Raw genomic sequence first — 57,671 nt, 5'->3', positions numbered from 1 at the left:
TTTAAATTGGCAGCTCACAATAATATTTTTTATCGGTTCGGTTATACCAACAATTGTCTCCAGCTTTTTTCAAAAACCTATTCAAAATGCTGCACAAGCTTGGACAGATGCTAATGATAAATATGTTAGCCAAACCAAAAATTTGTTATCTGGTACTGCTACCTTTAACTTGTATGATAAGCAGGATAATGCGGTTAAACAAAACCAGCGTAAAGTTAATCAATTAGAAGAAAAATTAGCCAAGATGAATTTGCTTAATAATAATACTAATGCTTGTCTTAGCGCGATTGCAATTATTGGTACTTATTTACTGCCGTTTGCAATTGGAGTTGTATTAGTAATTAAAGGCCAGACTACTTTAGGAGCCCTTTTTGCAATAACGCAGTTATCTAATTCATTTGTAAATCCAATTTTACAAATTTTGCAGGAACGAAATAATCTGTCTACTACAAAGCCAATTGTTCAAAAGGTAAAGCAGTATGTACAAAAAGCAGATAAGGTGAAGCAGAACCAAACCGATATTCCGGCATTTAATGAACTGCAAGTACAAGACCTAGATTTAATGCGCCAGGATAAGGTGTTAGCACAACATATTAATTTTAATATTAAGTCTGGTCAAAAGATTGCAGTCATCGGACCTTCAGGATCAGGGAAATCTACCATGTTACAGTTTCTGATGTATGGTAAGTATGGCAACGCGAAGAAAATTATACTTGATCAGAAGGAAGTAGCAGCAGGATCATTTACTAAGTTGTTTGCATATTCTAGCCAGAGTGCGGTTATTTTCTCTGATACACTTTGGTTTAATCTGACTTTAGGTGCCAATATAGCTAAAGAAAAAGTTCTTGAAGTGTGTCAAGGACTGCAATTAGGTCAATTAATTGAAGAAAAAGGCTTTGATTATCAATTAGGTGATAATGCGGATCAACTATCCGGTGGCCAATTGTCCAGAATTGAGGTGGCACGGGCTATTTTGGCCAATCGCCCAATTTTATTACTGGATGAAATTAATGCTTCGCTTGATAAAACTTCGTCAAAGGCAATTCATCAATATATTTTTGATTCAAATTTTACTTTTATTGAAGTTATCCATCATTACGATCCAGAAGAACTACAAAAGTATGATGTAGTTGTTGACTTTGACCAATATCAATTTAATGGTAAACATAAGCTATAAAAAAGTTTTTAGAAATCTGTATTATCTAACATAGAAATAATTTTCTTTTAAATTTTTATGATGATTTTAAGATTTTTTATTTTGAAGGCTGTAAAATGAAGTTAAAAACTTTTCCTAATTAGAAAATAAAAAGTTCATAGGATTCTTTGGTAGATAGAATGAATTAAAATATAATTTAGTGCCAGCAGAGTCAGATTTGCTCTATCTTTATCGTTACTGCGCTACGACTGCCAAGCGAAAGTAAATTCTTAACTTACGTGAAAAAAGAAGAGATTGCGCGATATAGCAACTTGATCAGATTGCTAGAAAATGGCATTACAGTGGACAGTATGATTTTTATGATATGGAAAATGATCCTTCTGTCAGTGGCTAGCTTTAATAAACGTGCAATTAAAGTCTATCAGAGAGCAGGATTTAAAAAAGCAGGTTCTAAAATGCAAAAATCAAACGATGGGATATATGAATTTATTAACTTAACAAAAAGAATAGAGGATTGTAAATAATGAAGAATGAACTTTAAAGAACTTTTGACAAGTACTTTTCTAAATTTTCAAAAAAATATTTTTGAAAATTGTAATATTAAGTTTAACTCCTACATTAATTTGATAGATACAATCTAATTGGTGTTCAAATAAGACAAAGAAGCCTATGAATTTTAGTAAGATATTTATAAAAACAAAAAAATCTGATCAGTTGATCAGATTTTTTGTTTTTTTAAACTTAGTAGTTGCAATTTAATTTAATTTATTATATTGTCAAAGTAGTCAAACTTTATGAGAAGGGTACTTTTTTAATCGCCCTTTTTATTTTGGGCAATTTTTTTATTATAAAGTGCTTTTCCAGCTTTAACATCTTCCCATGTACCAATTTTAGTTCCTTCAGAATAATAACCATCCATTACACCGATTTGTTGAAAAACGGTTTGTTTGTATGCAACTTTAGCGTTATATTCGGTAATGTCAACATCTGCTAGAGATTTGTGTAGCGCAGTTATAGCATCCATATCCTTACCACCAGAAGTAAACAGTGTACCATGTGAATTTAATATAAATCCATTTCTTAAGGCTTTTGAACCAAGCTTTTTAATTTCAGTAGCAACGTACTGTGCTAAGTCTTCTGTACACATTGGGTGCCATGCCAATGTTCTAATTTCTTTCAACTTTTGGGTTGCTTCTGTCACATTAGGCATATTTAAGCCACTAGTTCCCCAAAACATACATTGATCTGCATGAGAGTGGAAAACACATTTAATTTCAGGATTAGTGTCATATATTGCTTCATGCATGTTAATTTCACGTGTAACTTTGCCATTTCCAGAAATCACTTTACGAGTGTGCGGTTCAATAACTAAAATTTGATCAGCTGTCAAGTATCCCATATAGGCTTCAGACATCATTGTTGGTGTCATGACATAATAGTTTTTTCCAGTTTCATCTTGAACTTTGATGCTGATATTGCCACCTACTATATTGGTATCACGTCGTTCCATAACTTCTCGGACAACTTTAGCTAGATCTTCACGCTCATATTCAAATGGAATTCTTCCTGCTGGATATTTCATAAATTATTTCCTTTCTAGTTTATTATTTTTGTTAAATATTTTTGTTTTTTTAGTGAATAAAGTATCGCTTCCTTTCTTATTAATTAATAGTCCGAAAATAATAACGAAAATATTTATCCAATAATTTTTTGAAATAATTGCTAGACTAAATAAACCAAAAGTAAGAAAAGATAAGCATGTCCAAAAAAACTTTTTATTCGATACTTTCTTCATAGCTAAACTCCTACTTTAATTTGCTGTATTTTAAAGCTGGAATAGGATTCTTTTTGAAACTACGGTAGAGTAGCCAAAACAGGGCAATTAGTGCTACTAATCCAACAATAGCCCAAATATTGCCACGTCCAGCCCAAGCCATTAAAAACCTTAATTCAGGAGCCTCAATGGAACTCCAAGAAACTTGTGAACCAGTAGGAACTTTAATAGAAGTGCTTGATTTAGCTAATTTTGTAAATACATTTGCAAAGTAAGAAGCTCCATATAGGAAGATAGGTTCATAGATAATGCCTAAAACAAGCATTCTTAAAAGATTACCGCCAGTAAGAAGTAAGCCACCAACTCCAATACAATAATTGATAACGCCAGCAATAGGTAAAATTTTATTTCCAGGTAAAATTGCAGCATAAATAATAGAAATAGGAATCATTAACACCATAGTTACCCATAACTCTGTACTTTGACCTAAAATAGGCCAATCTAAGCCAATAGAGAATGTTCTACCTTTGACATGTTTTTTCATAAAATTACTCATGGTTGAACCAAATGGAGTCAAAGCATCCATAAAGAATTTAGCCATGACAGGAAAAATAGCCATAACTGCGCCAACAGTAACAGATAAGTTGAGAGCGTCACCAATACTATAACGACCAGCAAGTGCAAGAACTAGGCCAATAATAGCTCCCATAGTTACAGGTTCACTAAATACACCTATTTTGCGCTTTAAAGAAGTGGCGTCCCATTCCCGGTTAAAAACAGGAATGTAATCCATTAACTTGTTAACAGGTGACATTATAATTGCGGTAAATGCTTCAATATGTGTTACGGTTACTCCTTCGTAACCAAGCATGTTGGCAATTTCCTTACTCCACATGTCACCTAGTTTTAGACAAATTATTACTTGAATTGCACCACAAATGAACCCCCAAATTAAGCTTCCAGAAATTTGATAAACAATGTAAGCTGTTAATGCAATTCCCCAAACATTCCACATATCCGCATTCATAGTATCAGTTAACTTAGTAAGAAGCATAACTAAATTAACTGCAATTTCTACTACAAAGAATAAGAAAGCCAATGTCCAACTCCAAGTTATTGCTGCAGCACCGGTCCATCCAAAATCAACAGCTGGTAGATTAATTCCAGTATATTTGGCTAAGGCTTTTGCTGCTGGACTAACAGTTTCAGTGAGTTGGTTGATAGCCATTGACATTCCAATAAATCCAGTACCTAAATAAAGTCCGGATAGTATTGCTTTTGATGGTTTCATTCCAAAGATTAATCCCAAAATCATAATTAAGATAGGAATTAATACTTGAGCTCCGACTCCCAAAATACCTTGAACTATCGAATTCCAGTCCATAAAAAATCACCTCCAAATTATGGATTCTTACTTAGTAGCTTGTTTAACAATGTCTGCAACTTTTTGGTTAGCTTCATCTTGCCCCATTCCTGTTAACCATGGCAATCCAACCATGCCAACAACATTGTTGGCGTCGAGAACTTCTTGAAGCTCCCCATCGGCAGGAGCTATTCCAACATATATGATTACATTTGAATCATTTTCGATAGTAGTTTTCGCTTCGCCAATTGGTTCAGGTGTTGCCTTTGCTAATTGATCTAATCCCTGTTCAGCTAAAAAATCATTTATTTTATTAGAAACTTGCGGACTTGTGGCAACTCCAGTACCACAACAAACTAGAATAGTTTTCATTTTATAACTCCTTAAATTTTACTTCTAACAGTTTAAGCATATCGCTAGATGTCTCTGTACTTTTAAATTTGTCTACAAAGTGTTCATCTTGAAAAGCAGATATAATTTGTGATAAAAGCTCGGGTTGTTTTTCTCCATTTTTCAAACCTAAGAACAAAAAGTTGCTAGATTGCATCTCTAAACTATCTCCCATTTGTTTTACTTTTAGCGCTTTATTAGTGCGTGCTATATAAATAAATGGTTTATTAACATATTGTGGATCAACGTGTGGTAGAGCTAAAGAAATTTGGGGGAATTTTAATCCAGTAGGATAGGATAGTTCCCTTTTTTCTAGATTGGATATGTATCCTAAGTTAGCGTAAGCTGAGTTAATAGTACGGGACCCAATCAAGTCAAATAACTGTTCTTCTGTGTTGACAGAAATATTTAAATCAATTAAATCTTGGTAAAACATAATTTAACCTCCTTTCAATCTGAATACGTTTTCAATATAATACGCTAGTTGAACAATGTCAACCTAAATTTAACAAAGTTTAACATAGACGAACTTTAATTGTTTTAGATTGTTTGATATACTTGCATTGTGATGATAATATTAAGTAAAAGAAGTGATTTTTATGAGTTTACAAGAAAAAAGATTAACAGCTATAAACAATCTTTTACATAAAACTGGATTTATGACTACCGTTGATATTGCTGAAAATTTACAAGTTTCTGCAATGACAATAAGGCGTGATTTAAAACGATTGGAAGAAATGGGGACAATTACCAGAATTTATGGTGGTGCAAAAAGTAACGATCAAACTGAATCAACGACAAATGAGAAGTTACAAAAAAATATTGAGGAAAAAAAAGAAATTGCCACATTATTGACAGAGCAAATAGCTAATAATTCAACAATTTTTTTGGGAGCAGGAACAACTTTATTGATGGCAGTTCCTTTATTGGTGCAGAAGAATTTAACTTTTGTTACTAATAGCCTGTTGGCTTTTAATGAAATTAATAAAAGTAAGTGTCGTTTACTTTTAACTGGCGGTGAATTACATAGAAATACTGAAGAATTTCTAGGAGTAAAGGCTGAAAATATTTTTGAAGGTTTAAATTTTGACTATGCAATATGCTCTACGAATGGTATTAGCAATAATAATGTTACGACCAGTATGATACCTGAAGGTACTATTCAGAACATTGCAATGGAGCATGCTGAAAAATCTATTATTGTAGCAGATCATACTAAGCTTAATCATTCAGACATTATAACTTTTCAGGATCTTGATAAATTCGACTTTTTAGTGACTGATTCTAAAACCAAAAAAGATGATGTTATAAAATATTCGAAATATACAAAAGTAATTTATTGATTATTGTGGAATAGGAATAGAAATGGACATTACAGTTACAATTAATCCATCAGTTGATCGATTATATAGATTAGATGAACTAAAAGTAGGGGGACTGAATCGTGTACATCTAATTAAGAAAATGGTTGGTGGCAAGGGTATCAATGCTGCACGTGTCTCTGCCTGCTTGGGGGCGCCAACTTTTGCAACTGGTTTTTTAGCTGGTTCCAATGGGAAATACATTTTAGATCAAGCAAAAAATGATCATTATACTTGTGATTTTATTAAAGCAATTGGGAATACTCGTAATTGCTATACGATCATCTCAAAAGATGGGAAAAAAACAGAGATTAATGAACATGGAGATTGTCTTGTACAAAGTTATTTTGATGAATTATTAGAAAAACTTACTTCGCTTGTTAAAAATAATGACGTGAATGCTATTTCGTTAAATGGAAGTTTACCCGTTTCAGAAGTTGAAAATGTTTATTCTAGAATTATTGTTAAGATTAGAGAACTTAATCCTCAAATTAAAATTGTTTTGGATACTTCTGGACAAGCTTTGAGAGAAGTTTTAACAAGTAATAATTTACCAGATGTTATTAAGCCAAATGAACACGAAGCAGCTGAAATATTATCAATACCTGTAACATATGATAGTCATTTGTTGAAAAGAGAAATTGAAGTAAGCGATCTAAGTAGAGTTGATAATATAATTATTTCCTTAGGTGCTAAAGGAGCATTAGTTAAGCAACAAAATGATTTTTATAAAGTCAGTTTTCGACCTGTTTCTGTTGTAAATACAGAGGGATCTGGTGACTCTGTAGTTGGGGGATTGCTGTATGCTCTTGATCAAAAATATGATTTTAAGGATGCTATTTGTTTAGCAATAGCTGCTGGTACAGCGAATGCAATGGAAATTAAGACTGGATTTGTGCAGCCAGAACGTGTTTTTGAAATTATGAAAACAATTGAAATAACACCGATAAATGACTAGGATAATAATATTCTTAGCAAGCGCTTTCCAAAAGTAAGAAAATATGCTAACATATAAATGAAAAAGGATCGTAACAGTTTAAAAACTGGCGAAACCGAGAAAGTATGTTTATATACTTTTTCGGTTTTTTTGTGTCTAAGGGAGGATTTTTATGGAACAAAGACAATATTCGCATACTTTAATTGAGGAATTACAAACTAAGACTATGCGAAAAGTTATTAATGGAGTGGACGAAATAATTAAGCCTGTTCCAGGACAAGATGGTAATCCAAAATTAAATATTGTGGATCCGCACGTTAAGATGATTATACAGAAAAAGATTGATGAGGGAATTGGTGACAAACCTTTTTCACTAAATTTTGATCGCAATCGTCCGGAAAACATTACCTATGATTTAACTACCAGTCCAGTTAAACTAGATGAAAAATTAGTAGAAATTGATGGTGATCATTATATTGATACATTTATTTATAGTGCAGAAAACTTAAATCATGCTAACCCTATATTGATTTATTTTCATGGTGGAGCTTTTATGACAGGTAAGATTGAAGAATTTGGCAAACAAATGAAATTTATTGCTGAACAAGCTAAATCAACAGTAATTTTCCCTCATTATCGTTTAGCACCAGAAAATCCATATCCCGCAGCAATTAATGATGCGATGGGAATCATTAATTGGGTAAAAGCCAATCATCAACAACTGGGTTCAGATAATGAAAAAATAATTTTAGCAGGTGACAGTGCGGGGGCAAGCATAATTAATTCTTGCATTGTGCGATTACACAATACATCAATTATTGCTAAAGCAGTTGAACTGTACCCAGCTATTGATAATGATATGGAAAAGTATTATAAATGGAGCAAGTTCGATGTTTGCTCTAAAGATGAAAAATATGCTAAAAATAGAGTTAACAGGATGCTTAAGTCTTTACCTGCATTTGAGAATAATTATTTACATCACAAAATTGATCCAAGAGATGAGATAGTTAATCTTTTTAATCTAAGAGATTGGGGTAAGCTGCCCCCGATTACATTTATTGTTAATCAATATGATTTGTTGACGTTAGTAACAGAAGAATTTGTTAAAAAGGCACTTGAACATAATGCTGATCTAAAAGTTATTAAATATATGGGATGTGATCATGGTAGTCTTAACTTTTTTGGAACAGAACCACAAGCAGAAGACATGTGTTTAGAGATAGCAAAAGTTATCATAGAATCATCCAATTAAAATGAAAACACTTGCAAAAGCAAAAATTGATTGATAAGATAAAGAAAATTAAATAAAGGATCGTAACAGTTTAAAAACTGGCGAAACCAAAATAATGATTTATACACGTCAAATTGTGTCAATAATCATTGTTTTGGTTTTTTGTTTTTTGGAGGAATAAATAATGGCAATTGTAGGAGCAAGAATTGATAATCGTTTATTACATGGTATAGTAGCAACCAGTTGGGCACCAGATTCAAATGCTACAAGAGTAATGGTGGTTGATGATGGGGTAGCCAATGACCCACAAAAAAAGCAAGCTATGAAACTTGGACGTCCATCAGGTATGGCAGTATCAATTATTACTAAACAAAAAGCATTGGTCAACTTCAAAGATCATAAATATGATCGACAGAAAGTTTTTATTGTATCACAAACACCAGATGTATTTTTAAATTTAATTGAACAGGGAGAAAAAATTTCTGAACTCATTTTGGGTGGTACTTTAACTTTTGATGATGCAATTAAAGTAACTAATAGAGCATATATAAAATCAGAGCAAATTGATACATATAAAGAAATTATTGCTAAGGGATGTAAAATCATTTCTAAATATGTTCCGCAGGATGATAGTGTTGATGTTGCAGAAGTTTTAGATAATAAGAAAGCTGGTGCTTAATTATGGGACTAACAATTTGGCAAGTAATTTTGATTACCGTTATTGCTTATATCCAAAGATTAGATTTTGAAACAACTCAAATCATTACAATGAATTATATGTTTTGGTCTTGTGTAGTTGGTGCTTTATTAGGCGACTTTCAAATGGGACTTATAGTTGGTGCAACTATTCAGCTAATGTCGCTGGGAGTGGCTGCTTTAGGAGGTAGCTCTACGCCGGACTATGCAGTTGCAGCTATTATTTCAACAACTGTAGCAATTACTACAGGTAAGGGAATGGCAGCTGGATTGGCTCTAGGTATTCCTGTAGGAATGATATGTATTCAATTAGATGTTTTATTAAAGATTATCAACTCGTTTATTACCAATAAGGCACATGATTTAGCTAATAAACGCCAATATAGAAAAATGAGAAACCTTATTCCTGTTATGACTGTGTTGATGCCTCTTGAATCAGCTATTCCTGTATTTATCGCTGTGCTATTTGGTAAAACTGTGGTTAGTAGCATTCTTAACTTTATGCCAGCCTGGTTTACTGTTGGCTTAAATGTAGCTGGTGGAATGCTGCCAGCAGTTGGGATGGCAATGTTGTTAACTTACATGCCTCTTAAAAAATATGGTTACTGGTTACTAATCGGGTTTGCTTTAACCGCATATTTAAAAATGCCAGTTCTAGGTGTCGCTTTAATCGGAACTGCTGGTGCAATACCAACATTTATGAATCATTCAAATCGTAGTAATAGCTTGGTAACTACAACAAATGGAATGACAGAGGAGGATATGGAAGATGAATAAGGATAATGTAGTGGAACAAAATGATCAAGTTTTAACAAAAAAAGATCTTTGGCGCGCGATGAGAAGACACTATTTGGCGATTAGTACATATAACTATGATAGTGGCTTTGCAGCTACGCTTGTTTGGGAATTATTCCCTGCTTTAAGTAAAATCTATAAAGATGATCCAGATGGTTTGCAAGAATCAATTGATAATCAATTTAAATTTTATAACTGTAATCCATGGGTTTCTCCAATTATTACGGGAGCAACTTTAGCAATTGAGGAAAAGGGTAAAAATAAATCTCTTCAAGCTGTCCAAGATTTAAAAGCTGCCTTAATGGGCCCTTTTTCTGGAATTGGGGACACATTGATTTGGGTACTATTTCCAACAGTATTAGGAGCTATTGCTGCTTCAATGGGAAAACATGGCAGCAGTATAGGTATGTGGATCTATGCCACAATTTATATACTATTCTTTTTCTTACGCTCATTTTTATATAATGTTGGTTATCAATCAGGCACATCATTAATGACTAATATGAGCGATAAGCTTTCTGCTTTAACTGATGCAGTTTCGGTATTAGGCATTGCCGTAATTGGTGCGATAGTTCCATCAACAGTTAATTTCAAATTGGCACTAAAGTTTAGTCAAGCAGGCGTATCTTTAACAGGGCAACAAATACTAGATCAATTAATGCCAGGATTAATGCCTGTACTGTTAACTGGGTTATTATACTGGATGCTTAAAAAAGGTCATAAAATGACAACTTTAATTTTAATGGTAATCATTATTGCAATGGCTGGAGCAGGACTAGGTATTTTTAAGGCATAGTATGAAACAAATAATAATTATATCGCATAAAACAATGTCACAAGGGATGGTAGAAACAATTAAGTTTTTTGCTGGAAATATTCAGAATTTGCACTTTATTTGTGCCTATGAGAATGAAGAAAATGAATTTCCAATTGATAAACTTATTAAACTGATTGATGGTTTTAATTCTCAAGATCAAGTCTTTTTATTAACTGATTTATTGGGTGGAAGCGTTAATCAAAATTGTACACAACTTATTAATGAGAGACATGTTAATGTGATTACGGGAATAAATCTAGCTATAGCTTTGTCAATTGTACTTGATACTAGTGATTATCTTTCAAATGAAAAAATAAGTGAATTAATTAAGCAGGCAAAGAGTCAGATGATTTATATGAATAATTATATTGATAATAATGAATCAGATGATGAGTAGGAATTAGTAAAATGAAAGTAATCAAAGTCTTTAACAATAATGTTGTTTTAGTTAGTGATCAAAATCATCAACAAGCAATTCTTTTTGGTAAAGGAATAGGATTTAAAAAACATCCAGGAGATGAAATATCAAAAAGTAAAGGCGTGCAAACTTTTATTAAAAATATTAGGGATCCTGAATGGCTTAATTCACTATCAAATTTACTTGAGAGTGTACCAATAGAATATCTGGCAATTTCTAAAAATATAATTGAATATGCAGAGAAAAAACTTAATACAACATTTAATCAATTTTTGATTATTAGTTTAGCAGATCATATTTACTTTGCAGTAAAGCGGAGTAGTGAACATGATGTGTCTTCACTTGCTAGTGTTAGGGATGTTTACCCATTAGAATATAAGGTTGCACAAGAAGGCGTTAAAAGAATCAATACAACTTTTAATGTAATATTGCCCCCCGGTGAAGCAGGTCTAATAGCAATTCATTTTGTGGAAAATGAAATTAGTCCGATTAGTGAGAATCAGCAATTAAGTGAAAATTTTGTTACGCTACACCTAAGTAAAGTATTGCAAATTATTATTTCAGATTTAGGTTATCCTGCTCAACCAACATCTTTGGAACGTTTGACAATACACTTAAGATTCTTAATTACGCAAATTCAAAGTGATAGTAAGTATTTAGTAAATACGTCCTCGGATAATAGACAGATATTGGATTCCTTCTTAAAACAATTTCCCGAATTGAGAGAAACACTTAAAAAATTACAGAATTATTTTTATCAAGAAATGGAATATAAGTTAAATAGTAGTGAACGGCTTTACTTGGTTATTCACCTAAAGCAAATTGAGAATGAAACAGATGATGAATGATGTAATTGGCAAAAAAATAAAATAGATAGTTTTATTATTTAATTATGATTGTAAAGTCAAGTTTTATATGGACTTGGCTTTTTAAAAGCTAATTGTCTTATCCTTAACGATAACTTTTAGTAATACTTGGTATTATGCAATTGATATTTTAAATTGAGTAATTTTTGCATGATAATTAAATTATGCAAAAATCATGATAGAAGGAATAACAATGAATAGTATTAAGAATCATTATTTTACGGGAGAACGAATTCTTTATGGTCTTAAAGATACAGAATTGACTGGAATTACCTTCGGACAAGGTGAATCACCACTTAAAGAAGCAAGTCATATTGCTGTTAAAGATTCGATTTTTCAGTGGAAATATCCTCTTTGGTATGATACCGATGTTGAAGTTGATAATACCACGTTTGAAACGATGGCACGTAGTGGAATTTGGTATACCAAAAATATCAAAATTACTAATTCTGCACTGCAAGCACCAAAATTATTTAGGCGAGCTTCTGACATTGTATTAGATCATGTGCACTTTGCTAATGCAGAAGAAACAATGTGGAATTGTCAAAATATTAAAATGACCAGTTGCCAGGTTAATGGTGATTATTTTGGTAAAGATAGCGAGAATATTTACCTTGACCATGTAAGTATTATTGGCAACTATGCTTTTGACGGTGCTAAAAATGTTGAGGTTCATCATTCTACCTTAATTTCAAAAGATGCGTTTTGGAATTGTGACAATGTTACAGTTTACGATTCTACCCTTGATGGTGAGTATTTGGCATGGAACTGTAAAAATATCAAGTTTATCAATTGTAAAATTGAAAGTAATCAGGGACTGAATTATATCGACCAACTTGAAGTAAAAAATACTAGTTTACTTCATACAGATTTGGCTTTTGAATATGTGTCAAATCTTGATGTTGAAGCGGTAACTAAAATTGATAGTGTCAAAAATCCCATTTCCGGGAAAATTGTTGCACCAGAAATTGGTGAATTAATTATTGATGCAACTAAGGTGGATCCAAGTCAAACGCAGATTATCTGTGATAAGATTGGCATTAAGACTATACATTCAGATTTAAATCAGAAACCAGAGGATTAAATAATGGAAATCAAGTATGATTTTGTCAATGCACCGGATCGTAAACAAGTTGATTCTGTTAAGTGGGATGTAAACCCCGGTGAATTACCAATGTCAATTGCTGACATGGATTTTAAAACGGCACCAGAAATTGTGACAGCGATGAAAGAAAAAATTTCGTTAGGCTGTTTTGGCTATGAGTGGCCACGAAATGATTATTTTAAGGCAGTTGCTGACTGGTATGAAAAAGAACATAAGCAGCGTCCTAAAACGGAATGGATGATTTTTACCACGGGAGTTGTCCCGGCAATTTCTTCAATTGTGCGACGGGTGTCGCATGTAGGCGACAATGTCGTAGTGCAGGAACCAGTTTACAATATTTTTTACAATTCAATTGAAAATAATGGTCGGCATGTGTTGAGTAATGACTTAAAATTTGATGGCACAAAGTATACTATTGACTGGCAAGATCTAGAAGAAAAATTAGCCCAGCCCCTGACCACCTTAATGATTTTCTGTAATCCGCATAATCCAACGGGTAAAGTCTGGTCAAGAGCAGAAGTACAACGCATTGCTGAACTTTGTCAGCAACATCACGTTATTTTGCTATCAGATGAAATTCATGGTGATTTAGTAAGACAGGGGCAGGACTATACACCCGCTTTTGCCGTTAAAGGGACTGCACAAGCTAGTGTTATTTCACTGGTTTCGCCTAGTAAAACTTTTAACGTTGCTGCCTTACATGCTGCTACGGCAATAATACCCGATGCTAATTTGCATGCTCAAGTGAGTCGCGGGATAAATAGCGATGAAGTGGGTGAACCGAACTTGCTGGCAATTCCCGGGACCATTGCTGCTTATGAAAAGGGTCATGAATGGCGACAGGCTTTACTGCAGCAACTCAATAAAAATTTTGCTTATGCTCAAGATTATCTTGCTCATGAATTGCCGCAAATAAAAGTTGTTTCGGGTAGGGCCACATATTTAATGTGGCTTGATACTTCTAAAATTAGTAGCGACTCACATAAGTTAGCAGACAGTTTACGTCAAAAAACCGGACTAATTGTTTCTCCTGGTAGCATTTACCGTGGCAATGGGCAGAACTTTTTACGGATGAACTTTGCTTGTCCATTAACAATGGTTCAAGATGGTCTGACTCGCTTAAAAGTTGGTTTTAAAAATAATAATTAATGTTGTAGTTGATTTTTCTAATCAAGCTCAAAAACACCTAGCTGGTTTATAGGCTAGGTGTTTTTGAATTATTTATTTTTATTATTTTGAAAATTTTTAGCTAAATCAATGGCGGTCAAAACATAGTCTAAAATTGTAATGACTGACATTAAAGCCTTTTTAGCACTAAAGGTTTCCTTAAAAAGAAGTGGTACTTGTGCCCCTAGTGCGATGAAAAGAACTATCACCAGTAAAGTTCCGGAAGAAAATGAACTGTTCTTTTGATCAAACTGATCTAGTAAAGAGGTAATCCTTTGAATAGTATGCGGCGAAAGTTTCATTTTATGTGCTAATAGTTTTAAAAATTTTTGATTTTTGAAAACAGGAATCAGCTCAGAATTGGCAGGTTGCAATAAACTGGTTAGTTGCTTTTGTACGTGTTTACTGTGTTTAGCACATACTAGCAACAGGTGTTGTACTTGCTGCAAACCAGTTTTTGTCCAAGTATAGTTTTTGTCACATAATTTTTGCCAAACTTTGGGAACAAAATTAGTTACTTGTTGAACTCGTTTTAACAACTCTTGTGTTGGGTTGGCATGCAACAGGTGTTGTGGTAAATTGGTAAAACTATTTTTGTTATGCATTAACTCTACCTCCTAGAGGCCTCATTATAGCAGGAATATCACCTAAATGAATTAAATATGCTTGATTTATATTGCAATAACTTAAGTATATTATACTTATTTAAGAATCAAAAAGAGTGAAAGGTTCTCACATGAGAACCTTTCACTTCGTTAAAATTTATTCAATTTTGCCATTTGTTTTTAGATGATTTTGCTGAATTATTAATGCTGAGTAAAATTTTGTTGAATATCAATATATTCCATGTGAGCGACATGAGCAAATCTTTTGATAATTGAAGTCACTGGTTTAATCGTATCTGCAGGATTACTACCTTGAATAAAGACGGAAAGTTTTTTTCCTGCTAAAGTGTCCAGTTCTGGATCTTGCCCAATTCGTTCAATTAAGGTTTTGAGATAACCGCTCATATCATGCCAATAAGCAGGTGTACCAAGGACAATCCAATCTGTTTTTTGTAATCTGGCTAATACTTTTCCAAATTGATCATCGGAATAATGTTGATTAATTTGGTAAATTTTATAATCAACTAAATTGATTTGCTCAAAGGCTTTGTCTTTAAGAAAAGCCTTTCCCATCCGGCTAGTGTTACCTGCTTGATTTTGACTAGCATTAATGAATAAAATTTTCATTTTATCTTCTTTCTTTTTATTCTGGATCGATAATTAATAAAGATTTAATTGCTTCTCTTTGATCCATTGCTTCATATGCTTTTTGAATCTGGTTTAAAGAAAAGCGCTTAGTGAAGACTTTTCCTGGATGAATTTTTCCATTTAAAACAGCATCAAGCAAAATTTTGCGATCATCAAAAGTAACAGACGCAATTCCACCACGCAAGCCAATGTTGCGCCAGAATAAGTTACGCGTATCTAGACTTGAGCTTTGTGGAACACCAACGCGACCAACAATTGAACCGGGACGTCCAACTTGAACCGCTGTTGCGACAGCTTGATTAGTACCAACACATTCTAGTACAGCATCAGCACCTATTCCATTAGTTAACGCAATTACGTGGTCAACTGCTTGTTTGCCTCTTTCTGGGACAATATCGGTTGCTCCAAACTCTGTTGCTAATTTTTGCCGATCTTCATGGCGACTCATAGCGATGATTTTTTTGGCTCCCAATAGTTTAGCGGCAATTACACCACATAGACCAACCGCACCGTCACCGATAACAACGACTGTATCACCATATTTAACTTCGGCACTGTCTGCGGCATGGTACCCAGTTGCCATAACATCAGCTAATGTTAGGAAATCATTTAATTGTTCGTCACTGTAATCCTGTGGTTTTCCCGGAATCTTGACTAAGGCCCAATTAGCATTATGAAATTCAAGATATTCACCTTGATAACCACCGTTTGTATCATTGCCTTGATTTAAACAGTTTCCATCAAAACCTGCTAGACAAGCAGCACAATGACCACAACCATGTGTAAAAGGAGCGATTACAAAGTCACCTGGTTTAATATTAGTCACGTTTGTACCAACTTTTTCAACAATACCGATTGCCTCATGTCCAGTTGTTGTATTAGGATCACGATGAGAAAGTCCCCTAAACCACCATAAGTCAGACCCACAAACTGAAGCGCGAACGACATGGATAATTGCATCATCTTCAGATTTAAGTTCGGGCATTGGGTAATCTTGTACTTCAATTTTACCCGGTTTAATAAATGTTCCTACTTTCATTTTTTATCTCCTACTTTTTTAATATACTGGTCGGTCTTGTCCTTGAGTAGCAGGATCAGCGATTCCAATACTATCATTGACATAAAGTTCGGGTTTGAGAACAATTTTTAAAATTGCATCAGCAATGCTTTGGCGCGATCCCGAGACACCAACATATGGTTGATGACGAGTAGTGATCGTATATTTGATTTCGTTACGATCATTAAGCCACGGCAAACGCAAAGTCGTGTATTGTAAGCCGGAATTTGCTAAAAGTCGGTCTGAATTAATTGCGGTTGCAAGTCCACCTAATGTATATTCATGATTCCAACGACCAAATTCACCACTAACCTCGTCATATATACCAAGAATATTAGTAAAGATAACTCTTGATACATGATGATTTTTCATTGCTGTAATGACGTTTTTAGTAATGATATTATTTTGAGAATGATCAACAACCGCAACAAAAACCATATCCTGCCCGTTTATTGCTCGATCAACTTCATCCTGCTTTAGTAAATCTACTTCTAGTACACGTGCGCTATCAGCGAGCTTGGCTAGTCTATCCGCATGACGTAAGCCTAAGGTTAACTTGATGTTTTTAAAATCGGGTTGATTTAAAATACGGTGTTCAACAATTTGAGCAATTTGTCCGTTTGCTGCTAATATTAAGAAATTCATTTATACCTCCTTTTTGTTACTTACCAAAAGTATATGACCTTAGAGCAACTCTAAGTCAACTTTTTTAAAAGCTATTTTAGTTAATAATTAAATTTACCTAGTATTAGTATAGATATGAATTTTTAAGAGCTATTATGGAAAAGTATCAAATAAAAAATGTTAATGAACTATTATGAAAAAATTGGGTTGCTAATGCAAATCTCAAAAATTTTCCTTTCAAGCATAATTATTGCTTTATTTTTGTAAGCGCTATAAATTATAGATAGGTTAAAGAAAGAATCTATAAAGGAGACTATAATGATGGACAATAATTTAATAAACCCGTTAACTCGTTATCATGCTGATGATTTTTCAAAACAGTCACAAAAATATCCGGGAATTCAAAGTAAGATGGATCCGTTACCTAATGGTGATATGCGCGACTATGAGGGACATAATTTACTTACTGGTCGCCATGCCTTAATTACTGGAGGCGATTCAGGTATTGGTCGAGCAGTAGCGATTGGTTTTGCTAAAGAAGGTGCCGATGTTGCTATTCAATATTTACCAGAAGAAGCTGATGATGCCAAAGAAGTTGCAAAATTAGTCGAACAAGAGGGCCGTAAGGCAGTGCTGATACCAGCAGACTTTCGTAAACGTGGTGAAGCATCCCGAGTGAGTGAACAGGCAATTAAAGAATTTGGTAGTATAGAATTACTGGTAATGAATTCAGCAATCCAGCAAAACTCTGCTAGCTTGGAAGATTTATCAATGGATCAAGTTCATGATACGTTTGAAGTTAACATTATTTCAATGTATGAAATGGTCAAAACCGTGGTACCAAAGATGAAACCAGGTAGTGTGATCTTGACGACGACCTCACTTCAGGCATTTAGTCCAACACCAATTTTACTTGATTATGCCGCAACTAAAGCAGCCATTGCTAACTTTTCAATCAACTTGGCGCAGGAATTGGCGCCTAAAGGGATTAGGGTCAATAGTGTTTCGCCAGGTCCCGTTTGGACACCACTTCAAGTGGCCGGGGGACAACCGACAGACGCTTTAGAGAAATTTGGACAAGAAGAACCATTGAATCGTGCAGGTCAACCCGATGAATTAGCTCCAGTCTATATCTTCTTAGCCTCTAATATGGCTAGTTATATCACTGGTCAAGTTTATGGTGTAACTGGTGGTCAATCAATTAATTAGATTAAAAGTTATCTTGAAGCTCCATTGCTATTTGAAAATTATCAAGTAACATTTGGGGCTTTATTTTTATTTAATTTTTTGATAAATTATATTTAATAAAATGATGGAAGTAATAGAAGAGTATCTTAATGAACGCTTTTACTTTGTTTCATTGTTATCAGCGGTAGCAAAATTTAACAAACAAGCATTGAAAGCATATTAAAAAGAGTTATAGAATGATTGCCTCAGAAAAAGAATCTACAAATAGCTCTATTATTAGAAAAAAGCTGGAGGGAGCAAAAAATGGATCAACAATGGCAAGAGATGCTTGCGGCAGCAAAGAAAGTCCAAGGCTTTCGCTTAATTGGTAATCACATGGAGGTCGGTGGTGTAGCAGCCGCTGTTTTATCGGAGTCTGGTAAAATTTATACTGGTGTTTGTGTTGATACTGCCTGTGGGTTGGGTTTATGTGCGGAAAGAAACGCCTTAATGAGTATGCTTACTCAAGGCGAAACAAGAATTACTAGAGTGTTAGCGATTATGTCAAATGGGCAAAATGGCGCACCATGTGGAGCTTGCCGTGAATTTATTGTTCAATTAATGGAAAAAGATTATCAAAAAGTTGAAGTAATGCTAGATTATAAGCAAGCAAAAGTAATGACAATGGGTGAATTAACACCACAATGGTGGCTCTAATGAATGAAGAAACAATTAAATATTGGCAAGACTTTTGTCAAAAGCATCAATTACCTCAAAATACTCTGGTTACTGCCTGGTCATTTGACACTACTAGTGACAAATTAGCTAATTTAGTAAAGCAGGGGCTTAAAACGGCGACAACTTCTGCATATGAACTTTATGCAAAAGATGAGCCACTGCCACAAGTTGGGGATTGGAATATCATCCTTGATCATGCTGCTAGGCCAATTTGTGTAGTTCAAGATAAAGTAGTTGAAATAATTTCCTATGAGCAAATTTCAGCTGAGCATGCTTATCATGAAGGTGAGGGAGATCGCAGTTACCAATATTGGCGCCAAATTCATGATGAGTTTTTTAGGCAAGAATATCAACAAGAAGGAAATAAGGAATTTTATCCGCAAGCGCCAATGGTCTGTGAAGTTTTTGAAAAGATTGATTAGATTTTATTTAATCTTTTAACAAATATGATATAATAATTAAAAGATGAAGAAAGAGAGACTACTACTAAAATGAAAAATTAATTTCTGAAATATTATTATGCGAAAAAGATTGATAACCCATACATTTCGGTGTGTGTTTTTTTGCTGATAATCAGAAATTAGTATTGAATTTAGTTTAGGTAGTCGTATTTGACACTGGCTTTTTTGTGCACTGCTAATTTAGGTTGGAAGCAACTGTTATCAGTGCTTTTTCTTTACTCAAGAAAGCGAGTTGTTAGATATGGAATATCTCAAAATTAATCAATTACAACTTGAATACCAAAAAGAAAAACTATTATACATTGATAAGCTAAATGTACAAGATAGACAAAGGATTGGCCTGATTGGTAATAACGGTACGGGTAAAACGACCTTGTTTAATATAATCAGCCAAAAGCCAGTGGCGTTTAATGTTACGGGGCAAATTCAACGTAATTGTCAGTTGGTAATGGTGTCACAAATTATTAGTTACGGTAAACAAAGTGGTGGTGAAAGGGAACGACAGGAAATTGTGACGGCAATTGAGCAAATGCGCCATAGTAGTAAGAAGACTTTACTATTATTGGATGAACCCACTTCAAATTTAGATATTGGTCAACAGCAATGGCTCATTGAAATTTTAAATCATCTCAAAAACCCATATATTGTAATTAGTCATGATCGTCATTTTTTAACACAAACAGTCAATACAATTTGGTATTTGAACAATAAAAAAGTTATTGCGTATAAAGAATCATTTTTGAATTTTGAACAAGATATCAAAAAAAGAAGAGAAAATGAAGAAATACAATACCATAATCAGATAAAGCAAATCAAAAAATTAAAAAAGGCGCAGCAGCGAAAGAAACAACAAGTGGATCGTGCAAATTGTAAGAAAAAAGATTTATCTTGGTCGGAATGGAAAAATCGAGATTATGGTGGTAAAGAAAAACATTTGGCGCATACACAAAAGATAATCAAGCAACGCATTGAACAAGAAACCACAAGCATAGTAAGACCATATATTCATAAACCAATAACATTAAATAATTTAAAGTGGCAATCTTCAGCTGTTTCTATAAACGATACTTTATTACGTATTGAGCCACAAAAAATAACTATTGCCCAGCATGAATTATTTACTATTACAACGCAACTAAAACTTAAAACTGGCCAAAAAGTAGCTTTGACGGGTTCTAATGGCTGCGGAAAGTCTGTTTTTTTAAGCCAGTTAGTCGCGAAAACTTTGACCGAATGGATTAATCCCCAAGCCCAAATTGGCTTTTTTAAGCAGAATATGAGCAAAGAAACAGAAAACAGCACAACATTGCAAGTAGCAATTCAAAAAATTAGTCAATTTGATCGGACAACTACCATGCAGCTTTTAGGGGATTTACATTTAACTAAGTCGTTGACAAATGAAATTCGCACTTTGAGTGGTGGCCAGATGATCTGTTACAGATTGGCCCGAGTTCTTCTGGGCCAGCATAACTTATTAATTTTAGATGAACCAAGCAACTTTCTTGATCTTAAAAGCCTTAAAGCAGTAGAGAATTTTCTTAAAAGTTATCCTTTTGCGGTGCTTATTGTGACTCATGATCAACAGTTACTTGCAAATTTAAATTTTAAAACCTGGAAAATTCAAAATAATCAATTAGTTTCAGCAACTTCTAATTTAAGCCAAAAAGCAGTACCAGTAAGTAATGAACTTGCGCTATTAAAATTTAAACTTGCTCAAGCAATTACCGATCCCAAGATTTCGATTGCCGAGATACAGCAGCTTAGGCAACAAGTTGTGCGATTGGGTAAAAAAAGTAATTAAGCTGCTTCCAAACAGATAAATGCCAAAATTCACCAATTACTCTTATAATAGAATTAAGATAATTAATAAAGTAGACAAAAAGCAGGTGAAACAATGATAAAACCAGTTATTGGTATTTCAGGTTCAGTAATCGTTGATGCAGGAGGAATGTTTCCGGGCTATCGTCGCAGCTATGTCAATGAAGATTACGTTGATTCGGTTGTCCAAAATGGTGGCGTTCCATTTATTATTCCATATACTGATGATGAAGAAGTTATTAGGACACAAATGAAACAAGTTCAAGGGCTAATTTTGTCAGGTGGACATGATGTTGATCCTCATTTATATGGGGAAGAGTTAGATCCAAAAATTGGTGAAATTTGGCCTGCACGGGATCACTTTGATATGTTATTACTCAAATTTGCAGAAGAAATGAATAAGCCAATATTAGGTGTTTGTCGAGGAGCCCAAATCGTTAATGTGGCACATGGCGGTAGTCTTTACCAAGATATAACCGATCGCTCAGAGAAAACATTTAAGCATGAACAAGGACATACACCAGATTTGCCCACTCATCGTGTACATGTAAAAGAAGGCAGTTTTCTAGCGCGGACTTTGGGTAAAACCGACTTCTTAACTAATTCTTTTCATCACCAATTAATTAAAAAGGTTGCTCCAGATTTAAATGCTGTTGCGCAGACTGAAGATGGTGTAATCGAAGGACTTGAAAATGAGTCTGGCAATATTTTGGCGGTTCAATGGCACCCCGAAATGTTACATCGCAATCCCGACGTTAAATTTATGAATAACTTATTTAAATTTTTAATTCAAAATGCGAATTAAAGGGGGACTTTGATGAATAAGGAAAGTGGAATAAATGATAAGCTTGGCTTTTGGTCGATAGTTTTATTAGCGATTAATTCGATTATTGGTTCAGGAATTTTTTTAACGCCAGGCAGTGTTGTTAGACAAGCTGGTAGCAAAGCGTTAATAGTTTACTTAATCGCAGCAACTTTTGCGGCGATTTTGGCTATTTCGTTTTCGGCCGCAGCTAAGTATGTTACGAAATCGGGTGCGTCCTATGCTTATGCCAAAGCAGCTTTTGGGGACAATATCGGTTTTTATGTTGGGATTTTACGTTATTTCTCAGCCAGTGTAGCATGGGGCGTAATGGCTGTGGGAGTAATTAAGTCAACTATTTCTATTTTTGGTGGCAATCCAGATAATATTAGCAGCGTCACTATCGGATTTATTGTCTTGATGGTATTGATTACGATTATTAACGTTTTTGGTCAAAGATTTGTTAAATTAGTCATGAACATGGCTACTGCAGGTAAATTAGCTGCTTTGGTATTAATTATTGTTGCAGGTGTGGTACTTTTACTTATTAGTGGTGCTTCTCACCAGTTAACTGAAGTCGACCAAATTACGCAAAATGGGCAAAGAATTGTCCCTACATTAACTACAACAGGATTTGTAATGGCAATCGTTTCAGCCTTTTATGCCTTTACCGGTTTTGAATCAGTTGCGTCGGGTTCAGATGATATGCAAGAACCTGAGAAAAATTTACCACGGGCGATTCCATTAGCTATTTTTGTGATTGCAGCAATCTATATTGGTGTGGTGGCAGTTGCTATGGTGTTAAATCCTAGGGCATTGATGACAACTAAGCAAGTTGTAGCAATTAGTGCAATCTTTAATAATGAAATTTTGCGCGATGTAATTTTGATTGGAGCCTTAATATCAATGTTAGGGATAAACGTAGCTTCAAGTTTCAATGCTCCAAGGATATTAGAAGCAATGGCGCGTGAGCATCAGCTTCCAATGTCTTTAACGAAGAGAACCAAAAATAATTTTCCAATTAGAACATTCTTTATTTCTGAAGCATTAGCTTTGTTAGTGCCTCTTGCCTTTCAATATAACTTGGTTAATTTAATCACTCTCAGTGCAATGGTAAGATTTTTGGGATTTATCATTGTTCCACTTGCAGTTATTCTATTTTATTTTGGAAAAAATAAAGAAGCTGTTTTACCAGCTTCTAAAAATATTTGGACAGATATTGTTGTTCCGATTCTTTCAATATTACTAGTTATTTTTTTATTAATTAATTATAATTGGCAAACTCAATTTGGAATTGTGGTTAATGGCAAAGTTGTCGGTGTCAACTGGTATGCCATTTTAATGATGGTCTTTGGGTTTATCATTTTACCAGCGTTTATGTTTTGGCTTTCTAGAAAAGAAAGAAATAAGTGATAGTTATTTTAAGCCGTAAATTCAAGATAATAACTTGATTTACGGTTTTTACTTGCCTAAAAAAGTTATACGCGAATGGTCCTTAAACTAATGCTGCTTTTGTGTTTTGAAATAGTGCATGATACTGTAACAAAATAAAATTGTCATCCCTAAGCCAGCAATTGTCATATCTGCTCGTGGAGATCCGTTACTTAAATTATTACCTAGCCAGTTAATAATCGTTGGTGAAACTGCACAGCCTATGTTGACTAAAATCAAAGTAATTGTTGTTGCGAAATTAACCGAATTTTTCGGAGCAACTTCGCCTAGCCAATTAAAAATATATGGTACTGATAAGCCAAAGCCAGCTCTTAGAGCAATTGCAGCAATCATTAGTATTGGAAGATTAACTGCAAATGCAATTGCTAGTAATCCAGTAACTTGTAAAAATAAACCAATTGGTAAAATTAAATCTTGTAATTTTTTCTTCAGATAGCCATAAAACATACCAACGGGAATTCCAATAAGGGTCACTATAGTAGAAACAAAAGCTACTTGACTAACATTAGCAATCTTTTGAGTAATTGCTAATTGTGGCAACTTAAAAGTCATTGGCATAAAGAAAACGTACATAAAGAACATTAGTAAAGCAATTTTAATTACAGCTATATTTACTTTGTTTTCATCTTTAGTCATAGGTATCTTTTGAGTAGATATATTTTTTTGCTCATTAGGTAGAACTACTATCCAGCCAAACAAAATTAAGATAGGCAATGCTGCTAAATAAATGGAAAAAGTAATATGCCAACCTTGAAAAGCTAAGCACCCTACACAGAAAGAAAAGATAGCAGCACCGATGCTACCCATTGAGTTTTGAAATCCTAGCATAGTTGATAACTCATTGCCTTGATAAAATTTTGATAAGAGACTAACTGCTAAGGAATTAAATAATCCAATTCCAGCTCCTAATAAAAAACGTGAAATTAAAATTGTGGGATAATCCGTGGCATATATGGGATATGTACCTGCTATTAAAGTAATTACAAGTCCAGCTATGATTGTTGGCTTAGTTCCAATTAATTTTATTAAAAATGGGCTTAGTACTAATCCAATAACGATTCCAATATTAGGAATGGTACTTAATGTTTCAACGCCAGCTCGTGAAATGTTAGGGAAAGCTGAGTACATTAAAGGTAACACTGGTGAGATTTGTGGTGCAATCATTAATAGTAGTGAAATTGATAATAAAGAAATCTTGAATAGTTTAGATTTTGGCTCGGCTTTTTTCATATTAAATTCCTCTTTTCTTTAGTTTTAAATTGTTTACTTACATTATTACGCATATTTTTATTTTAAATAGCGCTTTCAGTAACTTGCATGTGGCGCTGAGAAACTTTTACGAATTTGCTTACTAGGCTGTCCATAATTGGCAACTAAAGCGCGATTCATTGAACGAATACCGCTAAACCCATTATTCATTGCAACGGTGGTTAAAGTATTTGAGGTATTACATAATTCCTGATAAGCCATTTGCGCACGATATTTTTTGAGGTATTTTCCTAAAGTAATTCCCATATTTTTGTGGAAAATTCTTTGTAAGTATTGTCGAGCCAAATGGCAATTATTTGCAATGTCTTGTAGAGAAATTTGGTCTTGATAATGAGTATGAATAAAACTTAATGCATGACGCAAGTGACCAGTAATAATTAAGTTATCGGATAGTTGACTGTTATGATTACGAGGGTATAAGAAATGCTTAAGCAAAATTTCTAGAACTTGATAACTAAGAATTGTTAATTCTAAATCCTTAAGTGTTTCGTTATTATTTAAACTTATTGCAATTATTTGACTAAGCATAGTTTGTAATTGATGATATTTGGTTACTTGGTTAACTGATAGTTCAGTTAAGTTTTTTATACAAATTAAATATTGATCCATTGCTGGAAACATGCGTCGAACTAGGGAGTAAGGGAAAAGCAGGGTTAACATTAAATCTTTTTGATTGTTGTTTGTATTTTGTATACTATGAACAATTTGGGTATTAATGATTAAAATTTCACCAGGCTGTGTTTGATGATCAATCCCTTCAATTACAAAATGATCAATTTTACCTTGTAAAGTAAAACTTAATTCAATACTTTGATGCCAATGTGGGGCTACTTCAGTTTTTCCTACTTTTTGATGTACTTTAACATAAATGGGCAATTTATCTAGTTGTACTAATTCATGTATATTAGAGTTCATAGCTCCTACCTTTATTAAAAAAGGTTGAGCATGTGTTAACCATGTCAACCATTATATCTATCAATACGTTAATTAATATACTTACGGAAAAAGTCTAATTCATCTAGATTACATTGTTTAGCTAGGTCGTCTTTTTGGTTAACGTGAAACACATGTCCAAGCCGGTGGTTATCATCACCATAAAAATGCATTTCATAAAAAATGTTTTTAGCGTGTAAATACCCTGAAAGCATATATGCACTATTACGTAAAAAATCATCATTACTGGTCATTAAAAAGATTGGTGGAAGTGCTTTGGTTAAGTATTGTTCTACATTTAGTTGATCATGTTCAGTTAAACGAATTTCTGGACGAAAATAAGATTCTGGTGCTCCTACAATTAAGTCAGTTTCGGTTAAAAAGTATAGGCCACAATTTAGGGCAGCCGCTTTTATTGTTAATTCAGGTACGCTGTAGCCAAAATATTTGCGATATTCACTGTTGGTGTAAACGGCTAAAATTTGCTCTGCCATTTGCCCTCCAGCACTATCCCCAACGATAAACACATTATTAAGGTCAAAGTGGTATTTATTTGCGTTCGTACTTTTTGCTATCCAATGGAAAACTCGATTTATATCATCAAGTTCGCCTGGATAGACTACATCAGGCGCTAAGCGATAATTGGCGTTAACTACGGCAAAGCCTTTTTTAGCTAAAAAAAGACAATAAAATTGGTATGTTTCTTTTGTACCATAAACCCAACCGCCACCGTGAATGTTGACAATTACAGGTAACTTTTCATTAGTTCTTTTTTTAGGTAAATAAACATCAAGCAATTGAAATTGTGCGACATTACCGTACGGTAAATTATCAAAACGCTCAACTTCAGGAATTTGCGTTGGTAATCCCGCATCGCGTTTATCATCTCCTTGTTTAAATTCACTCCGCATTTCGTTAACTAATTTTTGATAATCTGGTTCTGTCATTTTCAAACTCCTTTTATGAAATCGTTTTAATAAACCATATTTTAGGTCATTACGAAGAAAAATAAAGGACAAAAAGATACTTTAAAATGGCGATTAGGTATTTTTATGGATAATAAAAATGCATCCTTTAAGAAAAAAAGATGCATTTTTTAGATTATTTCTTCAGCCACTTAGTGACTAATTTTTTATATTGATTGAAACTAATAGCACTAGATGAGTCTTTATAGTTGGCATTAAGAATGTCAACAAAGCCGTAATTACTTTTGGTCATATGAGCCATTCCCATAACGCGATGTTGTTTGTTTACCAAATTTAAATAATGACCAGCAGTCTTATAACCATTTGTACCAAAAACGGCATTATCATATTTGATATTAGACCAATTGGGAGAAAATTCATACGGTGCTAGACTTGGTGTTTTTTTAACATCCCACTTCCAATTGATTTCTTCACTCAGCCATTTAGCAACTGGTTCAGTACCTCCCGCAATATTTTCTAAGTTGTTGGTATATTCATAATAATGTGGCTGTGTTAAACCACCACGTTTTTGATAGTCAGCATCAATCATTGAGATTGCTATTAAGGGTAAAGAAACTTTAAGGGCCTTTTCACCAATTGCTGTGCGTGCTTGATTAACTTTAGCCAAATTTTTTAGTGAGACACGAATATTACTACTATTTGTAGCGTCTTGGGGACTGGTTAAATCAACATACTTCTTAAACCAAGATGGCGCTGGTTGGTTATTTGATTTTCCGGTTTTTAATAAATTAGCAGCATTTTTAGCCGCTTGTCTTTGTTTAACAGTCAAAGAATTATCGTTTGCAATAAAAATCATTAAGCTTATAGCATTTTTAGTTGCTATGCTGGGTTGTTTATTTGGTGTAGTCGAAGATGTCTCTTTATTAACTGTACCATTAGATTTTTGGTCCTTGAGATACTTTTCGTAGGATGGTTTTAATAACTTTAATAGTTGTTTAAACTGCTCATTAGTTAAGTAGGGGTTCTGAGAAATAGGTTGCTTAATTACCTTAGCCTTTTGCATATTAGTGTTTGCTTTGGTGTTAGATATCTCGGTAGCAGATATTTCTTGAGCAGTTTGAATTACAGTGATACCACTCAAAAAAATAAAACTTACAGTTAAAAATATTAAAAACTTTTTTTTCATATATTTCAAAAACTTTCTAAAATAAAAAATTATCGTATATATTCTAGCATAAGAGGCAATAAAATAACACTAGTAAATTATTTACTGAACTTAGTTTTTGAATTCAATTGTATAAAAAAATCTCAGTATCGACTACCTAACAATACTGAGATAAATAATATTTTAACGGAAAATGCGCTGTATTACCACACCAAAAGATAAGTTTATTAAAAATTATTTCAAAAACTATTTATCTCCACTCATAATTGTGTTTTTAACGATAACATAATCGACTAATTTAATTGAATTAAGATCCTTGCCACCAGCATAAGAGATTGAGGACTGCAAATCTTCTTGAATCTCTTGCAAAGTATTACGAATGGATCCTCGAAATGGTACTAGCATCTGCTTACCTTCAACGTTTCGATATGCACCTTTTTGAACCTCAGAAGCGGAGCCCCAATACTGCTTATAAGTTTTACCATTAATTTTAATGATATTACCAGGTGATTCTTCGTGACCTGCAAGCATTGAACCAATCATGACCATAGTGGCTCCGAAACGAATTGATTTGGCAATATCACCATTGTAGCGAAGACCACCATCGGCAATTAATGGTTTGCTAGCAACCTTGCTACACATCCTTAAGGCAGCTAATTGCCACCCACCGGTTCCAAAACCGGTCTTCAGCTTGGTAATACATGCTCGCCCTGGTCCAACACCAACTTTAGTTGCATCAGCACCAGCATTTTCTAATTCACGCACTGCTTCTGGTGTTGCAACGTTGCCAGCAGTTAAGAATGTATTTGGAAGCTTATCCTTAATATACTTAATCATCTCAATTACATAAACTGAATGGCCATGAGCCACATCAATTGTAATGTATTCAGGGATAATTTGTTCTTTTACAAGTTGATCGATAAAGGTATATTCTTCTTCTTTAATTCCAACAGAAATTGAAGCAAAAAGGCCCTTACTTTGCATCATTTTGACAAAGTCAAGACGTTTTTCTGGGTGGAAACGATGCATTACATAGTAATATCCGTTTTTCGCCAACCAGATAGCTAAGTTTTCATTAATCACGCTTTCCATATTTGCCGGAATGACTGGTATTTTAAATGTTCGGGTTCCAAATTTGACACTTGTATCGGCATCGTGGCGACTTTTGATAATGCCTTTATTAGGAATAAGCTGAATATCATCGTAGTCAAAGGCATCCATACTGAAATAATTGCTCATAAATGTGTTTGCTCCTAAATTGAATCTTTTTCAACGATGTAACTATAATCAAAAACTTTCCGCATGTCAATTAATAAATCGAATTATGTTTATTGAACTGCCGATAATAGTTCGTATTTAAGTTTGACTAAAGTTGAAATAGTTGCTAGACTATTAATGTAAAATTGCTAGATTATTATGAGGTGAATGAAAATGACGGCAGTGGCAGTAGTTGGTAGTCAATGGGGCGATGAAGGCAAAGGAAAAATTACTGATTTTTTAAGTAAAGATGCAGCTTATGCAGTTCGCTCAAATGGTGGAAATAATGCGGGGCATACAATTGAAATTGATGGTAAAACTTTTAAAATGAGATTGTTGCCATCAGGAATCTTTGCTGCGGATAAGGGTGCAGTAATTGGCAACGGCGTTGTTATTAATCCAAAAGTTTTACTTGCAGAGTTAGAAAACTTAGCCCAAAATGACATTGATACTAGCAAATTAAGGATTTCAAATCGGGCGCATATTATTATGCCGTACCATATTAAGCTGGATGAATATCAAGAAGAATCAAAGGGTGACAATAAGATTGGTACAACAAAGAATGGTATTGGACCCGCTTATATGGATAAGGCTTCAAGGGTTGGAATTCGAGTTTGTGATCTACTTGAAAAAGATACTTTTTCTGCTAAATTACAGGCTAATCTAAAAGAAAAAAATGCGTTGTTTACTAAAATTTATGATAAACCTGCTCTTGATTTTAATGATATTTTTACTGAATACTATGAATATGGACAAAAATTACGAAAATATGTGACTGATACTTCGGTTTTGGTAAATCAGGCTTTAGATGAAAATGACAAAGTCTTATTTGAGGGTGCACAAGGAATTATGCTCGACCTTGATGAGGGGACATATCCCTTTGTTACTTCATCAAATACAATTTCTGGTGGCTTAGCTAGCGGAATTGGGGTTGGCGGTAATCGCTTGCAAACAGTAATTGGTGTGTGCAAGGCTTATACGACTCGTGTTGGTGCCGGTCCTTTTCCAACAGAATTACTGGATGAAGTAGGAGATCGTATTCGAGAAACTGCTCATGAATATGGAACGGTTACTGGTCGACCACGTCGAATCGGTTGGTTTGATGCAGTTGCTTTAAGACATGCTAAACGTGTTGCGGGCATCAATGCTTTAAGTTTGAATTTACTTGATATATTTAGCGGTTTTGAGACTGTCAAAATTGCCACTGCTTATGAACTAGATGGGAAAAAGATTGACTATTATCCTGCAAGTTTAAAAGAACTTGAACGCTGTCATCCAGTCTATGAAGAACTACCTGCTTGGCAGGAAGATATTACAGCTGCTAAAAAGTGGAGCGATTTACCTGTAAATGCTCAAAAGTTTTTAAACCGAGTTGCTGAACTAGTTGGTATACCATTAGTGACTGTTTCGGTGGGACCAGATCGCGAACAAACAATTGTATTACAAAATCCATGGGAAAGAGGATAAATGTTAGAACGATATACACGCCCTCAAATGGGGAAAATTTGGTCAATTGAAAATAAATATGCGGCTTGGCTAAAGGTAGAAATTGCTGCAACTAAGGCATGGAGCGAAGTAGGAGTAGTACCTAAAACAGACGCTGATAAAATCACGCAAAATGCAAAATTTACGGTTGACAGAGTTGCTGAGTTTGAACAGGTGACACATCATGATGTTGTAGCATTTACAAGAACTATTTCCGAAAGCTTGGGTTCAGAAAAGAAGTGGGTCCATTATGGATTAACCTCAACAGATGTGGTTGATACGGCTCAGGGCTATATTTTAAAGCAATCTGATAAAATTATTCGTCAAGATCTACTTGCTTTAAAAGAAACAATTGCACAGAAAGCGCGCAAATATAAATATACTGTTGAAATGGGACGTACTCATGGTGTTCAAGCTGAGCCGACTACTTTTGGTCTCAAACTTGCTCGTTGGTATGCTGAAATTAATCGTGATTTTGAGCGCTTTGAACATGCGGCTAAAGGCGTTGAGTCTGGTAAGATTTCTGGAGCAGTTGGGACTTTTGCTAATGTTCCTCCAGCAATTGAAACTAGTGTTTTAAAGCAATTGGGGTTAACACAGCAGCCAATTACTAGTCAGGTATTACCACGGGATTTGCATGCTGAGTATATTGCAACCTTGGCACTAATCGCGACAAGTATCGAAAATTGGGCCACAGAAATCAGAGGACTTCAACGTTCAGAAATTCATGAGGTTGAAGAGCATTTTCGTGCAGGTCAAAAAGGATCTTCGGCAATGCCCCACAAACGTAATCCAATTGGATCAGAAAATTTATGCGGAATGGCTCGTGTTTTACGTGGGCAAATTATTACGGCATATGAAAATATTAGTTTATGGCATGAACGGGATATTTCGCATTCAAGTGCTGAACGAATTATTTTACCAGACGCTACTATTGGACTCGATTATATGCTTGATCGATTTAATCGTATCTTGATGAATTTGGATGTTTTTCCAGAAACAATGCGTAAGAATATGGATAAAACATATGGCTTGATTTATTCGCAAAGATTACTGTTAAAGCTGATTGATGAGGCGGGATTATCGCGTGAAGCTGCCTATGATATGGTGCAAAAATTAACGACCAAATCTTGGAATGAAGGTCGCTTATTTAGAGAATTGGTTGAAGATAGTGACGTAATGACCTATTTATCCCAAGAGGATGTGGCAGACGCCTTTGATTATCATTATCACTTAAAGTATGTTGATGAAATTTTTAAAAAGGTTGGATTAGAATAAAATCTAATTTAATAATTTTAAATATTCTATATATAGGTATTAATGGATTCGATCTAGTGGTACAACCACACGATTTATAGCACAAATGATTTGGATATTAAATAATTAATAAAAAAGAGTAAATGAATTACTCTTTTTTTAATACTCATAAGTAATTGCTATTTATTGACCTTAATCATTACGATCAGAGTAGCAATGAAAACTATGGCACTAAGTCCCAAAACACCGTATAGGGCATAATTAACATTGATTGTACCAGCAATCGTGGTAAATAATGTTGTCATTAATGGACCAGCAATTGCTAAGATTGTGTTTAAAAGCCCTGCTGAAGAAGCTAAAATTTTGCGATCTACGGAGATAACCAACCATTGCATTAACTTAGGGCTGATCGTACCAGCTAAGAAGCCAAGAGTGGTCATTAAGATAAGGCAAAGTATGCTGCTCTTGTTCAAAATGACAACGGCAATAATGGCACTATTGATAGTAGATAATAAAGATAGCTGGAAAAGCGACGTGTTTTTAAGGAGTTTGGTGCCGACTGCACTGCCAAGAGCTAAGCCGATTGCTGCAGCAGCTCCTAGAAGTGCGATGGTGAAACTATAGCTGCCGATAAGCATGCTTTTGTTGCCGGCAATAACGATTGAAATTAATGGCTCAACAGAGCTGAGCAAACCATTAAGCATAGCTACAACTAAAACAATTGTTAAGAGTCCGTGGGCTTGCCGTACTTGCTTGAGTGATGAACCAATCGTGGCAAAAAAGTTTTGGTCATTGACCTCTTCTTTCTGGTCAGGCTGCTGCTTGCGAACATTTGCCCCAATGTTGGCGTAGAGTAAGCCAGCTGCTAAGAAGGTTAGAGCATTGACAATGGCTAGTTCTGAATATGACATGAAGAGCAGGAGCCCGGAACCGACAAATTGTGCGACTAGCGTAATTAGTTGTGATACGCCGCCTGTAAAACCCTGGGCTTCGGCCATTTCATTTTCACCGACGAGGCCAACGATTAGAGGCGTTTGTAAACCGCTAGAGTACATGCCGGATAGATCAGATACAAAGTTGAGTCCAATAACCATTAAAACCAGGTTCCAGCCGGCAATATTGGTGACGAAGAGCAGGCCCACCAGCATGTACAAAGCAAAGCGAATGACTGCAAGCCAGACAATTACGCGGTATTTATTGTGTGTCCGGTCCGCTAGGTAGCCACTGAGACTTTGAATTAAGTCTGGTAGTGACTCGGTAATCGCAATTAAAGATAATGCCAAGGAATAATTTTTCAATTTACTAGCATAAGTCATGAGAGCCAGGTAGAAAAGGATGTTGCCTGCGCTGGATAACCAGCTGGCAAGAGTAAATTTTCTGTAGTTTTTATTCTTTAAAAAGATGTTCATAATATTTGCCTCTCATTTCTTAATTTGATGATATTTTTATTATAAAAGGGCTATAATTTTAACTATAAAAATGTCGTATTCGAAATTTTATAGTTAAATAAGAAAGAGGCAAGTGAATCAGAACAAATATAATATTAATACTTATTGGGAAAAATAAATTCAGGCGTAATAAAAATTAAAAATATAGTATTACAAGTAACAGGAATGGAGAAAATTATGACTATTGGTAGCTTATTAAGAAAATTTCGACTGAATGAAGAAAAAACTCAACGAGAGTGGATTGGGGATATTGTAAGTCCTTCCTATTACTCTAAGGTAGAAAAAGATATTCATCGTATTTCTGCAGAAGATTTAGTAAGTTTACTGAATTATAATTCTGTCTCTTTACTTGATTTTTTTGGTGAACTAAATAGTTCTAAACAATCAAAATATAATCAAGAACGCGAATTAATGACTGTAATAAGTGATGCTTATTATCGGAATTCAAAAAACGAATTGTTAAAGTTGAAAGAATTTGTTAGTAAAAGTGATCTTCCTAATAAAGAGACTGACTTGCTTTATCTTGATGCTTATATTGCTAATGTAAATAATGAAGATTTAAATGATATAGAAAAAAAGGCTCTAAAAGATCAAATCTTTAGTAGACCTAATTTTGATAAGTCTAAGTTAGTGCTGTATTGCAATTTTATGATGTTCTATGATCTTGAAAGCAATTTGTTAATTACTAGAAGGATAATTAAGCAATTCCAAGGATCCAATGATGTGAAGACGTTGGCAATAATTTTAAGTGTTATTGGTAATTTATTAATTCAGTGTATTGAAGAGAATGAATATGATGCAACACACTTTTTAATTATGGCTGCAGATCAAATTGATACTAAACCTGAATTGTTTTTTTATAAAAATGGCATTTTGTTACTCAAAAATATGATTGAGTATCATTACAAAGCAGAAGATAAATATTTAGATATTTGTCGAATAGCAATTGAGAATTTTTCTTTATTGGGTATGCCTGAGTATGGCAAAGAATTAGAACGATTTTTTAAAAAACAAAATGGTTAATCATTAGCTGGTGATCTTTCTTGGCAGAATCTTTTCAATTACTTGTAAAAAAATTATGACTATTATATTCACTTATTAAAATTGACCGCTTACTTAGATAAAGGAACCACTTGCACCATGTTGCTGGCTTTTACGTTTAAATTAGGGTTTAATTAAAATTATCAATTGAAGGGCAGGTGAGAGTTTTGAAAGTTAAAATTGATTTGAATGCGGATACTGCTGAAACAATGGTTACTATTCAGGCACCAGAATTAACAGCTGAAGTGGAAGAAATCTATCGGCAACTGCAAGAACTAAGCGAACGACCCAATCAACTAGAATGTTACAAAAATGAGCTGACATACTATTTAAATTTAGATGATATTCTATTTTTGGAAACGGAAGGTCGCCAAGTAGTTGCGCATACAAAAGGTAATTCTTTTAGCGTTAATTATAAATTATATGAATTAGAGAAATTACTTAGCTGGCAGTTTATGCGTGTTTCTAAATCAACTATTTTAAATTTAAAACAGGTTTATGCATTGACTAGATCAATTTCTAATTGCCAAGTACATTTTCGAGATTCTTACAAAGTTGTTTACGTTTCACGCCGTTATTATCATAATTTGAGTGATAAATTAAATGAGAGAAGGTCCTTATCATGAGAAAACAAAAGATTAAAGAAATTTTGTGGGGCATTGGTTTAGTGGCAGCCGCCGTTTTCTTAATTCTTAATCAATTACAGCTTTTATCTTTTCACTTAGGCTTGGCCACTATTTTTTGGACAGTGATTTTTGCAGTAAGCTTAATCAATAGCCTCGTTAATCATAATTTATTTGGTACAGTATTTTCAGTCGCTTTTTTATTAATTGTTTATGCTGAGCCACTACACATCACCAGTATTGTTCCGTGGACGTTACTTTTAGCAACTTGCTTAGTGTATGCGGGATTACATTTGATTTTTGCAAAAAGTTGGCATCACTATCACACATCTTATTTTTTCAATAAGCGTCAAAGCAGAGGTTGGACGGATGGCGAATTCACCTCTACCAAAAGTGATTTTGGTGATGACGACAATGAAAATGATGAACGTCATATCGTGATTAACCAAAAATTATCGGAAGTTTCGCGCTACGTTCATTCACAAAACTTAGAAACAGTCACTATTAATTCAACAATGGGTACAACTAGTGTTTATCTAGATTCTACTAAACCTGCTGGCGATACGGTGGTAATTAATGTCAATGCTTTAATGAGTGAGATCGCAATCTACTTGCCGTTGTCATGGAAACTTAAAGACAATTTAGCTACTATTTTGGGTGAAGTAGAAATCAACGGTACAGCAAAAGGTAATGGTCCAACGGTAATACTTCAAGGATCAAGTAGATTTGTCTCAATTTCGATTAATTATGTTTAAAAGAGCCGTAACAATGCACCTAACTGTATTAAAAAATGCCCTAGTATCGAAAAAATTTGGAGCAAAGTAAAGATTACTCTTATGAAGTATATTTAAAGAAGTTAAAAAAGGCAGTACTTAAGATAGTACTGCCTTTTTTGAAGATAACTAAGGCTTTAAATAACGAGGAAGAAGCTAACAGCTATTATTGTCGCTGCCAATTGGTGGTAAGCATTGCTGTAACAGTCTTTTGAATGTTCTTACTTTGGGAAATCATTGAAATAACTGCTGCGCCAGCTGCTCTAGTTTGAGCAATTGCTGGTAAATCTGTAACCTTAATGCCACCAATTGCAACGATTGGTCTACTAGTGCGCTTGACTAGTTTAGCTAAACCAGTAAGACCTATTTCTGGATCAGCATCGTCTTTTGATTGTGTGGTAAAAATTGGACCACTGCCATAATAATCAATGCCAGTAATAAAGTCGCCTTTGGCAATTTCTGTCATAGTAGAACATGAGTATCCCACAATCATCTGGCCGGCTACTTCATTTATTACCTGGGCAATATCTTCATCATCTTGACCAACATGGATTCCTTCAGCGTGAACTTTTTTGGCTAAAGCAACATCATCATCGATAAAAAATGGCACATCATATTTTTGACAAAGTTGGTGTAGTTCTTCGGCCATTGATAAGCGGTCACTTTGTTTCAAAGTTGATTTAGGACCCTTGTCACGGAATTGATAAGCAGTGATGCCAGCTTTGAGAGCTTCTTCTACTAATTCTGGTAGACTTTTGTTTGCGGGCAGGTCTTGTGTTCCACAGACAAAATATGCGGTTAACTGTGTGGGATCAAATTTTTGCATAATTTCTCCTAGTTTATTTTTACCCAATGATTAAGTGGTCCGTGACCATGGCCAACTTGGATGGTTTCTGCGATAGCTTTGGCTACGTATTGTTTACCAAGTTTAATTGCAGCACTTAAAGTTTGACCGTGAGCGAGCTGAGCTGTAATTGTTGCAGCTAAAGTGTCACCGGTGCCGTGAGTTCTTTTGGTGTGGGTACGTGGACTGCTAATCCAAAAATCGGTACCATCGGCTAAGAGGGCATAGTCGCGTACTAGTTCATTTTCAGCATGACCACCTTTGATTAGAACATTTTTCACACCCATCTCTTGTAAGGCATGAGCTAATGCTGGATACTGTTTTTCGCTGCTTGCCTTAATTCCCGTCAGTACTTCAGCTTCGGGCAAGTTGGGTGTTACTAAATCTGCAAGTGGTAAAAGTTCATCTTTGACAGTTTTAACAGCATCTTTACTTAGCAGGGGTGCACCGCCTTTAGCTACCATTACGGGATCAATTGTAATGGGACCAAAATCATACTTTTTTAGGTTAAGAGCAACTTGATGCACGTGAGCTGCATCGCCAAGCATTCCTGTTTTGCAGGCGCGAATCTTAAAATCAGCGGCAAGTGAGGTAAATTGTGCATCAATTAGTTCTAATGGTATTAAAAAAGAGTCTTGTACACCAAGGGTATTTTGTGCGGTAACTGCTACCACCACTGCTGTACCAAAAACTTTTTGCATTTGAAAAGTCTTAAGATCAGCCATAATACCAGCACCACCACCAGAATCGGTCCCAGCGATTGTTAATACTTGAGGGAAAGAATTAATTTTTTCAGTCATAAAAAGTCGTCCTTTAGTCAAATTTTGCTATTTTTTCAATATCGGCAACTTGAACTTTAGCCAAGTAGTCTATCAGATGCATACCGAACGTGCCAGGGCCAATTTCTGGCTGGCCTTTAGCTAGTAATTCGCCAGTAGCTGCAAATACCAAGGTGGCAGTTTGAGCTGCTTCAAATGGATCAGTCCCAACTGCTGCAAAAGCTGCCACAATACTAGATAGTACATCACCTGAGCCAACATGGGCTTGAAATAGCGGGGTGCCGTTGTAAACATGTGCAATCTTCTTGCCATTGCTGATTGTGTCTGTTGCACCACTAGCAATAACAACACAGTCCAATTTTTGAGCCGTTTTTTGGGTGATTTGGTCAAGATTACCTGAACCCGAACCAGCATCAATCCCTCGGGCATTCCATTCAAAACCCCCTAAAGCTGCAATTTCACCAGCATTACCACGGATTATGCTAACTGGAAATCTGTGGAGGAGGGCCTGCGCTGTTTGCAGACGATAATTAACCGCTCCTACAGCGACAGGGTCAAATACGATAGGCTTTTTATCTTGGGTAGCTAAAGCGCCTATTTTTTTCATTTGGGCAATTTGCAACTGGGTTAAAGTGCCGAGATTAAGGGTGACGCTTGAAGCCATCTTAACCATTTCTTCGGCTTCGGCAATTTCCTTACTCATAATTGGTGAAGCACCAATAGCATTTAAACTATTAGCAACATCTTGAACGGTGACAAAATTAGCAGCATTTAAAACAACCGGATTTTTTTCTCGTAATTCATTGAGAATATTTAACTTCATTTCAACCTCCAACAATTGCACTAGCCTACTTGCGTAAATAAAAAACTTTGACACTATCATGTGTCAAAGCTTAACGGTTATTGACACGTTCCTACGCAAGAATTAGCTTACAGGTTCAAAGGGTCTAGAACGTAGTTCCATCTCAGCCTCGATGGGGGCTCCCCTCGTGTTATCGCTTTCTATTATAATGACTTTTTAAGTTTAAGACAATTAAAAATAGGCATAAAATAAGAATAAAATTAATAAAGTAGAAAAGAGGCAAATTAATGAGTTTCACGCAGCAATTGCATCAAGCAGCACAAAATATATGGCAAAAAAGTCTGGTGCATCCTTTCATTACAGAATTACAAAGTGGCCAACTACCGTTAACAAAATTTCGGTTTTATTTACTGCAGGATCGGTATTATTTAGTTGAATTTAGTAAGTTCCATCATCTATTAGCTGAACAAGCAGGTAATCCGCAAATTAAAAAATTTTTATTGCAGAGTGAAGCAGATCTTAGAGCTTGCGAATGGTCTGTCCGCAGTGATTTTTTTACGGAATTAAAAATTACTCCAATGGAAATTAGACAAACAGCGATTGCGCCTACTGCGTATAATTATGTCAATCATATGTATCTGACACTCGAACGTGATGGCTTTGCTCCAGCAATCGCTGCAATTGTTCCTTGTTATTGGTTGTATCAAGAAATTGGGCAAAAATTAGCTAAAGTTGGCTCACCCGTAACACTCTATCAAACATGGATAGATACTTATGATAGTGACTGGTATGAGGTCAATGTGACGCATATTTTGCAATTAATAAATACTTTGGCTAGTCAAGCCACCGTAACTGATCGTCAAATGATGCAAACAGCTTTTGTTCGCAGTAGCTACTACGAATTACAGTTTTGGCAAATGGCTTACGCAAAAGAGCGATGGTAATAAAAAACTGAACTAGCTAGTAGTTCAGTTTTTTTATTGAGCCGCAAGTCGTTTTTCATGCCGAGCCAAAATCATGTCAACAATTGCTTGGGCGACATTAAGGTTTTTTAATAATGGTCCATGAGAATAGGTACCAATAAAGTTATGATAACGTAGCCCTTCGACTTTATCTTGGGGGTTATTACCATAACCTTCAATCATTTTGCCTAAAGGATGCAGTTTTTCTTTATCATCAAAATATGTTTGTCCTGAATGGTTTTCAAAGGCACTAACTTCACCCCAGTCGCTCAGATACCTAGTATCACCAATCATTCGCTTATCTGACTTAAAAACGGTGTGGAAGGGTAAGATATCTAGTCCTTTAATTGTAATGCCAGAATTAGTTTTGTAATAAGAACCAACTAATTGATAGCCCCCACAAACACCTAACATTGGGCCGTCACTATTGATATAGTTGGTTAAAGTATCTTTATGACGTGGTAAGTCTTTGGCAACTACAGTTTGTTCAAAATCTTGGCCACCACCAAAAAAAACAAAGTCATAGTCAAAAGCGTCAAAGCTATCGTTTAAAGAAATATTATCTATTTGAGTTGTATAATTTTGTTTTTTTAGTAAATAGCGAATAATTTTGACATCACCAGAATCACCATAGGTATTCATTAGGTCTTCGTATAAGTATGCAATTTTAATTGATTTATCTGCCATTTTATCTCTACCTCTATTCTTTGGTTAAAGTATATCCTAAAGGTAAAGCGTGAGCAAAAGATAATTATTCAATATCTTCTTGGGCAGCGAAATGATTAATTGGACCATATTTTGAGCCAACTTCAATTGGATGAGCGATTGCTTCATAAGTAAAATCTTTAGCAATTTTAACACTGTCAATAATTGACATTTTTTTGGCAAGTTCAGCAGCAATAACTGCTGATAGGGTATCGCCTGTGCCGTTAATTCGTTCAGTATTAATAAACGGCTTAGTAAATTCATAAACCTGACCGTCAGCAGCCAGCAGTACATCGGTTACTCGGGTTTGGTGAGGACTATCGTGGCGCCCCTTCATTAAAACATTCTTCGCTCCCATTGCTTGTAACATTTTTGCCCCCATCAGCACTTCTTCTTTTGAATCCAAAGAAAGCCCTGTTAATTTTTGTTGTTCATAAAAATTAGGTGTAATGATGTCAGCAAGTGGTAGTAGTTCATCTAAGAAAGCTTGGTAAGCGTCATCGTCAAGCAGGGTATTGCCATGTTTAGTCATAATAACAGGATCAATGACAATCTTACCCATATCATATTTACGCAAGTTAGCTGCAACGCAAGTAATAATTTCTTTATTAGCCAGCATTCCAGTTTTAAGAGCTGAAATTGCAAAATCATCATTTAGAACATCAAATTGCTTTTGAATAAATGAAATGGGCATTACTTCTTGGGCGTAGATTCCCGTGGTGTTTCCAGCAACAGCGGCAGTTAAAAGCCCCATACCATATACTTTTCGGGCATAAAATGAATGTAAATCTGCGGTCATTCCTGCACTACCGTCACTATCGTTTCCAGCAATTGTTAAGGTAATTATTTCTTTTTTCATAATTTTGTTATCCTCTTTTTAATCAAAGCTTGATGCTCACAGTATAACTTAAAAAATAGATCCCATGCTATAATTATTTCTTGTAAAAGTGGGCTTAGGTAGTAAAATTATAGTAAATCGCTTTCTTAAGAAAGGACAATTTATGGCAAAAAATTACATTATGGCAATTGATGAGGGTACTACTTCGACACGGGCGATGATTATAGACCATCAAGGTCATAAGATTGCTTCTTCGCAAACGGAATTTCCGCAGTATTTTCCTCAACCTGGATGGGTTGAGCACAAGGCTGAAGAGATTTGGCATGCAGTACAAACGACAATTGCTAATGCGATTATCAATTCCGGAATTCGTCCTGAACAAATTAAAGGTATTGGAATCACCAACCAAAGAGAAACTACAGTTATTTGGGATAAAAAAACTGGTAAACCTATTTATAATGCAATTGTATGGCAATCACGGCAGACAACCGAATTAGCCGAAAATTTAAAAAATAATGGCTATAGTCAAATGATTCATAAAAAAACAGGATTAATCATTGATCCTTATTTTAGTGCAACCAAAATAAGGTGGATCTTGGATCATGTAGACGGGGCACAGAAACGCGCAGAGCAAGGTGACTTGTTGTTTGGAACTATTGATAGCTGGTTGTTATGGAAGTTGACTGATGGTGCAGTTCATGTGACGGACTATACTAATGCTTCTAGAACAATGCTATTTAATATTCATGATTTACAATGGGATGATGATATTTTGAATTTGCTTAATATTCCTAAAGAAATGCTTCCCAAAGTCAAATCAAATTCTGAAATTTATGGTTATACCAAGTCTTATACTTTTTTTGGTGAGAAAGTTCCAATATGTGGAATTGCAGGCGATCAACAAGCGGCTTTAGTTGGACAGCTGGCATTGAGAAAGGGTATGGTAAAAAACACCTATGGAACAGGTTCATTTATTGTAATGAATACAGGTGAGCAGCCAACCGAATCAGATAATAATTTACTTACAACCATTGCATATGGACTTGATGGTAAAATAACATATGCACTTGAAGGATCGATTTTTGTTTCTGGTAGTGCCATTCAATGGTTACGAGATTCAATGAAAATGATTAAAACGGCAGCAGAGTCGGAGAAAGCGGCTAGTTTATCAAAATCTGAAAATGAGGTTTATGTTGTTCCAGCATTTACAGGACTTGGCGCCCCGTACTGGGATTCAGAAGCTCGAGGTGCCGTATTTGGAGTTACACGTGGAACAAATAGAAATGATTTTATCAAGGCCACGCTCCAATCGTTAGCTTATCAAACTAGAGATGTAGTTGATACAATGCAACTTGATTCCGGAATTCAAATTCCTACCTTGCGTGTCGATGGCGGGGCATCAAATAATGATTATTTATTGCAATTTCAAGCAGACCTCTTAGGAATAAAAATTGAGCGGTCGCAAATGTTGGAAACGACTGCTTTAGGGGCGGCTTTTTTAGCAGGTCTTGCCGTGGGTTATTGGAAAGATGTTGATGAGCTTAAAGATATTTTTGTTGTCGGTAAGACATTTGAAAGTCAAATGGATGATGGCGAACGAAACCGTTTATATCAAGGCTGGAAAAGAGCCGTTAAGGCAACGCAGATTTTTGCTCATGATGAATGAATTTGATATTTGAGTTAAGAAAGAGTGAGTTAATTGGTACATGATCGAATTATTAAATTGGATGGGCCGTTGAATTTTAGAGATGTTGGCGGCTATCAAAATGAAAATGGCCAGAAAGTTAAATGGAATAAAATTTATCGGTCTGATTCGCTTAGTTCATTGACTGCAACTGATCAAACTAAATTAGTTCAATTACGAATTGCAGTTGATTGCGATTTGCGTTCCCAGTACGAGAAAAAATCTTCTCCAGATATACATTGGTCAAATGTTAAATACGTTGATGTGCCAATATATGATGAAAATGAGTCAGGAAGTCAGAGTAACCACCACATTTATCGCTTTCTTCATCACATTCCCAATTTGAATAATAATTTTATTGGTCGAATTTATCAGCAAACATTGCTTAATTCACATAGTCGGGAGATGTTTGCTCAAATATTTACCGAGTTATTGAAACTAAAGCCAGATCAGGCATTGGTCTACCATTGCAGTGCAGGTAAAGACCGAACGGGGATGGTCTCAGCACTAATTTTGATGGCTTTAGGAGTCGGTGACGATACAATTGCTCGCGATTATTTATTAACTAATAAACTCTATGACTTTGCTGTTTCGCGTCAATTGCCCAGCAATGATGAAATTACACAGATGGTCGCTAAGATGAATGTTACTAAAGGCGAAGGTATTGCTATTCGTGGTATTACTGAAACTATTCGTGGTGGCTGGGGCGATTTTGCTACTTTCTTTGAAAAGGAATTAGGATTTAATAGTGCTGATCTGACTCAGTTAAGACAAATGTATTTAGAATAATGATATCTTTTTATGAAAGATAACAAAAGTTTAGGCATTTATAATTCAGATGAATTCATTGTAAATATTTTGGTAGTCGAATCTTATTAAAATGAGAGGAACAATGTTTATCTACCAGATTGCTTTTTTGCTATAGCATGCTTACCACAATCTTGTTAGATAATTCGTTTCTTATTCAGTCTAATGTATATTATGGGAAATTGTCATTAGCACTGGAATAGTGGCAGACATTAACAAAGATATGACCGTTGTTAGTGTGATGACTAAGCATAGTAGACATAATAATCAAGTTTTAAGATTACATGATGGACCTTAGTTTTAACTTAATGAAGCAAATTAAAAGAAAATCAGTAAAAATGAGGTCATGATCTTCAACATTGAGCGACAATTTAAAACAATAAACAATTTCTGATGTGAATCTGAAAAGTGGAATCAACAGTTTTTTAATGTAAAGAAAAACTTATGTTTCTTTTTATCATAATGCGGCGGTAAATTGATAGCTTAAAGAAACTACAAATAATGAATCTTTCTTTTAAACCAGATAAATGTTATTACAATAGTAATTTTAATCTATTTAGTTAACGTAAATAATTTAAAAATAAAATAACTTATTAAAGTATCTATAATCTTTTTTAAAAATTTACTTGTGTAATATATAATTTTGTTATAAATAATATATTGTATTTTGCGTTATAATATTATGATTTTATAGTAATATAATTAACGAATATCTTGTTTGCTTTCCTAACTTATGGGCATGTAAAGAAAAAGATAATTTAAAACAGTTTTGCAGTATTTATAAAAACTACTTACTTACGGCAAACTGTTAAAATAAATAACACTGTAATACATAATTGAATTGTTTATATTTATGGAATTAAAACCGTTTGACACGTAACATAATCATTTTTATAATGAAGAAAAACATATCTATACTAACTTTAATTAAATAAGATTAGTAAACCGATGGTTATTAGAAATGGTCAAATTATGAAAAATGAACAAACAGCTATTATAAAACAATTTTCGCATCTAGGTAAAGTTAACGTTAGTATTGCCGGTGCTGTTTTAAGCGCTGCTTTATTTCTAGCTAATCCCAATGTTAAGGAAATAAAGGCGGATACGGTTACCGATAAAGAAAGCCAAGTCAATGATCATAAAGTTATAGATAATCACGAATCCAGTCAAAATCAAAATAATCAGGTTGCTAAGGTAAAATTGATTGCAGATCAGATTACTACTAATTCTGGCAATAAAGAATCTACTGCTCAACGATTAAGTCAAACTGAACAATCTAAGCAACAACCTCAATTAAACGACAAAAAAGATCATACAAAAATTAGCAGTCAAAGTGAGGAGCCGAGTAATAATACTTGGAATGGTCTAAAAGTAACTTATAATGATCAAACAAAAGCATTAACTATTAATAAAGGTGGAAGTATAACTGATCCTGATCCAATTGCTTCCAATATACCACACTATCAAGATATTGAATCTATCAATATTGCTGATAAAATAAAAATTTGGGGCAAAGCAAATAATTTGTTTGCTAATCTACCAAATTTGAAATCAATTAAAAATCTAGACAACTTAGATACATCACAAGTTACTCATATGACTGGAATGTTTGCTAATGATTCCTCTCTTCAATCTCTTGATTTAAGTTCTCTTGATACCAGCAATTGTGGGGCAATGGATCGGATGTTCAGTAATGATGCTAATCTGACCACACTTGCTTTAAATAAATTTAATACAAGTAAAGTTAAGTACATGCAGTATATGTTTGACGGTGATAGTAGTTTAACTAAATTAGATTTAAGCAACTTTAAAGCTATCGAAACAGTTGATTCAAGTTATATGTTTAGAAATTGTGCTAATTTAACAAATCTTACTTTTGAAGATTTCGGAGGTGAAAAGATTGTCTATTTTATGCATATGTTTGATGGTTGTACTAAATTATCTGAATTAGACTTGAGTAGCTTTGAAAGCAAGGTTGCATCCGATACTAGCTATATGTTTAGTGGATGTACTAATTTAACTAACTTAAAAACTCCCGACATTAACACTAGTCAAGTTGTGTATATGAATTCAATGTTTAAAAATTGTGGAAAACTAGAAAAATTAGACTTGAGCACTTTTAACACAACCTCAGCATTAAGTATGAGTTATATGTTCTACAATGATCTCAGTTTAAAATATTTAAACCTTAGTAGTTTTTCAATGCATCAAGTTATTTATAAAGAGAATATGCTTAGTGGACTTAAAGATTTAGCTGTTTTTGTTCTAGGCAAAGATTCCGTTATTTCAGGAACCGGTTTAGATACACCAAAAGATTGGATTCGTGTCAAAGGCGGTACTATACAACATCCTAAAGGTACAATTAAAATATCCTCTACTAATCTAGCAGCTAACTATAATGGTGAAACAGATGCTGATACCTATGTACATAATAATTTACAATCGTTATATAAGGCGACAATTAATTACATCGATCTGGATAATAATTCGGTACTTGAAGCAGATAAAGTAGATATTGTATCCGGAACTATAATTCAATATAAAGAAAAATACAACCAGATCGTCAATTCTTTAATTTCTAAAGGATATGTACTAAATTCCTCAAAATCAAATTTACCTTTAAATAATGATCAAAACATTTCAATTCCTGATAATGTAACTGGTGACATTACTTATACTGTTGCCTTTAACCATCGAGAAGCTCCTAAACAAGGGAAAGCTGTTACAATTCATTATCAAGATACAACTGGGAATGATTTAATTCAGCCAATTATAATTAATGGTAAAATTGGTGATCCATATACAAGTCAAGAAAAAAAGTTTTCAGATTATCAGTTAAAAGAAGTTAAAGGTAACAAAACCGGTACAATTAGCGACACTGAGCAAAATATTTATTATATTTATGAAAAAATCACCAAGCCAGCTCCTGATCCTTCAATTCCTACTTCCTCTAAGGCGACAATTAATTACATCGATCTAGATAATAATTCGGTACTTGAAGCAGATGAAGTAGATATTGTACCCGGAACTATAATTCAGTATAAAGAAAAATACAATCAAATCGTCAATTCTTTAATTTCTAAAGGATATGTACTAAATTCCTCAAAATCAAATTTACCTTTAAATAATGAGCAAAACATTTCAATTCCTGATAATGTAACTGGTGACATTACTTATACTGTTGCCTTTAACCATCGAGAAGCTCCTAAACAAGGGAAAGCTGTTACAATTCATTATCAAGATACAACTGGGAATGATTTAATTCAACCAATTATAATTAATGGTAAAATTGGTGATCCATATACAAGTCAAGAAAAAAAGTTTTCAGATTATCAGTTAAAAGAAGTTAAAGGTAACAAAACCGGTACAATTAGCGACACCGCACAAAATATTTATTATATTTATGAAAAAATCACCAAGCCAGCTCCTAATCCCTTACAACCTAGTCATAAAAGTCCTATGTCGCCAAATAAATCTGATTTAAATCAGTCATCGGCGCCTGAGAACCGTCACAGTCATCAAACAGAACCAAGTAATGAACAAAAGCAATTGATACTGCCAAATAAGCATCGTCGCAATCTGTCAATATGGGAAAAGCGTGAGCAACAACAATCATCGGAAAAATCAAAGCAAGACCTAGCTAATGCAAGTAACCACCAATTGGTCACAATCCCACGTTTAATGAGCAACAAGTTAACAGTTCCACCGGATGATAAAGTAAATAAAAATTCAATGCTACCGCAAACGGGCAGCAACCAAAAAGAAAAAAACTTGTTTACTTTCAGTGGAATCATTGCTTTATTAATGACACTAATAGGTGGTTTAGGATTTAAACGCAAGAAAAAACAAGATTAATTCATAAATGTTGATCTATAGATACAATTAATCAAGTTAGCCTTTTTAATAAGTATACTTATAAACTTAAATAGTTTCTTTTCATGTCAGTTCTTAAATTTGTTTGATTATTAAAAAATATTGCTGATAGTTAAACTGATGTTTAATTAAGGCTCTGTGATAAAACCTGTTGATAGATATTCCTATGATATCCAATCAATAGGTTTTTTATTTGGATAAAAAAGACATAAGCTTTTCTTTATATTTAAAAATTTGTTAATATCACTCTTCAGATTAATATTGGAAATTACATACGTTTTTTAGTGATGTATTAAATTGTCTCTCAATATTGCGAATTTTGATCACATTTTTACTGACTTTTCTTTTGAGTTGTTTATTATTGGCTATAATTTAATTAATTTTTTATAAGTATAAAATATAAGATTGCAATTAAAATTAATAGCTAATTATGGTTCTCGACTGTTAATTATTTATCAATAATTAAGAAGTTATAGGTAGTTCATGACTATCTACTGAATCACGTCAAATGTAAAAGTAATAATATGTATTTCTTCTTCTTTTTTGTGCAACAATAAACTGTGATATTGGTTTGGAGTGTTAAATCCATAATAATTTTGAATGCCATGTTATTTTGCCTGAAAAATTAGATTATCTAATATAGACTATTATGAATCGATTGTTTGATAGTCTTAATTCATAGATCATAGCCATTACCATTAATTTCGAGCTTAGAATATTGTGGCGTGATGATCTTAGGGGTAAGCAAACTTAATGATGAAAATTTAGTCGATTACCAAATTTTTATAAGTAACCAACTAATGATAATTAGAAAAATAATATTGAATGTGATAATTGAAATTTTAATAAAGGACTGGTTTTGATAGAACTTGGGTTGAGCAGCTGCCCGAGGACAGCTTTTATGAATGACTTTTTTATTTGTTAAAATTAACTTGTTTTGGGCACTATAGGCCTTATTCTTAGATTTAATTAGCTCAGCGATCCTTAGATTGGTTATACTAGCGCTGGCTTGACCGACCAGTTTTCCCTGAGCTACCGTTCGATTAGCACCATAGCCGTATTTTGATGTATTAAAATCAGAACAAGTTATTAATGTGATCATTGGTTTGTTTCTGACATTATTTTCTACTTCAATTTGGTTAGGTTTGATTTCTACAGAAATCTTTTTAATGCGATAAAGATAGATGTTGCGTAAATCTGTGATATAAACAAGATCACCTGGTTTAGTTAAGTGCAGATTATCTAGAACCGCTGCATTGGCTGAACCCATATAATGTCCGGCAAGAACATAATTATTATTCCCTCCCATGGATCGATTAGGAAGGCAAGTAACGACACCATATGATAAATTTTGATTGTTTTTGCCATATCCAGCAAATAGCGGCACATGAATATTAACAGCAGGAATTGAAACCTGCCCAATACTATATGCCTTTTGAGACTGTGATTTAATTAGCTTAACGGTACTAACAGATTCAGTTTTACTGGCATCATAAGTAGTCTTATGCTGTTGATTCTTGCGGATTTTTTGGGCTGTTAGATTGGAGCTAGCTTTTTCGGAATTATTTTTGATAAGATATGCATTACCAATTCCAGAGCCAAAAAATACTAATGTGATACCCAAATAAAAGAGCATCCCCAAGAATAAAACAATAATTGAATTTAAAAAGCGTTGTTTTAACGAATAATTTTGTGTCTTCGTGGTCATTAAAGTAAACCTTTTTTCTATTTGGTGGGAACAAAAAGTAGTAATTAATATTAAAATATATATTTTGCTTAAGTACAAATATTTATAACTAAATAAATGCTGATGAAAAATACGTAAATAAGTATTGAAATCGCTTTAACAATGATGTATAATTTTATAAGTAAATAAGTGTGTTACTGATTCGATCAGGCATGAACCTATGAACAACAAGTTTTTTGTGCTGCTCATAGGTTTTTTTATTGGGACAGGAGTATGCTGAGTGAAATTTCGTAAAAATTTTAACAATAACGCTGCTTTGGTGTCGGATAAATCTGGTGTCGATTGGGTAGTAATTGGTAATGGAATTGGCTTTGGCAAAAAACCGGGTGATGCCATTGACGAAGAAAAAATTACTCGTCGTTTTGTTGCGGTTGAGAAAAATATCAAAATGATTGATAATATCAAAGATATAGATCAACGAACCTTGTCTTTAACATCTATTGTTACTGACCTAGTTTCAAAGCGACTGCAGGTAAAGTTTTCTGATTATCAGTACATGGTTTTAGCTGATCATATTGATTTTATGCTTAAAAGAACTGATGAAGGGTTTGAATTGGGGCCAGACACATTAAGTTGGGAAATGAATAAGCTCTTTCCTAAAGAGTATGGTGTTGCTAAAGATGCATTAAAGCTGATAGAACAAAAAACGAATCTAGCTTTTCCACAATCGGAAGCAGTTTATTTAACCTATCACTTCATTAATGCGGGTTCTAGTCAAACCAAGTTGCAGGATACTGTAAAAATTACCAAACTGATCCGTGGAGTAGTTGAGATAATCGAATATCAGTATGGCATGCAGCTTGATACCGAATCCTTTAATTTCAGTCGGTTTATGACTCATTTGCGTTTATTTATGGTACGGCATCTTTATCCAATTGGTGATGAAGATACTGGTAGTGAACTTGATCATTCTTTGCTTGAATTAATGAAAGTTAAGTACAATAAAGCATATGAGGCAGTTTTAAAGATCGGCACTTATTTATCAAATCAAGCTGGTTGGAAATTGCAACCTGATGATGAGGTTTATTTAACGCTTCATGTTTGGCGAGTTACTCATCGACAAAGTAACAAGCAAGCCAAAAATTCAGGTCAAGGTCCAATCAATAATTAATCAAAGTTTGAACGGTGTGTTACTGTTTACAGGCATTAACCCGAGAACATAAAGAAAATTCTATTGTTGTCTTAACAAGGAGTCTTCTTTGAGTTCGCGGGTTTTTATTTTTTAGATGGAGGAAGATATGGCTTACGAAGAATTAAGTCGAGAAATTATTGCCAACGTTGGTGGTAAGGATAATGTTGCCAGCGTGGTGCATTGTACGACACGTTTGCGTTTCAAATTGAAAGATGAGAAAAAGGCAAATGACGAAAAGATGAAAGCGACTGATGGAGTACTTTCATTAGTTAAATCTGGTGGTCAATATCAAGTTGTTATTGGTAATAACGTTGCTGATGTCTATGATACTTTAATAAAAGTTGGTGGCTTTAGCGATGGTGGCACAGTTAGTGATGATTATGTTGATAACAGCAACATGAGTTTAGCTGATAGATTTATTGATTTAATCTCTGGCATTTTCAATCCAATCTTAGGACCTTTATGTGCAGCTGGAATGATCAAGGGCTTTAATGCTATGTTTCTATCTTTTGGCTGGGTTGCAGCCAATTCAGGAACATACATTATTTTAAATGCAATTGGCGATAGTTTATTCTATTTCTTACCTGTTATTTTGGGGATTTCTGCTGCTAAGAAGTTTGGCATTAATGAATACTTAGGAGCGACAATTGGCGCGGCACTTTGTTATCCAACAATTGTGACCATGGCAAGTAGTAAGACGGCCCTATTTACTGTTTTTAAGGGTACAATTTTACAAGCTCCCGTTCACATGACTTTCTTAGGTATACCTGTAATTTCGATGAATTATACTTCATCAGTTATTCCGATTATTTTATCAATTTGGTTTGCTTCGAAAGTTCAAAAATTGGCTAAGAAGATTATTCCCGATGTTGTTAAAACTTTCTTAGTACCATTTGTCGTTTTATTGATTACAATTCCAATTACTTTCTTAATTATTGGACCGGTGGCTACGTGGCTTGGTAATGCAATTGCAGCTATAGTTAGTGCGCTTTACAACTTTAGTCCAATTTTAGCTGGTATTTTAATGGGTGCTTTCTGGCAAGTCTTTGTGATTTTTGGTGTCCACTGGGGCTTTGTTGCGGTAATGATGACTAACATTGCCGCTATGGGATATGATCCGATTTTAGGATTATCTTTAGCTGCTTCATTTGCGCAAACCGGTGTCGTTTTAGCAATTATTTTCCAAACTAAGAATGAAAAAACTCGTAGTATTGCGATTCCGGCTTTTGTATCTGGTATTTTTGGTGTAACTGAGCCAGCAATTTACGGAGTTACTTTATCGCGTAAAAGACCATTTATTCTTAGTTGTATAGCTTCTGCTATTGGTGGTGGAATGATTGGTTTCTTCGGTACTAAAGTTTACTTAATGGCTGGTATGGGCATCTTCTCAATTCCTGATGCAATTGGAAAAAATGGTGTTGATGGTCGAGTTTACGGCTTAATGATTGCCATGGCCGTTGCGACAGTTCTTGGTTTCATTTTACAAATGCTGTTTGGTAAAAGTAGTGTTGATGAACCACTTGTTGGTGCAACAACTTCTGCTGACGCTGGTACTCAAGCACCGGCTAATGAAAATGGGGCAACAACTAAAACAGCTGTAGTAACATATAATGAGGCAGAAAAGCTGGTTGCTCCGTTAACTGGTCAAGTATTGCCGTTATCTGAAGTTAAAGATGAAGTTTTTGCTAGTGGATCAATGGGTAAAGGTGTAGCGATTGAACCAGCAGAAGGTAAAGTTTGTGCGCCATTTGATTGTCAAGTTATGATGGTATTCCCAACCGGACACGCTATTGGTCTTAAATCGGCCACTGGTGCTGAAGTAATGATTCATATTGGAATGGATACAGTTGAATTAGATGGCAAAGGGTTTACAATCTTAGTTAAGAAGGATCAAACAGTTAAGGCAGGTGAACCTTTAATTGAATTTGATATAGCAGCAATTAAAGAAGCTGGATTCACGGTTACAACACCAATTGTTGTTACAAATTCAAATAATTATCATGATGTAAAGGTACTTGCTAGTGGCGATGTTAACTTCGGCGATGCATTGCTTGATCTAGAATAAGCGGTTAATGAAAGGAGATTTGCTATGGATACTAATAATTTTCCTAAAAACTTTTTATGGGGTGGCGCAACTGCTGCTAACCAACTTGAAGGAGCATATCAAGAAGGTGGTAAGGGGTTATCATTACCTGATGTTTTACCAGGTGGAAAAGATCGAATGAAGATTATTGCTTCTCCTGATTTTGATTTTTCGATTGATCCTAAGCGGGTTTATCCAAACCACGTTGGGATTGATCATTATCATCATTTTAAAGAAGATATTGCTTTATTTGCAGAGATGGGCTTTAAATGCTATCGTTTTTCGATTGCTTGGTCTCGAATTTTTCCCAATGGTGACGAAAAACAACCTAATGAGGATGGTCTTAAGTTTTATGATGCAGTAATTGATGAGTGCTTAAAGAACCATATTGAACCAGTAATTACTATTTCACATTACGAATTACCGCTAAACCTCATTAAGCAATATGGTGGCTGGAAGAACAAAAAATTAATTGAGTTCTTTGAACGCTTTGCGCAAACTGTTTTGACTCGTTATAAAGATAAAGTTAAATACTGGATGACTTTTAATGAAATTAATAGTGCTGCACATTTTCCAATTATGAGCCAAGGATTAACTGTAAGTAATGGCGCTTTAGACAAAAAGAATATTTATCAAGCTTGGCACAATCAATTTGTTGCCAGTTCAAAGGCAGTTAAGATTGGTCATGAATTAAATCCTGCTATGAAGATTGGTTGTATGATTCTGTATGCAACAACTTACAGCTATGATTCAAATCCTAAGAACCAATTAGCAACCTTACAGGACAATCAAGCTAATAATTTCTTCTGTGCTGATGTTCAAGTTCGAGGACATTATCCAGCTTATACTAAGAGCTTACTAGCTCGGCAGGGCGTCAAGCTATCCGATCTTGATTATACAGATGAAGAACTCGCTTTATTAGCTAAATATCCGGTTGATTATATTGGCTTCAGTTATTACATGTCATCTGTTGTTGATGTAACTCATGAAAACCAAGAAACGGCTAACGGCAACTTAATGGGTGGCGTCAAGAACCCATTCTTAAAATCAAGTGATTGGGGCTGGCAAATTGATCCAACTGGTTTAAGAATTGCGCTCAACCAATTATCTGATCGCTATGAAAAGCCACTATTTATTGTTGAAAATGGTTTAGGAGCAGTTGACGAGCCCGATGAAAATCATTATGTAGCTGATGATTATCGAATTGACTATTTGCGCCAACATATTGAGGCAATTTCTGAAGCAATTGATGATGGAGCTGATGTGATGGGATATACGCCATGGGGCTGTATTGACTTAGTCAGTGCATCAACAGGTGAAATGTCTAAACGCTATGGCTTTATCTATGTTGACGAGGATGATGAAGGTAAGGGAACTTTCAACCGTTTCAAGAAGAAGTCATTTGACTGGTATAAACAAGTGATTTCAACTAATGGGGCAGATTTAAGCTAAAGTTATAAGTAACAAAAACGCATTTTCTTAATTTGGGTGTGAATCTCAAAATTAGGACAGATTTTTAAACTTTAATCTAGAACTAGTTTTCGATATTTTATCGGAGCTAGTTCTTTTTCTACTCAAAGTTAAGTATATCAAATAGTTATATAGTACTTCAGGCCGAAGAAGAACAGAGGAAAATTAAAGAATAACAAAAATAAGGCGCATATAAAGGCGGTACTCGTCTTTATATGCGCTTGATTCTCCTAATCCACAAAAAAGATTAGTCTATAACTTCCCCATTTTTCATTTTAACTGCACCGATTTCACAAATTGTAAGAAGAGTTAGTATTTCAAGAATACAAGTCTATCATATTAAAAAATTATTCGATTAACCAATAAATCCTACCACTCACTTTGTTTGCAACTTTTCTTTTTTAATAAAGAATTCGGCTTGAGCGCTATACATCTCGTAGTATAAGCCATGCTTAGCCATTAAGGATTGATGCTGTCCTGATTCAAGAACTTTTCCTTGTTTTAAAACATAAATCTGATCACTTGCACGAGTTGAACTCATGCGGTGCGAAATAAAGAGGGCAGTTTTTCCATGGGTAAGTAGATCAAACTGATCAAATACTTCTGCTTCCGAAATAGGATCAAGTGCTGCTGTTGGCTCGTCCAAAACATAAAATTGACTGTCACGATACACTGCTCGAGCAATAGCAATCTTTTGTTGTTCACCACCTGAAAAGTTTATACCATTTGCATTTAAAGTATTGGAAACTGATGTTTCAATTCCTAAAGGTAATTGTTCAAGGCGCTTTTTTAATCCAGCTTCTACTAAAGCTGACACAGCTTTAGCTTTGTCTTTCTTAACACCAACTGACAGTACATCTGCCAGTGAATCCGCACCTAAAAAGAAGTGCTGAGAAACTACCGCAAAAAAGTGTTGGTAATCGTCAAGAAGAATTTTGTTAATATTTTGTCCATTTAACAAAATTTTTCCACTAGTTGGTTTAATTAAGCGAAGTAGTAATTTGACTAATGTAGTTTTACCACTACCGTTAGGGCCAACTAAAGCCGTTCTGGTATTACTCTTAAAAGTTAAGCAGACATCATTTAATGCCGGCTTTTCTTGTCCAGGGTAGCAATAAGAAACGTGATCAAATTTAATCTCAAAGTATTGACCCGTAATTAATGGTTTAGTCTTAGTCAGCCCTGTCTTTATAATACCCATCGACATAAACTTATGGTACTGTTCCATCGTTTTAAAAGAAGCCATACGATTACCCCAGGAGCTAAATAGCCTACCAAGACTAGCAATTAATAATTGTAAAGTTCCAACTGCTGCAATCAGACTAGCAATATTCAAGGCCTTGCTTCTTAAAATGAATAATCCAAACACAACGTACATTAGACCAATTATAAGATTAGTCAACAGATCCGAATACAAATAAACGCTTAATGCCTTATTTTGAATTTTTTCATCAATGCTAACTCCAGCGATAACTTGTTCTTCAGCTTTATTAAGATAACTGTTAGTAGGATCAAATAAGCGCAAAAGCTTATTAATGCTGATATCTTTAAAGGCATAGTCGAAGTAGTAAGACAATAGACGGTTAAATTTTGTATTAACTTCAAAAAATTGTTGAAAAATCTTACCAGATAGTTTGCCCGCCTTGCTTGATACAAATAATGGTAAAATTACTGCCAAGGCTAACCCTAAGACAAGCCAAAATTTTTCAAACGGTTGAGTCAACTGTTGCCAACATTTCACCAACACTAACATAACAACCGAACCCGAAGTAAATAGAGTAACAATGAAACTAGTAAAATCTTTGACCACGTTCTGAATAAAGGCCTGAAACCCACCAGTAAATTGAAATCCAGACTCAATGTCACTATAAAGTTGACGAAAATTAGCATCCATAAAAGTTTCATAGTCAACTTCTACTAAATGCTTAGAAATTTCCGTTTGCGCGCGAAAGTTCAGTAGCCTACTTTGCCTATCAGTTGCTTCGCTAAGACAATTTGACACCAAATTAATTAAGAACTGTCCAACTAAAAAAAATATGCCAACAGTTAATGCTTGAATAATTTCCCCTGCTAACAAAGTTTGCACTTCGAAGGCAACCATAAAGACCTGCAGAATATTAGCACTACTAGTAACAATTGCCTGAGCTATCTGTAAAGTTAAGATATGTGGTGATAAACTATTGCTCTCCTTCAAAAGCTGTTTGATTTTGCCCCACTCTTTCATACCTTGCCTCCTTCTTGATAGTATTTGGCTTGACTTTGATAAAGGTTATAATATGCTGCGTTATTTTTTAATAAGACCTTATGTTTCCCCAACCCAGCAATTTGTCCGTTTTCCATAAAGCAGACACGATCACTAGCAGCTGTTGAAGCTAAACGGTGCGAAATAAAAATCGTAGTTTTTCCGCGCATTAATTTCGCAATTTGTTCATACAAACTCTTTTCACTAAGTGCATCCAAAGCTGCAGTTGGCTCATCTAAAATCATCATCGGCGCTGACTTATACAATGCTCGAGCCAGCATTAAACTTTCTAGTTCACCACCCGAAAAGTTTTGCCCATTATCCCACACATATTTAGTTAAAGGTGTTTCTAATCCTTTTTCTAGCTGTTTAACTTTAGCTGATAATCCCACTAGTTTAAGTTCATTTTCTGCTCTTACTGGATTTGCTATTGCTTTAACAGATAAGTTATGTAAAATATCTGTTGCCAAAACTGTATTTTCCTGAAACATGGCTGAAAAAAGTCCTAATTGCTGCTGGGTACTCAACTGACTGCTGTCAATTTCTCCAAAATAAATTTTACCCGAAGTTGGTTTTAAATATCCCATTAGTAGCATCATCAAGGTTGTTTTACCGGCTCCATTACGGCCAACAAAAGCAAGATGCTCATGAGCTCTAATTTCTAAGCTAAGGTCTTTAATAATAAGTTTACTTGCTTCATAGCCAAAACATACATGGTCAAACTTAATGTTAAGCTCAGTAGGCAACATTAACTCAGCTGTTTTTTTCTCAGAAATTACCGTTTTCACACTATCAAAGTAACTGCGACCAACATTCAGATCACTATTAGCCGAACGTAAATTTAATTGACTTTGCCAATTACTTTTAATTACTATCTCAATGCTCGCAATTAAACTAAAATAAAAAGTAAACTGGCTAACATTCAATTTTCCTTGCTTAATAGCTAAAAGTAACAAGCAAAAGCTTAATCCAAACCGAACAAAACCAATCAATTGAATTAGATTTTCAGTTTTAACTTTTACATGCGAAATTGCACGCTCACTTGCTTCAATTTTCTTCTGCAAGACACTTATTTTTTGCTCAATTACAGGCGCCATGTGATAAAGACGAATATCATCACTAGCATTTTCATCAAAGCTAATTTTAGTATAGTATTGATACTTAAGCTGCTCGCGATCTATTTGTCCACGCATGGCACGCCGCTTGATTGTAAATTGCTTCAATAGATAATCTGACATTCCTATACTTAACCAAATTAAGATCAACACTAACCAGCTAACTTTAACTGTCAAAAGCGAGACAATAATTAAGGTTAGTAAAGTTGAAACAAAACTACTTAATGCTGGAATAAAAATGCCAACGCCAGTTGTTTCATTTGAAAAAGCATATTGTGTGCTAGTAAAGCGTTCCTGCTGCTTTTCATGAGATAAACTATCAGCAAAATCCTGTGTTAAATATAATTCGGCATCTTTTACAGCCAATCTCATACTTAGCTTTGTATTCTCCCAAAACATCTTTCGATCATACCAACCAGAAAGCCAACTTAAGAATCCGATAATTAAACTTACTATAACTAATAGCAACAATTTGGTTTGTAGTTGATATCTGCTACTAAAAGTCCACACTACCACTGCTGGCAGTGCTGAAGTTAATAAAGTAAGCAATAAATTGATGAAGCTTGCAACTAATGGCCATGAAATCAAGTTGAACTTTTCTTTACCCATAAAGTTGGTAAGCCAGCGTAAGTTATCTAAAACACTATTTTTTTTCATTTACTTAACCCTTTTATAGCAAAAAAATATTATTCCAATTTGAAATTTCTTCATTATTTTGTTCAAAAAAGTAGATAACCAAAAAATGATCTGAACCCTAAAATTAGGACAGATTATTAAACTTTAACTTAGGACTAGTTCCCGATATTTTATCGGGGCTAGTCCTTTTAATTTTATTTTGATTCTTTCATTATTGTAATAATCGATATATTCTCTGATCGCCTGTTCTAATTCAGTTAGATTCTTAAAATTTTTTTCAAACCCATAAAACATTTCTCTTTAAAATGCCAAAGAAGCCTTCCATTA

General features: G+C 34.4%; 53 protein-coding genes, 1 pseudogene and 1 riboswitch (1 of these 55 running past the window's edge). Of the genes and pseudogenes, 30 read left to right on the top strand and 24 right to left on the bottom strand.

What is annotated here, in order from left to right; all coding sequences use genetic code 11:
* Together F5ESL0246_RS07740 and F5ESL0246_RS07735 are read left to right on the top strand one after the other, a co-directional pair.
* Positions 1 to 1,177: the 3' portion of an ABC transporter ATP-binding protein gene (locus F5ESL0246_RS07740; protein ID WP_122019340.1), read on the top strand. Its footprint begins 416 nt before the window's first position; the window shows 1,177 of its 1,593 coding nt (coding positions 417-1,593); its start codon lies beyond the left edge, outside the window; its stop codon occupies positions 1,175 to 1,177.
* 257 nt (positions 1,178 to 1,434) lie between these two features.
* Complete coding sequence (locus tag F5ESL0246_RS07735) at positions 1,435 to 1,680, top strand: hypothetical protein (protein ID WP_147441432.1); 246 nt, start codon at positions 1,435 to 1,437, stop codon at positions 1,678 to 1,680.
* A 287-nt stretch (positions 1,681 to 1,967) separates the two neighbouring features.
* On the opposite strand, the gene F5ESL0246_RS07730 is transcribed toward F5ESL0246_RS07735, so the two are convergent.
* From F5ESL0246_RS07730 to F5ESL0246_RS07710, 5 genes are read right to left on the bottom strand one after another with little or no spacing between them, the layout of a single operon-like run.
* Positions 1,968 to 2,738, bottom strand: coding sequence for a class II aldolase/adducin family protein (locus F5ESL0246_RS07730; protein ID WP_122019336.1), 771 nt, complete (start codon positions 2,736 to 2,738; stop codon positions 1,968 to 1,970).
* 3 nt (positions 2,739 to 2,741) lie between these two features.
* Positions 2,742 to 2,951, bottom strand: a complete 210-nt coding sequence (locus F5ESL0246_RS07725) for a hypothetical protein (RefSeq protein WP_122019332.1) — start codon at positions 2,949 to 2,951, stop codon at positions 2,742 to 2,744.
* Positions 2,952 to 2,961: 10 nt separating this feature from the next.
* Positions 2,962 to 4,314: a PTS galactitol transporter subunit IIC gene (locus F5ESL0246_RS07720; protein WP_122019329.1), complete on the bottom strand. Its 1,353-nt coding sequence runs from the start codon at positions 4,312 to 4,314 to the stop codon at positions 2,962 to 2,964.
* Between the two features lie 27 nt (positions 4,315 to 4,341).
* A complete protein-coding gene (locus F5ESL0246_RS07715) occupies positions 4,342 to 4,665 on the bottom strand; it encodes a PTS galactitol transporter subunit IIB (RefSeq protein WP_122019326.1) in 324 nt (107 codons plus the stop codon).
* Between the two features lies 1 nt (position 4,666).
* Complete coding sequence (locus tag F5ESL0246_RS07710) at positions 4,667 to 5,119, bottom strand: PTS sugar transporter subunit IIA (RefSeq protein ID WP_122019323.1); 453 nt, start codon at positions 5,117 to 5,119, stop codon at positions 4,667 to 4,669.
* A gap of 163 nt (positions 5,120 to 5,282) precedes the next feature.
* On the opposite strand from F5ESL0246_RS07710, the gene F5ESL0246_RS07705 reads away from it, so the two are divergent.
* The 10 genes from F5ESL0246_RS07705 (at position 5,283) to F5ESL0246_RS07660 (ending at position 14,058) form a co-directional block, all read left to right on the top strand.
* Positions 5,283 to 6,026 carry a DeoR/GlpR family DNA-binding transcription regulator gene (locus tag F5ESL0246_RS07705; protein ID WP_122019320.1) on the top strand — a complete coding sequence of 248 codons (744 nt, stop codon included), beginning with the start codon at positions 5,283 to 5,285 and terminating at the stop codon, positions 6,024 to 6,026.
* Between the two features lie 22 nt (positions 6,027 to 6,048).
* Entirely contained in the window at positions 6,049 to 7,002 is a 954-nt protein-coding gene (locus F5ESL0246_RS07700; RefSeq protein WP_122019317.1) for a 1-phosphofructokinase family hexose kinase, read from the top strand.
* 151 nt (positions 7,003 to 7,153) lie between these two features.
* Positions 7,154 to 8,233, top strand: a complete 1,080-nt coding sequence (locus tag F5ESL0246_RS07695) for an alpha/beta hydrolase fold domain-containing protein (RefSeq protein ID WP_122019313.1) — start codon at positions 7,154 to 7,156, stop codon at positions 8,231 to 8,233.
* Positions 8,234 to 8,396: 163 nt separating this feature from the next.
* Positions 8,397 to 8,891 carry a PTS sugar transporter subunit IIB gene (locus F5ESL0246_RS07690; RefSeq protein ID WP_122019310.1) on the top strand — a complete coding sequence of 165 codons (495 nt, stop codon included), beginning with the start codon at positions 8,397 to 8,399 and terminating at the stop codon, positions 8,889 to 8,891.
* Between the two features lie 2 nt (positions 8,892 to 8,893).
* Positions 8,894 to 9,685 (top strand): PTS sugar transporter subunit IIC, encoded by a 792-nt coding sequence (locus F5ESL0246_RS07685; RefSeq protein ID WP_122019307.1) that lies wholly within the window; start codon positions 8,894 to 8,896, stop codon positions 9,683 to 9,685.
* Entirely contained in the window at positions 9,678 to 10,499 is an 822-nt protein-coding gene (locus F5ESL0246_RS07680; RefSeq protein WP_122019304.1) for a PTS system mannose/fructose/sorbose family transporter subunit IID, read from the top strand. Before F5ESL0246_RS07685 ends, F5ESL0246_RS07680 begins: the two co-directional genes overlap by 8 nt.
* Position 10,500: 1 nt before the next feature.
* Positions 10,501 to 10,917 (top strand): PTS sugar transporter subunit IIA, encoded by a 417-nt coding sequence (locus F5ESL0246_RS07675; protein WP_122019301.1) that lies wholly within the window; start codon positions 10,501 to 10,503, stop codon positions 10,915 to 10,917.
* A gap of 11 nt (positions 10,918 to 10,928) precedes the next feature.
* Positions 10,929 to 11,786, top strand: a complete 858-nt coding sequence (locus tag F5ESL0246_RS07670; RefSeq protein ID WP_122019297.1) for a PRD domain-containing protein — start codon at positions 10,929 to 10,931, stop codon at positions 11,784 to 11,786.
* Positions 11,787 to 11,997: 211 nt separating this feature from the next.
* The gene (locus F5ESL0246_RS07665) at positions 11,998 to 12,888 is read left to right on the top strand and encodes a DUF3737 family protein (protein WP_122019294.1); all 891 of its coding nucleotides are present in this window, start codon (positions 11,998 to 12,000) and stop codon (positions 12,886 to 12,888) included.
* 9 nt (positions 12,889 to 12,897) lie between these two features.
* Complete coding sequence (locus F5ESL0246_RS07660) at positions 12,898 to 14,058, top strand: MalY/PatB family protein (protein ID WP_122019413.1); 1,161 nt, start codon at positions 12,898 to 12,900, stop codon at positions 14,056 to 14,058.
* Between the two features lie 68 nt (positions 14,059 to 14,126).
* Here the strand turns inward: F5ESL0246_RS07660 and F5ESL0246_RS07655 are convergent, their stop codons facing one another.
* The 4 genes from F5ESL0246_RS07655 to F5ESL0246_RS07640 form a co-directional block, all read right to left on the bottom strand.
* Entirely contained in the window at positions 14,127 to 14,681 is a 555-nt protein-coding gene (locus tag F5ESL0246_RS07655; protein WP_122019290.1) for a hypothetical protein, read from the bottom strand.
* Between the two features lie 201 nt (positions 14,682 to 14,882).
* Positions 14,883 to 15,308, bottom strand: coding sequence for a flavodoxin family protein (locus tag F5ESL0246_RS07650; protein ID WP_122019286.1), 426 nt, complete (start codon positions 15,306 to 15,308; stop codon positions 14,883 to 14,885).
* Between the two features lie 16 nt (positions 15,309 to 15,324).
* On the bottom strand, positions 15,325 to 16,368 hold the full coding sequence (locus F5ESL0246_RS07645; RefSeq protein WP_122019283.1) for a zinc-dependent alcohol dehydrogenase family protein: 1,044 nt from the start codon (positions 16,366 to 16,368) through the stop codon (positions 15,325 to 15,327).
* Positions 16,369 to 16,386: 18 nt separating this feature from the next.
* Positions 16,387 to 17,031 carry an NAD(P)H-binding protein gene (locus F5ESL0246_RS07640; protein ID WP_122019280.1) on the bottom strand — a complete coding sequence of 215 codons (645 nt, stop codon included), beginning with the start codon at positions 17,029 to 17,031 and terminating at the stop codon, positions 16,387 to 16,389.
* A gap of 297 nt (positions 17,032 to 17,328) precedes the next feature.
* Here F5ESL0246_RS07640 and F5ESL0246_RS07635 point away from each other — a divergent pair, with 297 nt between their 5' ends.
* From F5ESL0246_RS07635 to F5ESL0246_RS07610, 6 genes are all read left to right on the top strand, one after another.
* The gene (locus F5ESL0246_RS07635; protein WP_122019277.1) at positions 17,329 to 18,219 is read left to right on the top strand and encodes an SDR family oxidoreductase; all 891 of its coding nucleotides are present in this window, start codon (positions 17,329 to 17,331) and stop codon (positions 18,217 to 18,219) included.
* 282 nt (positions 18,220 to 18,501) lie between these two features.
* On the top strand, positions 18,502 to 18,894 hold the full coding sequence (locus F5ESL0246_RS07630; RefSeq protein WP_233551618.1) for a cytidine deaminase: 393 nt from the start codon (positions 18,502 to 18,504) through the stop codon (positions 18,892 to 18,894).
* A complete protein-coding gene (locus F5ESL0246_RS07625; RefSeq protein WP_122019275.1) occupies positions 18,894 to 19,337 on the top strand; it encodes an ASCH domain-containing protein in 444 nt (147 codons plus the stop codon). The genes F5ESL0246_RS07630 and F5ESL0246_RS07625 overlap by 1 nt, the downstream gene beginning before the upstream one ends.
* Before the next feature lie 280 nt (positions 19,338 to 19,617).
* Positions 19,618 to 21,177: an ATP-binding cassette domain-containing protein gene (locus F5ESL0246_RS07620; protein ID WP_122019271.1), complete on the top strand. Its 1,560-nt coding sequence runs from the start codon at positions 19,618 to 19,620 to the stop codon at positions 21,175 to 21,177.
* A gap of 93 nt (positions 21,178 to 21,270) precedes the next feature.
* The gene (locus F5ESL0246_RS07615; RefSeq protein ID WP_122019267.1) at positions 21,271 to 21,999 is read left to right on the top strand and encodes a gamma-glutamyl-gamma-aminobutyrate hydrolase family protein; all 729 of its coding nucleotides are present in this window, start codon (positions 21,271 to 21,273) and stop codon (positions 21,997 to 21,999) included.
* 12 nt (positions 22,000 to 22,011) lie between these two features.
* Complete coding sequence (locus F5ESL0246_RS07610) at positions 22,012 to 23,409, top strand: APC family permease (protein WP_122019262.1); 1,398 nt, start codon at positions 22,012 to 22,014, stop codon at positions 23,407 to 23,409.
* An 87-nt stretch (positions 23,410 to 23,496) separates the two neighbouring features.
* On the opposite strand, the gene F5ESL0246_RS07605 is transcribed toward F5ESL0246_RS07610, so the two are convergent.
* From F5ESL0246_RS07605 to F5ESL0246_RS07585, 5 genes are all read right to left on the bottom strand, one after another.
* Positions 23,497 to 24,678, bottom strand: coding sequence for an MFS transporter (locus tag F5ESL0246_RS07605; protein WP_122019259.1), 1,182 nt, complete (start codon positions 24,676 to 24,678; stop codon positions 23,497 to 23,499).
* A gap of 75 nt (positions 24,679 to 24,753) precedes the next feature.
* On the bottom strand, positions 24,754 to 25,632 hold the full coding sequence (locus F5ESL0246_RS07600) for a helix-turn-helix domain-containing protein (protein ID WP_122019256.1): 879 nt from the start codon (positions 25,630 to 25,632) through the stop codon (positions 24,754 to 24,756).
* 68 nt (positions 25,633 to 25,700) lie between these two features.
* Positions 25,701 to 26,597 (bottom strand): alpha/beta hydrolase, encoded by an 897-nt coding sequence (locus F5ESL0246_RS07595; RefSeq protein ID WP_122019254.1) that lies wholly within the window; start codon positions 26,595 to 26,597, stop codon positions 25,701 to 25,703.
* Between the two features lie 154 nt (positions 26,598 to 26,751).
* Positions 26,752 to 27,762, bottom strand: coding sequence for a CAP domain-containing protein (locus F5ESL0246_RS07590; protein ID WP_233551617.1), 1,011 nt, complete (start codon positions 27,760 to 27,762; stop codon positions 26,752 to 26,754).
* 225 nt (positions 27,763 to 27,987) lie between these two features.
* Positions 27,988 to 28,980, bottom strand: a complete 993-nt coding sequence (locus F5ESL0246_RS07585) for a GMP reductase (protein WP_122019252.1) — start codon at positions 28,978 to 28,980, stop codon at positions 27,988 to 27,990.
* 192 nt (positions 28,981 to 29,172) lie between these two features.
* Between F5ESL0246_RS07585 and F5ESL0246_RS07580 the strand changes: the two genes are divergently transcribed.
* Positions 29,173 to 30,465 (top strand): adenylosuccinate synthase, encoded by a 1,293-nt coding sequence (locus F5ESL0246_RS07580; protein WP_122019249.1) that lies wholly within the window; start codon positions 29,173 to 29,175, stop codon positions 30,463 to 30,465.
* Positions 30,466 to 31,761 (top strand): adenylosuccinate lyase, encoded by a 1,296-nt coding sequence (gene purB / locus F5ESL0246_RS07575; protein WP_122019246.1) that lies wholly within the window; start codon positions 30,466 to 30,468, stop codon positions 31,759 to 31,761.
* Between the two features lie 158 nt (positions 31,762 to 31,919).
* Here purB and F5ESL0246_RS07570 read toward each other — a convergent pair whose 3' ends face one another.
* Entirely contained in the window at positions 31,920 to 33,149 is a 1,230-nt protein-coding gene (locus F5ESL0246_RS07570) for an MFS transporter (RefSeq protein WP_122019244.1), read from the bottom strand.
* Between the two features lie 144 nt (positions 33,150 to 33,293).
* On the opposite strand from F5ESL0246_RS07570, the gene F5ESL0246_RS07565 reads away from it, so the two are divergent.
* The 3 genes from F5ESL0246_RS07565 to F5ESL0246_RS07555 all read left to right on the top strand — a co-directional run bounded on the left by F5ESL0246_RS07565 (position 33,294) and on the right by F5ESL0246_RS07555 (position 35,607).
* Entirely contained in the window at positions 33,294 to 34,211 is a 918-nt protein-coding gene (locus F5ESL0246_RS07565; protein WP_147441065.1) for a helix-turn-helix domain-containing protein, read from the top strand.
* A 185-nt stretch (positions 34,212 to 34,396) separates the two neighbouring features.
* Positions 34,397 to 34,855, top strand: coding sequence for a LytTR family DNA-binding domain-containing protein (locus F5ESL0246_RS07560; protein WP_090092622.1), 459 nt, complete (start codon positions 34,397 to 34,399; stop codon positions 34,853 to 34,855).
* Positions 34,852 to 35,607 carry a hypothetical protein gene (locus F5ESL0246_RS07555; protein ID WP_122019240.1) on the top strand — a complete coding sequence of 252 codons (756 nt, stop codon included), beginning with the start codon at positions 34,852 to 34,854 and terminating at the stop codon, positions 35,605 to 35,607. Before F5ESL0246_RS07560 ends, F5ESL0246_RS07555 begins: the two co-directional genes overlap by 4 nt.
* A 184-nt stretch (positions 35,608 to 35,791) precedes the next feature.
* On the opposite strand, the gene thiE is transcribed toward F5ESL0246_RS07555, so the two are convergent.
* Genes thiE through thiM form a run of 3 tightly spaced genes read right to left on the bottom strand, consistent with a single transcriptional unit; the run spans position 35,792 to position 38,071 of the window.
* Positions 35,792 to 36,454: a thiamine phosphate synthase gene (gene thiE, locus F5ESL0246_RS07550; protein WP_122019404.1), complete on the bottom strand. Its 663-nt coding sequence runs from the start codon at positions 36,452 to 36,454 to the stop codon at positions 35,792 to 35,794.
* Positions 36,455 to 36,459: 5 nt separating this feature from the next.
* Positions 36,460 to 37,269 carry a bifunctional hydroxymethylpyrimidine kinase/phosphomethylpyrimidine kinase gene (thiD, locus tag F5ESL0246_RS07545; protein WP_122019238.1) on the bottom strand — a complete coding sequence of 270 codons (810 nt, stop codon included), beginning with the start codon at positions 37,267 to 37,269 and terminating at the stop codon, positions 36,460 to 36,462.
* A 13-nt stretch (positions 37,270 to 37,282) separates the two neighbouring features.
* Positions 37,283 to 38,071 carry a hydroxyethylthiazole kinase gene (gene thiM / locus F5ESL0246_RS07540; RefSeq protein ID WP_122019236.1) on the bottom strand — a complete coding sequence of 263 codons (789 nt, stop codon included), beginning with the start codon at positions 38,069 to 38,071 and terminating at the stop codon, positions 37,283 to 37,285.
* 71 nt (positions 38,072 to 38,142) lie between these two features.
* Positions 38,143 to 38,246, bottom strand: a riboswitch (TPP riboswitch).
* 91 nt (positions 38,247 to 38,337) lie between these two features.
* Here thiM and tenA point away from each other — a divergent pair.
* Positions 38,338 to 38,994: a thiaminase II gene (gene tenA, locus F5ESL0246_RS07535; protein WP_122019233.1), complete on the top strand. Its 657-nt coding sequence runs from the start codon at positions 38,338 to 38,340 to the stop codon at positions 38,992 to 38,994.
* 33 nt (positions 38,995 to 39,027) lie between these two features.
* Here the strand turns inward: tenA and F5ESL0246_RS07530 are convergent, their stop codons facing one another.
* Both F5ESL0246_RS07530 and thiD (F5ESL0246_RS07525) read right to left on the bottom strand, forming a co-directional pair.
* Entirely contained in the window at positions 39,028 to 39,699 is a 672-nt protein-coding gene (locus tag F5ESL0246_RS07530; protein ID WP_122019231.1) for a type 1 glutamine amidotransferase, read from the bottom strand.
* A 64-nt stretch (positions 39,700 to 39,763) separates the two neighbouring features.
* Positions 39,764 to 40,576, bottom strand: coding sequence for a bifunctional hydroxymethylpyrimidine kinase/phosphomethylpyrimidine kinase (gene thiD, locus F5ESL0246_RS07525; RefSeq protein WP_369916918.1), 813 nt, complete (start codon positions 40,574 to 40,576; stop codon positions 39,764 to 39,766).
* Positions 40,577 to 40,718: 142 nt separating this feature from the next.
* Between thiD (F5ESL0246_RS07525) and glpK the strand changes: the two genes are divergently transcribed.
* The 3 genes from glpK to F5ESL0246_RS07510 all read left to right on the top strand — a co-directional run bounded on the left by glpK (position 40,719) and on the right by F5ESL0246_RS07510 (position 46,901).
* Positions 40,719 to 42,221 carry a glycerol kinase GlpK gene (glpK, locus tag F5ESL0246_RS07520; RefSeq protein ID WP_122019229.1) on the top strand — a complete coding sequence of 501 codons (1,503 nt, stop codon included), beginning with the start codon at positions 40,719 to 40,721 and terminating at the stop codon, positions 42,219 to 42,221.
* Positions 42,222 to 42,254: 33 nt separating this feature from the next.
* Entirely contained in the window at positions 42,255 to 43,028 is a 774-nt protein-coding gene (locus tag F5ESL0246_RS07515; RefSeq protein WP_122019227.1) for a tyrosine-protein phosphatase, read from the top strand.
* 966 nt (positions 43,029 to 43,994) lie between these two features.
* Positions 43,995 to 46,901 carry a MucBP domain-containing protein gene (locus F5ESL0246_RS07510; protein ID WP_122019225.1) on the top strand — a complete coding sequence of 969 codons (2,907 nt, stop codon included), beginning with the start codon at positions 43,995 to 43,997 and terminating at the stop codon, positions 46,899 to 46,901.
* 790 nt (positions 46,902 to 47,691) lie between these two features.
* Here F5ESL0246_RS07510 and F5ESL0246_RS07505 read toward each other — a convergent pair.
* A complete protein-coding gene (locus F5ESL0246_RS07505; RefSeq protein WP_122019222.1) occupies positions 47,692 to 48,627 on the bottom strand; it encodes a class A sortase in 936 nt (311 codons plus the stop codon).
* 259 nt (positions 48,628 to 48,886) lie between these two features.
* Here F5ESL0246_RS07505 and F5ESL0246_RS07500 point away from each other — a divergent pair, with 259 nt between their 5' ends.
* The 3 genes from F5ESL0246_RS07500 (at position 48,887) to F5ESL0246_RS07490 (ending at position 53,333) form a co-directional block, all read left to right on the top strand.
* Complete coding sequence (locus F5ESL0246_RS07500; RefSeq protein ID WP_122019220.1) at positions 48,887 to 49,777, top strand: PRD domain-containing protein; 891 nt, start codon at positions 48,887 to 48,889, stop codon at positions 49,775 to 49,777.
* 127 nt (positions 49,778 to 49,904) lie between these two features.
* A complete protein-coding gene (locus F5ESL0246_RS07495) occupies positions 49,905 to 51,863 on the top strand; it encodes a beta-glucoside-specific PTS transporter subunit IIABC (RefSeq protein WP_122019218.1) in 1,959 nt (652 codons plus the stop codon).
* Between the two features lie 24 nt (positions 51,864 to 51,887).
* Positions 51,888 to 53,333, top strand: a complete 1,446-nt coding sequence (locus F5ESL0246_RS07490) for a glycoside hydrolase family 1 protein (protein ID WP_122019215.1) — start codon at positions 51,888 to 51,890, stop codon at positions 53,331 to 53,333.
* A gap of 394 nt (positions 53,334 to 53,727) precedes the next feature.
* Here the strand turns inward: F5ESL0246_RS07490 and F5ESL0246_RS07485 are convergent, their stop codons facing one another.
* The 3 genes and pseudogenes from F5ESL0246_RS07485 to F5ESL0246_RS07475 form a co-directional block, all read right to left on the bottom strand.
* Positions 53,728 to 55,575, bottom strand: a complete 1,848-nt coding sequence (locus F5ESL0246_RS07485) for an ABC transporter ATP-binding protein (protein ID WP_122019213.1) — start codon at positions 55,573 to 55,575, stop codon at positions 53,728 to 53,730.
* A complete protein-coding gene (locus tag F5ESL0246_RS07480; protein ID WP_122019211.1) occupies positions 55,572 to 57,365 on the bottom strand; it encodes an ABC transporter ATP-binding protein in 1,794 nt (597 codons plus the stop codon). The genes F5ESL0246_RS07485 and F5ESL0246_RS07480 overlap by 4 nt, the downstream gene beginning before the upstream one ends.
* A 123-nt stretch (positions 57,366 to 57,488) precedes the next feature.
* Positions 57,489 to 57,671: pseudogene (locus F5ESL0246_RS07475) on the bottom strand (IS3 family transposase); the annotation flags it as partial.

The organism is Lactobacillus sp. ESL0246, from assembly GCF_003692965.1.
In the GTDB taxonomy this organism is placed as follows: domain Bacteria; phylum Bacillota; class Bacilli; order Lactobacillales; family Lactobacillaceae; genus Lactobacillus.
The sequence above is the reverse complement of the archived record's forward strand: the minus strand, read 5'-3'. Positions and strand labels throughout refer to the sequence as shown.

Excerpts from the sequence above, each read along its gene's own strand:
- F5ESL0246_RS07730 (WP_122019336.1), bottom strand. The coding sequence starts at position 2,738 with ATGAAATATCCAGCAGGAAGAATTCCATTTGAATATGAGCGTGAAGAT.
- F5ESL0246_RS07725 (WP_122019332.1), bottom strand. The coding sequence starts at position 2,951 with ATGAAGAAAGTATCGAATAAAAAGTTTTTTTGGACATGCTTATCTTTT.
- F5ESL0246_RS07720 (WP_122019329.1), bottom strand. The coding sequence starts at position 4,314 with ATGGACTGGAATTCGATAGTTCAAGGTATTTTGGGAGTCGGAGCTCAA.
- F5ESL0246_RS07715 (WP_122019326.1), bottom strand. The coding sequence starts at position 4,665 with ATGAAAACTATTCTAGTTTGTTGTGGTACTGGAGTTGCCACAAGTCCG.
- F5ESL0246_RS07710 (WP_122019323.1), bottom strand. The coding sequence starts at position 5,119 with ATGTTTTACCAAGATTTAATTGATTTAAATATTTCTGTCAACACAGAA.
- F5ESL0246_RS07705 (WP_122019320.1), top strand. The coding sequence starts at position 5,283 with ATGAGTTTACAAGAAAAAAGATTAACAGCTATAAACAATCTTTTACAT.
- F5ESL0246_RS07700 (WP_122019317.1), top strand. The coding sequence starts at position 6,049 with ATGGACATTACAGTTACAATTAATCCATCAGTTGATCGATTATATAGA.
- F5ESL0246_RS07695 (WP_122019313.1), top strand. The coding sequence starts at position 7,154 with ATGGAACAAAGACAATATTCGCATACTTTAATTGAGGAATTACAAACT.
- F5ESL0246_RS07690 (WP_122019310.1), top strand. The coding sequence starts at position 8,397 with ATGGCAATTGTAGGAGCAAGAATTGATAATCGTTTATTACATGGTATA.
- F5ESL0246_RS07685 (WP_122019307.1), top strand. The coding sequence starts at position 8,894 with ATGGGACTAACAATTTGGCAAGTAATTTTGATTACCGTTATTGCTTAT.
- F5ESL0246_RS07680 (WP_122019304.1), top strand. The coding sequence starts at position 9,678 with ATGAATAAGGATAATGTAGTGGAACAAAATGATCAAGTTTTAACAAAA.
- F5ESL0246_RS07675 (WP_122019301.1), top strand. The coding sequence starts at position 10,501 with ATGAAACAAATAATAATTATATCGCATAAAACAATGTCACAAGGGATG.
- F5ESL0246_RS07670 (WP_122019297.1), top strand. The coding sequence starts at position 10,929 with ATGAAAGTAATCAAAGTCTTTAACAATAATGTTGTTTTAGTTAGTGAT.
- F5ESL0246_RS07665 (WP_122019294.1), top strand. The coding sequence starts at position 11,998 with ATGAATAGTATTAAGAATCATTATTTTACGGGAGAACGAATTCTTTAT.
- F5ESL0246_RS07655 (WP_122019290.1), bottom strand. The coding sequence starts at position 14,681 with ATGCATAACAAAAATAGTTTTACCAATTTACCACAACACCTGTTGCAT.
- F5ESL0246_RS07650 (WP_122019286.1), bottom strand. The coding sequence starts at position 15,308 with ATGAAAATTTTATTCATTAATGCTAGTCAAAATCAAGCAGGTAACACT.
- F5ESL0246_RS07645 (WP_122019283.1), bottom strand. The coding sequence starts at position 16,368 with ATGAAAGTAGGAACATTTATTAAACCGGGTAAAATTGAAGTACAAGAT.
- F5ESL0246_RS07640 (WP_122019280.1), bottom strand. The coding sequence starts at position 17,031 with ATGAATTTCTTAATATTAGCAGCAAACGGACAAATTGCTCAAATTGTT.
- F5ESL0246_RS07635 (WP_122019277.1), top strand. The coding sequence starts at position 17,329 with ATGATGGACAATAATTTAATAAACCCGTTAACTCGTTATCATGCTGAT.
- F5ESL0246_RS07630 (WP_233551618.1), top strand. The coding sequence starts at position 18,502 with ATGGATCAACAATGGCAAGAGATGCTTGCGGCAGCAAAGAAAGTCCAA.
- F5ESL0246_RS07625 (WP_122019275.1), top strand. The coding sequence starts at position 18,894 with ATGAATGAAGAAACAATTAAATATTGGCAAGACTTTTGTCAAAAGCAT.
- F5ESL0246_RS07620 (WP_122019271.1), top strand. The coding sequence starts at position 19,618 with ATGGAATATCTCAAAATTAATCAATTACAACTTGAATACCAAAAAGAA.
- F5ESL0246_RS07615 (WP_122019267.1), top strand. The coding sequence starts at position 21,271 with ATGATAAAACCAGTTATTGGTATTTCAGGTTCAGTAATCGTTGATGCA.
- F5ESL0246_RS07610 (WP_122019262.1), top strand. The coding sequence starts at position 22,012 with ATGAATAAGGAAAGTGGAATAAATGATAAGCTTGGCTTTTGGTCGATA.
- F5ESL0246_RS07605 (WP_122019259.1), bottom strand. The coding sequence starts at position 24,678 with ATGAAAAAAGCCGAGCCAAAATCTAAACTATTCAAGATTTCTTTATTA.
- F5ESL0246_RS07600 (WP_122019256.1), bottom strand. The coding sequence starts at position 25,632 with ATGAACTCTAATATACATGAATTAGTACAACTAGATAAATTGCCCATT.
- F5ESL0246_RS07595 (WP_122019254.1), bottom strand. The coding sequence starts at position 26,597 with ATGACAGAACCAGATTATCAAAAATTAGTTAACGAAATGCGGAGTGAA.
- F5ESL0246_RS07590 (WP_233551617.1), bottom strand. The coding sequence starts at position 27,762 with ATGAAAAAAAAGTTTTTAATATTTTTAACTGTAAGTTTTATTTTTTTG.
- F5ESL0246_RS07585 (WP_122019252.1), bottom strand. The coding sequence starts at position 28,980 with ATGAGCAATTATTTCAGTATGGATGCCTTTGACTACGATGATATTCAG.
- F5ESL0246_RS07580 (WP_122019249.1), top strand. The coding sequence starts at position 29,173 with ATGACGGCAGTGGCAGTAGTTGGTAGTCAATGGGGCGATGAAGGCAAA.
- purB (WP_122019246.1), top strand. The coding sequence starts at position 30,466 with ATGTTAGAACGATATACACGCCCTCAAATGGGGAAAATTTGGTCAATT.
- F5ESL0246_RS07570 (WP_122019244.1), bottom strand. The coding sequence starts at position 33,149 with ATGAACATCTTTTTAAAGAATAAAAACTACAGAAAATTTACTCTTGCC.
- F5ESL0246_RS07555 (WP_122019240.1), top strand. The coding sequence starts at position 34,852 with ATGAGAAAACAAAAGATTAAAGAAATTTTGTGGGGCATTGGTTTAGTG.
- thiD (WP_122019238.1), bottom strand. The coding sequence starts at position 37,269 with ATGACTGAAAAAATTAATTCTTTCCCTCAAGTATTAACAATCGCTGGG.
- thiM (WP_122019236.1), bottom strand. The coding sequence starts at position 38,071 with ATGAAGTTAAATATTCTCAATGAATTACGAGAAAAAAATCCGGTTGTT.
- tenA (WP_122019233.1), top strand. The coding sequence starts at position 38,338 with ATGAGTTTCACGCAGCAATTGCATCAAGCAGCACAAAATATATGGCAA.
- F5ESL0246_RS07530 (WP_122019231.1), bottom strand. The coding sequence starts at position 39,699 with ATGGCAGATAAATCAATTAAAATTGCATACTTATACGAAGACCTAATG.
- thiD (WP_369916918.1), bottom strand. The coding sequence starts at position 40,576 with ATGAAAAAAGAAATAATTACCTTAACAATTGCTGGAAACGATAGTGAC.
- glpK (WP_122019229.1), top strand. The coding sequence starts at position 40,719 with ATGGCAAAAAATTACATTATGGCAATTGATGAGGGTACTACTTCGACA.
- F5ESL0246_RS07510 (WP_122019225.1), top strand. The coding sequence starts at position 43,995 with ATGGTTATTAGAAATGGTCAAATTATGAAAAATGAACAAACAGCTATT.
- F5ESL0246_RS07505 (WP_122019222.1), bottom strand. The coding sequence starts at position 48,627 with ATGACCACGAAGACACAAAATTATTCGTTAAAACAACGCTTTTTAAAT.
- F5ESL0246_RS07495 (WP_122019218.1), top strand. The coding sequence starts at position 49,905 with ATGGCTTACGAAGAATTAAGTCGAGAAATTATTGCCAACGTTGGTGGT.
- F5ESL0246_RS07490 (WP_122019215.1), top strand. The coding sequence starts at position 51,888 with ATGGATACTAATAATTTTCCTAAAAACTTTTTATGGGGTGGCGCAACT.
- F5ESL0246_RS07485 (WP_122019213.1), bottom strand. The coding sequence starts at position 55,575 with ATGAAAGAGTGGGGCAAAATCAAACAGCTTTTGAAGGAGAGCAATAGT.
- F5ESL0246_RS07480 (WP_122019211.1), bottom strand. The coding sequence starts at position 57,365 with ATGAAAAAAAATAGTGTTTTAGATAACTTACGCTGGCTTACCAACTTT.